This window comes from Paenibacillus liaoningensis (assembly GCF_059609455.1).
In genome coordinates this window covers 1-57,671 of the sequence record NZ_JCAALU010000021.1, presented here as the reverse complement: position 1 = coordinate 57,671, position 57,671 = coordinate 1, and the positions used below count along the sequence as shown (strand labels likewise).

The 57,671-nt window shown below is 50.2% G+C and carries 48 protein-coding genes and 1 pseudogene (1 of these 49 running past the window's edge); 42 read left to right on the top strand and 7 right to left on the bottom strand.

The genetic code is table 11. The features are described from left to right. From AC6B99_RS27990 to AC6B99_RS27980, 3 genes are all read left to right on the top strand, one after another. A protein-coding gene (locus AC6B99_RS27990; protein WP_496664766.1) for a DUF58 domain-containing protein crosses the window boundary here: on the top strand, positions 1-666 show its 3' portion. The gene continues 309 nt to the left of window position 1, outside the view; only the last 666 of its 975 coding nucleotides appear in the window; the start codon falls outside the window, past its left edge; its stop codon occupies positions 664-666. Then, the gene (locus AC6B99_RS27985) at positions 663-2,048 is read left to right on the top strand and encodes a UbiA prenyltransferase family protein (protein ID WP_496664765.1); all 1,386 of its coding nucleotides are present in this window, start codon (positions 663-665) and stop codon (positions 2,046-2,048) included. Before AC6B99_RS27990 ends, AC6B99_RS27985 begins: the two co-directional genes overlap by 4 nt. A gap of 401 nt (positions 2,049-2,449) precedes the next feature. Then, entirely contained in the window at positions 2,450-2,821 is a 372-nt protein-coding gene (locus tag AC6B99_RS27980; RefSeq protein ID WP_155973438.1) for a hypothetical protein, read from the top strand. A gap of 310 nt (positions 2,822-3,131) precedes the next feature. Here the strand turns inward: AC6B99_RS27980 and AC6B99_RS27975 are convergent, their stop codons facing one another. Then, positions 3,132-3,758, bottom strand: a complete 627-nt coding sequence (locus AC6B99_RS27975) for a hypothetical protein (RefSeq protein ID WP_494879143.1) — start codon at positions 3,756-3,758, stop codon at positions 3,132-3,134. 787 nt (positions 3,759-4,545) lie between these two features. On the opposite strand from AC6B99_RS27975, the gene AC6B99_RS27970 reads away from it, so the two are divergent. Beyond that, complete coding sequence (locus tag AC6B99_RS27970) at positions 4,546-5,460, top strand: FAD-dependent oxidoreductase (protein ID WP_494879144.1); 915 nt, start codon at positions 4,546-4,548, stop codon at positions 5,458-5,460. A gap of 110 nt (positions 5,461-5,570) precedes the next feature. Here AC6B99_RS27970 and AC6B99_RS27965 read toward each other — a convergent pair whose 3' ends face one another. Next, complete coding sequence (locus AC6B99_RS27965) at positions 5,571-6,557, bottom strand: YpdA family putative bacillithiol disulfide reductase (RefSeq protein WP_056040653.1); 987 nt, start codon at positions 6,555-6,557, stop codon at positions 5,571-5,573. Between the two features lie 142 nt (positions 6,558-6,699). Here AC6B99_RS27965 and AC6B99_RS27960 point away from each other — a divergent pair, with 142 nt between their 5' ends. Next, positions 6,700-7,233: an ADP-heptose synthase gene (locus AC6B99_RS27960; RefSeq protein WP_099520235.1), complete on the top strand. Its 534-nt coding sequence runs from the start codon at positions 6,700-6,702 to the stop codon at positions 7,231-7,233. 134 nt (positions 7,234-7,367) lie between these two features. On the opposite strand, the gene xerS is transcribed toward AC6B99_RS27960, so the two are convergent. Beyond that, positions 7,368-8,441 (bottom strand): tyrosine recombinase XerS, encoded by a 1,074-nt coding sequence (xerS, locus tag AC6B99_RS27955; protein WP_496664764.1) that lies wholly within the window; start codon positions 8,439-8,441, stop codon positions 7,368-7,370. A 250-nt stretch (positions 8,442-8,691) separates the two neighbouring features. On the opposite strand from xerS, the gene AC6B99_RS27950 reads away from it, so the two are divergent. Together AC6B99_RS27950 and AC6B99_RS27945 are read left to right on the top strand one after the other, a co-directional pair. Then, complete coding sequence (locus tag AC6B99_RS27950) at positions 8,692-9,354, top strand: cell wall hydrolase (protein WP_496664763.1); 663 nt, start codon at positions 8,692-8,694, stop codon at positions 9,352-9,354. A 131-nt stretch (positions 9,355-9,485) separates the two neighbouring features. Next, on the top strand, positions 9,486-10,229 hold the full coding sequence (locus AC6B99_RS27945; protein WP_496664762.1) for a GH25 family lysozyme: 744 nt from the start codon (positions 9,486-9,488) through the stop codon (positions 10,227-10,229). Positions 10,230-10,557: 328 nt separating this feature from the next. Here the strand turns inward: AC6B99_RS27945 and AC6B99_RS27940 are convergent, their stop codons facing one another. Next, entirely contained in the window at positions 10,558-10,986 is a 429-nt protein-coding gene (locus AC6B99_RS27940) for a DUF3995 domain-containing protein (RefSeq protein ID WP_494860143.1), read from the bottom strand. After that, positions 10,983-11,588: a TetR/AcrR family transcriptional regulator gene (locus tag AC6B99_RS27935; protein ID WP_496664761.1), complete on the bottom strand. Its 606-nt coding sequence runs from the start codon at positions 11,586-11,588 to the stop codon at positions 10,983-10,985. The genes AC6B99_RS27940 and AC6B99_RS27935 overlap by 4 nt, the downstream gene beginning before the upstream one ends. A 204-nt stretch (positions 11,589-11,792) precedes the next feature. On the opposite strand from AC6B99_RS27935, the gene AC6B99_RS27930 reads away from it, so the two are divergent. Genes AC6B99_RS27930 through AC6B99_RS27920 form a run of 3 tightly spaced genes read left to right on the top strand, consistent with a single transcriptional unit; the run spans position 11,793 to position 15,051 of the window. After that, positions 11,793-13,238 carry an ABC transporter substrate-binding protein gene (locus AC6B99_RS27930; RefSeq protein WP_056040640.1) on the top strand — a complete coding sequence of 482 codons (1,446 nt, stop codon included), beginning with the start codon at positions 11,793-11,795 and terminating at the stop codon, positions 13,236-13,238. A 29-nt stretch (positions 13,239-13,267) separates the two neighbouring features. After that, entirely contained in the window at positions 13,268-14,221 is a 954-nt protein-coding gene (locus AC6B99_RS27925) for a carbohydrate ABC transporter permease (protein WP_081419024.1), read from the top strand. Further along, complete coding sequence (locus AC6B99_RS27920) at positions 14,218-15,051, top strand: carbohydrate ABC transporter permease (protein ID WP_056040638.1); 834 nt, start codon at positions 14,218-14,220, stop codon at positions 15,049-15,051. Before AC6B99_RS27925 ends, AC6B99_RS27920 begins: the two co-directional genes overlap by 4 nt. A gap of 309 nt (positions 15,052-15,360) precedes the next feature. Here AC6B99_RS27920 and AC6B99_RS27915 read toward each other — a convergent pair whose 3' ends face one another. Next, positions 15,361-16,089 carry a FadR/GntR family transcriptional regulator gene (locus AC6B99_RS27915; RefSeq protein WP_496664760.1) on the bottom strand — a complete coding sequence of 243 codons (729 nt, stop codon included), beginning with the start codon at positions 16,087-16,089 and terminating at the stop codon, positions 15,361-15,363. A 158-nt stretch (positions 16,090-16,247) separates the two neighbouring features. On the opposite strand from AC6B99_RS27915, the gene AC6B99_RS27910 reads away from it, so the two are divergent. The 23 genes from AC6B99_RS27910 to AC6B99_RS27800 all read left to right on the top strand — a co-directional run bounded on the left by AC6B99_RS27910 (position 16,248) and on the right by AC6B99_RS27800 (position 49,410). Next, entirely contained in the window at positions 16,248-17,663 is a 1,416-nt protein-coding gene (locus AC6B99_RS27910; protein WP_056040634.1) for an FAD-linked oxidase C-terminal domain-containing protein, read from the top strand. After that, positions 17,656-19,026, top strand: coding sequence for a heterodisulfide reductase-related iron-sulfur binding cluster (locus AC6B99_RS27905; protein ID WP_494879148.1), 1,371 nt, complete (start codon positions 17,656-17,658; stop codon positions 19,024-19,026). Before AC6B99_RS27910 ends, AC6B99_RS27905 begins: the two co-directional genes overlap by 8 nt. After that, complete coding sequence (locus tag AC6B99_RS27900; protein WP_496664759.1) at positions 19,026-21,743, top strand: glycoside hydrolase family 78 protein; 2,718 nt, start codon at positions 19,026-19,028, stop codon at positions 21,741-21,743. Before AC6B99_RS27905 ends, AC6B99_RS27900 begins: the two co-directional genes overlap by 1 nt. A gap of 183 nt (positions 21,744-21,926) precedes the next feature. Next, positions 21,927-23,687 carry a sensor histidine kinase gene (locus AC6B99_RS27895; protein ID WP_496664758.1) on the top strand — a complete coding sequence of 587 codons (1,761 nt, stop codon included), beginning with the start codon at positions 21,927-21,929 and terminating at the stop codon, positions 23,685-23,687. Positions 23,688-23,793: 106 nt separating this feature from the next. Beyond that, complete coding sequence (locus tag AC6B99_RS27890; protein ID WP_056040624.1) at positions 23,794-25,149, top strand: ABC transporter substrate-binding protein; 1,356 nt, start codon at positions 23,794-23,796, stop codon at positions 25,147-25,149. A gap of 167 nt (positions 25,150-25,316) precedes the next feature. Beyond that, positions 25,317-26,186 carry a carbohydrate ABC transporter permease gene (locus tag AC6B99_RS27885; RefSeq protein ID WP_056040622.1) on the top strand — a complete coding sequence of 290 codons (870 nt, stop codon included), beginning with the start codon at positions 25,317-25,319 and terminating at the stop codon, positions 26,184-26,186. Next, positions 26,183-27,004 (top strand): carbohydrate ABC transporter permease, encoded by an 822-nt coding sequence (locus AC6B99_RS27880; protein WP_056040620.1) that lies wholly within the window; start codon positions 26,183-26,185, stop codon positions 27,002-27,004. The genes AC6B99_RS27885 and AC6B99_RS27880 overlap by 4 nt, the downstream gene beginning before the upstream one ends. 40 nt (positions 27,005-27,044) lie before the next feature. After that, complete coding sequence (locus tag AC6B99_RS27875; protein WP_496664757.1) at positions 27,045-28,745, top strand: response regulator transcription factor; 1,701 nt, start codon at positions 27,045-27,047, stop codon at positions 28,743-28,745. 21 nt (positions 28,746-28,766) lie between these two features. Continuing rightward, a complete protein-coding gene (locus AC6B99_RS27870; RefSeq protein ID WP_056040616.1) occupies positions 28,767-30,491 on the top strand; it encodes a hypothetical protein in 1,725 nt (574 codons plus the stop codon). A gap of 83 nt (positions 30,492-30,574) precedes the next feature. After that, on the top strand, positions 30,575-31,243 hold the full coding sequence (locus tag AC6B99_RS27865; RefSeq protein ID WP_494860165.1) for an aspartate/glutamate racemase family protein: 669 nt from the start codon (positions 30,575-30,577) through the stop codon (positions 31,241-31,243). 67 nt (positions 31,244-31,310) lie between these two features. Further along, positions 31,311-32,570: a ribulose-bisphosphate carboxylase large subunit family protein gene (locus AC6B99_RS27860; protein ID WP_496664756.1), complete on the top strand. Its 1,260-nt coding sequence runs from the start codon at positions 31,311-31,313 to the stop codon at positions 32,568-32,570. A gap of 6 nt (positions 32,571-32,576) precedes the next feature. Beyond that, the gene (locus AC6B99_RS27855) at positions 32,577-34,115 is read left to right on the top strand and encodes a four-carbon acid sugar kinase family protein (RefSeq protein ID WP_496664783.1); all 1,539 of its coding nucleotides are present in this window, start codon (positions 32,577-32,579) and stop codon (positions 34,113-34,115) included. Continuing rightward, a complete protein-coding gene (locus AC6B99_RS27850; protein WP_063892645.1) occupies positions 34,105-37,350 on the top strand; it encodes a glycoside hydrolase family 2 TIM barrel-domain containing protein in 3,246 nt (1,081 codons plus the stop codon). The genes AC6B99_RS27855 and AC6B99_RS27850 overlap by 11 nt, the downstream gene beginning before the upstream one ends. Positions 37,351-37,528: 178 nt before the next feature. Beyond that, positions 37,529-38,566, top strand: coding sequence for an ATP-binding cassette domain-containing protein (locus tag AC6B99_RS27845; protein ID WP_056040610.1), 1,038 nt, complete (start codon positions 37,529-37,531; stop codon positions 38,564-38,566). Beyond that, positions 38,563-39,378: an ABC transporter permease gene (locus tag AC6B99_RS27840; RefSeq protein WP_496664755.1), complete on the top strand. Its 816-nt coding sequence runs from the start codon at positions 38,563-38,565 to the stop codon at positions 39,376-39,378. The genes AC6B99_RS27845 and AC6B99_RS27840 overlap by 4 nt, the downstream gene beginning before the upstream one ends. Positions 39,379-39,446: 68 nt before the next feature. Then, positions 39,447-40,121: a response regulator gene (locus AC6B99_RS27835; RefSeq protein ID WP_494860175.1), complete on the top strand. Its 675-nt coding sequence runs from the start codon at positions 39,447-39,449 to the stop codon at positions 40,119-40,121. Continuing rightward, entirely contained in the window at positions 40,118-41,200 is a 1,083-nt protein-coding gene (locus AC6B99_RS27830; RefSeq protein WP_496664754.1) for a sensor histidine kinase, read from the top strand. Before AC6B99_RS27835 ends, AC6B99_RS27830 begins: the two co-directional genes overlap by 4 nt. A 242-nt stretch (positions 41,201-41,442) precedes the next feature. Further along, on the top strand, positions 41,443-42,807 hold the full coding sequence (locus AC6B99_RS27825) for an outer membrane protein assembly factor BamB family protein (RefSeq protein WP_496664753.1): 1,365 nt from the start codon (positions 41,443-41,445) through the stop codon (positions 42,805-42,807). 665 nt (positions 42,808-43,472) lie between these two features. Then, a complete protein-coding gene (locus AC6B99_RS27820) occupies positions 43,473-45,092 on the top strand; it encodes a response regulator (RefSeq protein ID WP_496664752.1) in 1,620 nt (539 codons plus the stop codon). Between the two features lie 35 nt (positions 45,093-45,127). Next, positions 45,128-46,972: a cache domain-containing sensor histidine kinase gene (locus tag AC6B99_RS27815; RefSeq protein WP_496664751.1), complete on the top strand. Its 1,845-nt coding sequence runs from the start codon at positions 45,128-45,130 to the stop codon at positions 46,970-46,972. A 92-nt stretch (positions 46,973-47,064) separates the two neighbouring features. Continuing rightward, positions 47,065-47,733 (top strand): VOC family protein, encoded by a 669-nt coding sequence (locus tag AC6B99_RS27810; RefSeq protein WP_496664750.1) that lies wholly within the window; start codon positions 47,065-47,067, stop codon positions 47,731-47,733. Between the two features lie 193 nt (positions 47,734-47,926). After that, a complete protein-coding gene (locus tag AC6B99_RS27805) occupies positions 47,927-48,565 on the top strand; it encodes an HAD family hydrolase (protein ID WP_496664749.1) in 639 nt (212 codons plus the stop codon). 14 nt (positions 48,566-48,579) lie between these two features. After that, on the top strand, positions 48,580-49,410 hold the full coding sequence (locus AC6B99_RS27800; protein WP_496664748.1) for a GNAT family N-acetyltransferase: 831 nt from the start codon (positions 48,580-48,582) through the stop codon (positions 49,408-49,410). A 97-nt stretch (positions 49,411-49,507) separates the two neighbouring features. Here AC6B99_RS27800 and AC6B99_RS27795 read toward each other — a convergent pair whose 3' ends face one another. Further along, complete coding sequence (locus AC6B99_RS27795; protein ID WP_056040595.1) at positions 49,508-49,687, bottom strand: hypothetical protein; 180 nt, start codon at positions 49,685-49,687, stop codon at positions 49,508-49,510. 257 nt (positions 49,688-49,944) lie between these two features. Here AC6B99_RS27795 and fabI point away from each other — a divergent pair, with 257 nt between their 5' ends. The 9 genes and pseudogenes from fabI (at position 49,945) to AC6B99_RS27750 (ending at position 57,367) form a co-directional block, all read left to right on the top strand. Further along, positions 49,945-50,721 carry an enoyl-ACP reductase FabI gene (fabI, locus tag AC6B99_RS27790; RefSeq protein WP_056040594.1) on the top strand — a complete coding sequence of 259 codons (777 nt, stop codon included), beginning with the start codon at positions 49,945-49,947 and terminating at the stop codon, positions 50,719-50,721. A gap of 35 nt (positions 50,722-50,756) precedes the next feature. Further along, positions 50,757-51,437: a ribose-5-phosphate isomerase RpiA gene (gene rpiA / locus AC6B99_RS27785; protein ID WP_496664747.1), complete on the top strand. Its 681-nt coding sequence runs from the start codon at positions 50,757-50,759 to the stop codon at positions 51,435-51,437. A gap of 122 nt (positions 51,438-51,559) precedes the next feature. Then, positions 51,560-52,150: pseudogene (locus tag AC6B99_RS27780) on the top strand (GerAB/ArcD/ProY family transporter); the annotation flags it as partial. A gap of 94 nt (positions 52,151-52,244) precedes the next feature. Then, a complete protein-coding gene (locus AC6B99_RS27775; protein WP_235533276.1) occupies positions 52,245-52,577 on the top strand; it encodes a spore germination protein in 333 nt (110 codons plus the stop codon). Position 52,578: 1 nt separating this feature from the next. Continuing rightward, positions 52,579-52,770 carry a hypothetical protein gene (locus AC6B99_RS27770; RefSeq protein ID WP_496664746.1) on the top strand — a complete coding sequence of 64 codons (192 nt, stop codon included), beginning with the start codon at positions 52,579-52,581 and terminating at the stop codon, positions 52,768-52,770. Beyond that, positions 52,767-53,726, top strand: a complete 960-nt coding sequence (locus AC6B99_RS27765) for a Ger(x)C family spore germination protein (protein ID WP_496664782.1) — start codon at positions 52,767-52,769, stop codon at positions 53,724-53,726. Before AC6B99_RS27770 ends, AC6B99_RS27765 begins: the two co-directional genes overlap by 4 nt. Before the next feature lie 117 nt (positions 53,727-53,843). Then, positions 53,844-54,062, top strand: a complete 219-nt coding sequence (locus AC6B99_RS27760) for a cold-inducible protein YdjO-related protein (RefSeq protein ID WP_056040585.1) — start codon at positions 53,844-53,846, stop codon at positions 54,060-54,062. Between the two features lie 84 nt (positions 54,063-54,146). Next, positions 54,147-56,102 carry a helicase C-terminal domain-containing protein gene (locus AC6B99_RS27755; protein WP_494879163.1) on the top strand — a complete coding sequence of 652 codons (1,956 nt, stop codon included), beginning with the start codon at positions 54,147-54,149 and terminating at the stop codon, positions 56,100-56,102. Positions 56,103-56,161: 59 nt separating this feature from the next. Then, the gene (locus AC6B99_RS27750; protein WP_056040582.1) at positions 56,162-57,367 is read left to right on the top strand and encodes a Bcr/CflA family multidrug efflux MFS transporter; all 1,206 of its coding nucleotides are present in this window, start codon (positions 56,162-56,164) and stop codon (positions 57,365-57,367) included. Positions 57,368-57,671: the final 304 nt, after the last annotated feature.

Genomic DNA, 57,671 nt, shown 5'->3' with positions numbered 1-57,671 from the left:
TATCCGCTCCCCGCACAGGTGAAGGTGGACGAGTTGCCCTCTCATAGCTGGCAGGGCGAGACGTCGGTGCGGCGCTGGATTGTGGAAGATCCTTTCGTTGTCGTAGGCGCAAGAGATTATCGTCCTAGCGATTCCTTCAAGGCGGTCAATTGGAAAGCGACTGCTCGGGCAGGCAAGCTGCAGGTTCATCAATATGATTATACAGCTGACCGGAAGCTGATGATTTATTTGAACGTTGAAGATCATGAGGGCATGTGGCGTACGATTACGGATGAAGCATTAATCGAACGGGGCATTGAATGGGCAGCAGGAGCAGCGGAGGCCGTCACGGCCAGTGGCATGGAAGTCGGCTTCGCTGCCAATATGCCGCTGCAAGGAGAGTTTGACAGTGCCATGCTGCTGCCCCGCAGCGGACATGACCAGTGGCTGGCGATACTGGAGCTGCTCGCCAAGCTGTCGCTGACCCGGACGGAGCTGTTTAGCGATTTGCTGCAAAGGGAGAGCGAGCGTGGTGTAAGCGGCTGCGATGTGCTCATTATTTCCGCCTATTGGAATGAAACGCTGGAGCTTGCCGCTCAGCAGCTGCGTTTCGGCGGCAACTCCGTCTCGATTTGGCTGTTGGAAGGGCTAGCTAGCGATCAGCAGCAGGCAGGTGGAGCATCATGAACAAATCGCCTATTGGAAAAATCGCAGGCATAGCTGTAGGGAAAGGTTTGCTGGAGCTGCTGTTTTTTCTGCCTTTCGTTTTGCCTTTCGGTGCTTATGCGCTCTCAGGCAGCCTCCTTCTATTTTGGCTGCTCAGCTTGCCATTGTGCTACGGCGCTGGTTCGCTGCTGCTGTCCATTTCAGCGAAGCTGCTTCACAGCAACCGGGCTACTCGTCTATTCCTTGCTTTGCTGATTGGTATTTTGCTCTCTGATGGATGGCTTGCTTTATGTGGCACAATTGCAATAGCATCAGGAGCAAGCTGGGAAGCTTGGTGGCCAGCGCTCGCTATTTTCGGCAGTATCGCTGCTTATCGCGGAATGAATGAACGGCTGCACAGTTGGTCCTCCATATTTACAGGAAGTACGATGATAATAGGCATTGTCGGCTATTTGGCGCTGCAATTGGCTCAATTTTGGTTCAAGCCGCTGCAGGAATATACGATTTGGATGACCGTAGGCGGGATTGCAACGCTAATTGTTTATTTTTTCATGATAAATGAGCGGCTGATGCAGCGCGAGACCGATCAGACGGGGCAGCGGCAGCCAATCTCAGCATCTGTAGAAGCCTTCAAACGTCAAAATAGATGGATGCTTGCTCTGCTGCTGCTTCCTATCATTGCAATCGGCTTCATCAGGCAGATTACGCAGGGGATTGAATGGGCTGTGCGCTCTCTCGTTCAGATGATACTGTCATTAATAACGGGCGGTGAAGCAGATACGCCTGCTCAACCGCAGCCGGAAGCATTGCCTGAGCCCGTATTGCCGCCTGTGGAGCAAAAAGATCCTGCCCCTTGGCTCGTTTGGGTAGAAAACCTATTGAAAATTGTCATAATCATCATCGTTATTGCTGCGATAGGACTGGCCCTATATTGGCTGCTGCGAGTCGTGTATCGCCTCTCGAAGAAATTTCTTGCCAAAATGGCAGAACGCTCTGCTGAAAGGCAGGGCGGCGAGCAGGGCTACACGGATGAGGTTGAAAGTTTAATGACCTTAAATAAATGGCAGGATGGCTGGCGGCTGCGCAGCAAGCGCAATAAACCCGAGCAGGCTGTTAAATGGGAGGAGCTCACGGGAACGAGGGAGAGAATCCGCTATTTATACAGCCGCTGGGTAAAGCGCAGCATAAGCAAAGGGTATGTGTATCAGCCTCATTTGACACCTAGGGAAACGGCAGAGGAGCTCGTCAAATGGCAGGTGGCTGCGAAGACTGAGGATAGCTATAGCGAAGCAGAACAAAAGCAGCTAATCAAGCTTTATGAGGAGGCGCGCTATAAGGAGGAGGAGCCGCATGAAGAAGCGGTAAACGCCTTGTATGCGCGCCAGCAGAAACGCGGTAAATAGTTCAAAACAGCCTGGTCGGAGAATGGTCCGGTCAGGCTGTTTTGAATGGGGGTTCTAGGAAAACAAACGACTTGACTGTGAATGGCATTAAACTGGTAGTTTAGTTGAAGATGCAATTGGGTGAACCGTAATACAAGTACCGGCAAGTTTTTTTTGCTAGTAACATTAGATAAGGAAGGATTTCATCCTTAGCAAAGTGCTAGATAAAAGGTAAACAGAGGTTGTATTAACTCGTATATTGCCAATCAACCTGTACATGTAATAAGATTGACTTTGCGTTTCAATTTTACTTCCGTAGGAGGCAGATATTATGATATGGCTTATTATAATAATTCTTTTATTAATCTATGTTATGTCCTGTTCTAGGCTTCTCTCTCGCCTAAGGTTTTGGTGCCTGACTCATGTCTAGTATTTCGACTCTGCTTGTTTTATGCGGTGCAGCTCTCCTTATACTATGGGCAATCAATAAGTATTTTGATAATCCTAATAATGAGGATAAATATCAAGCATGGGTTGATTCTTTATTTGCGAAACGTGATGCTAAAAGAAGACGAGAACTAGGCATTATTACAACTGAAGAGACTAATACTGTTATTCAATACTTTAATAAATACCGATCATTTAAATTCTGCCCTACATACTTGTCGCTCTCACCGCTGCAGAAGCAGACCATGCTAAAAAGTATGCATTCATATGATTGTTGGAGCGTCAGAGTAACACGCCAAGATTCAGACCCAGACTCAGATTCAGACCTTATATTTGAGCCTAGATGAAGGATAGTATCCGATAATTGACTAAATCATTATATTAACAGACACATTAATCCACTGGTATTTACATTTTCGTTCAAAGAAAGACCATCCTTAGTTGATGGTCTTTCTTCATAACTTGCCGTTACAGACGGTGATGAATAATTTGTCACAAGTAACGGCAAGCCTTTAAATGTAATTTTCTCCAAAGGTAGAAATCGGAATGCTCATACGCCGATTATTACGGGTTGAGCTCTTTTCGTTAAGCAGATAAATGATTAGGTTACTTGGATAAATAAAAAGAGCCGCGCATTATGCGGCTCTCAATCTGATTTTATCGCCCACCCGTATCCGAAGCCCAGACAGGAATCCAGCTATTAGGATAATGGCTATTGGTCATGGTTGTGTTATAGAGAACTAAATTTCCATCACTTTGCATGATCAGCGTGTCTCCAGTTGTGTTAGCTGGCAGCCCGCTTCCGTGATGGGCTGAAATCCAAGAGGCGGTATCGGCAAACCAAACGGATTGACGTTTAGAAGTATCAATCACCCAAACCGTATCAAACCCCCAACCCGTATAATACTCGAATTTACCTGTAGCATGGTTGAATCCAAAACGATTAAAGCCATATTGGTATACCTGTTGAAAACTTCCGCCATATGTGTACATTACCGGTTTCCCAATTGGTTCAAATATGAACGAAATGGCCCCACTTTTACTGGTACCACTACTCCAAATAGAAGCACCATTCTGATAGATGACAAAATTTCCGTCATTTTGCCAAATGGCTGAAAACCTACCATCTTGGGAGGTGAGATAGTCGCCCTTTGCAAAGCTGCCACCTATAGTGAGCTTATCGCCAAGATAGCCGGCGGAAGCCGTCGCTGGTAGGGCAAATACTAATAGCAAAAAGGAAGCCATAAAAATCCGAAAAAATCTGGGGAAAATTTGTTTGCTCATTTGACACACTCCTATAAGCTTTATAATGGTTAAAGCTAAATGCATAGAACAACAAACCGTTACCGTTAGTGCATGTTTCTGTGCAGCATTCAGTCAGGGGTGGTGAAGGAGAAAATAACCCTCCCCAATTGGTATGAAACTGGAATTAAGAATTAAACTTTTCTCAGGTTCACCTCCTTTGATAGACAAGGTAGCCAGTCCACATCATCAGACGATTGCACATACTTTTTTTGCCATTATATCAACTTGAAATAAAAATATCCATAATTTTCTATCTATGTTATTTAACAATGACTAGGCGTATGCCTCGCGCTCCTGGTCGAAAGGTCAAATGAAGATTCTGCGATGCCCCGAGAATGAGAAAAGATGACAAATTAATAAGCAATGGATGGATCATACTAGTGATCAGGGTAGAATGGACGAAGACACCTATTTGTATCTTCAATTTGTATCTTCAGAATAGAAAGAAGAACATGATCATAGCGGGGCTAATTTTTAGATTAGCATTTATACGAAAGAATTTATTTCCAAAATCGGGTTTTTGAAAGAACAGCTGCCGTCAAAAAATAAAGCTTGAATTACAGATTCCCTGTGTCTATAATGATATTGCAGCTCAATAGTAGATATTAAGTGTCTACAATAGATTTATTTAGAGGGCTACTCTAAACAAAACAGTGTCATATTTCTCTAAACTCTAAATAATCGTGGCGCAATAAGAACGACGAGTATTTAGAATGAATTTTTGTTGCACAATTAAAAATATTAAAACTCTCGGAAGGTGGTTAATATGAAACAACTTATGGATGTGGCGATTATTGGTGGAGGGCCAGCAGGAATGAGTGCGGCACTTGTATTAGGCAGAGCGAGGAAAAAGGTTATCGTTATTGATGAAGAGCGTCCGCGCAATCGGGTAACGAAGGAGTCGCATGGCTTTCTGACGAGAGACGGCATTAAGCCTAGCGAGCTGCGTCAAATTGCGCGCGAGCAGATCAGTGTCTACCCCACCGTTCAATTTGAAAATGACACAGCAGTAGCAGTAACGGGAAGCGATGGGGAATTTATAATTTCGACTGCCAAAGGATTAACCTTTGGGGCCAAAAAGCTGCTTTTTGCCGTAGGGATGAAAGATATTCCGCTTGCTATTGAAGGCTTAACCGACGTATATGGAAAAAGCGCTTTTGTATGCCCATATTGTGATGGCTGGGAGATGAGGGATAGAAAGCTTGTCATAATAGCCAATGGAGACAGTGCGCTGCACTTTGCCAAAACGATAGCAGGCTGGACAAGCCAATATACGATTTGCACCGATGGCCCTGACGAAATGACCAATGAGCAGCGTGAGGAGTTAAGGCGACATGATGTGCCCGTATATGCCTCGAAAATTCAGCGGATTGAAGCAGAAAATGGCAACGTTCACCAAGTCGTGCTGGAGGACGGTTCAATGATTGCTTGCGGAGGCATTTTCTTTGTGCCGAAGCTAGTGATCGGATCGGACCTGCCGCAGGCTTTGGGCTGTGAAATGACGGAAGCTGGCGCTGTTGTTGTCGATGATGTTGGCAAGACGGCTGTGCCGGGCATTTATAGTGCCGGAGATGCTGCCTCCCCAAAATATCAGGTCGTTACGGCGGCTTCTATGGGATCAATGGCGGCTATAAGCATCAATAGCGAATTATTGGGCGAATCATGGAGCGAGCGGGGATAACCACTTAATGACAGAATTTAAAAAAGAGGCTGCCCATGACCGGGTGCAAGCGCATCATATTGCGCTCTCCGGGCATGGGCAGCCTCTAAAAGTTGCCATCACAATCCGTTTTAATCTTCGGCTGTGGTGCTTTGAGCGATATGCGAAGCAATTTTTCTACCGTGGAAGCGTCCGGTTTCAATAAATATTTCATTCGCTTCATGACGTGAAGCAACAACACCAGCGAGAAACAAGTTCGGCACATTCGTCTCCATCGTAGCTTCGTCGAAAAATGGATACCCTTCCTCCGCCATCACGACGCCCGTATCCGTCAGGAAATCCCGATCCGGATGAAAGCCTGTCAGCGCAAGCACAAAATCATTCGCAATCGTATGCTTGCCCTCTGGATCTTCAAGCGTGACGCTGCGGTCATCGATGCTCGTAACGCGAGAGCAGAAGCGCATGGCAATTTGTCCCTTGGCGACTTTGCTTTCAAAGCCGGGCTTCACCCAAGGCTTAATACTTGAAGAGTAGTGCTCACCCCGATAAATGACAGTTACCTTCGCCCCGATGCGTTCGAGCTCAAGCGCTGCATCTATAGCGGAATTGCTGCCCCCAATAATTGCAACCTCCATGCCGGTATACGGATGGGCCTCGCGGAAAAAATGCGTCACCTTCTCCAGCTCTTCTCCAGGTATGCCCAAATAATTCGGATGGTCAAAATAACCTGTGGCAATAATAACATAGCGGCTGGAATAGGTCAGAGGTTCGCCAAAGCGATTCGTGCTGGAGAGCGTAAAACGGCCATTTTCACGAACGACGCGCGTTACCGTCTCATAGGGATTAATCCGCAGCTCATGGCGCAGCGCCGCTGTGCGATAATAATTCATCGCTTCAAGCCGTGAAGGCTTGTCATTCGGCGTCGTGAAAGGAATGCCGCCAATTTCAAGCAGCTCCGGCGTGCTGAAAAAATGCATATAGGTCGGATACTGCGAGATCGAATGGACCAGATGGCTTTTCTCTATAATAAGGGGGCGGATTCCGATGCGCTGCAGCTCAATTGCCGCGGCAAGTCCGCATGGACCAGCGCCAATAATGATAGCTTCTTCTCTAATCATATATGTACCTCCGATAATGATTTCCCAATCATTGTACTGCGACGCGTGGAATTAATGCAAATTTGGCGAATGGCTATCTTGTACACCAGTTGGATTATTGTATAATAATGTGGAAACGTTGTTTTATAGAAGGAGGTCAAACATGCCGCGACGGTTTGTAATAGAAGCAGTTATGGTGGCTACTTATGGTCACCTTCTCGTTCCAAGCAGCGCCATTGATTATGTTGTTCCTTATTCATCCATTTTGGAGCTATATGATATGAGAGACGGATCAGATCCCGTTATGGAGGATCCAGATGATGATGCTCATGTCAAAAATAAAATCGGCGAGCTGATTGCTTTTTTCGAAGATCCGCTCAATCGTAAAAAAATCGAACGCACGATGCAGGTGCCGTGGCGGGAAAGCTCGCCGCTGCTGCTGAACGAGCGAATACAGTTTACAATTGTACATGCTGTGGACAGCGCACAATACGGCGAAGCATTCGATCCGATCGAAACGGAGCTGCTGCTGACTGCACTGAAATTTAATTTGCCGCTGCTGTCCGACCAGTTTGAGTTTCAGGATAAGCTGATTCAAGCTGAGATCCCTGTGCAAATTTACGACATTGAGGATTTTGAGTTTGCGGTGGAAGAGGGCATTTCCGCTACAGATATGGAGTTGTCCAAAGATTTTTGAGCAAGAAATTAGAGCAACGCGAACAGCCTTCTTGCATGAGCTGAGCTTCAGCTGCAGCCAAGAAGGCTATTTGACTTTACTTGGCTTGCATTTGCTGGTTGATTTTTCTAGTTGGCTTCGCCAAAACTCCGGAATTATTCCCGATCAATCGCTTCCGCCATCGTCTTATCGGTCAAATGGGCGTAAATTTGCGTCGTCTCCGGCGATGCATGCCCAAGCTGCTCTTGCGTTTTGTACAGGTCATTGCGCAAATAATAGTCGGTTGCGAACGAATGGCGCAGCTTATGTACGGATAAGTAGGGCTTGCCGAAACGCTTCGCATATTTCATCACCATCGCCTGCACGGCCCGTTTCGTCATGCGCGAGCCTTCTTTTTTACCATTCGCAATGGCAAGGAACAGCGCTTTTTCCCGCTTTGGCGCTTTATAATGCGTGTCGCGCATTTGCAGGTATACTTGAAGGTCATCCACCGCTTCTTGGCGAAAATAGACCGGGGTTTTAAACGAATCGTCGTTTTTACCTTTGCGGTAAACATGTGCGAGCTTTTTTTTCATATCAATGTCATCGACGTTGAGATTAATGAGCTCGGATACGCGCAGGCCGGAATGCAAAATAAAGCTGATAATGCACGTATCCCGTATTTTGTTCAGCTCATAGGAATACAGCGCCTGCTTGTTGCCGGCAAGATCGCTTTCGTAGCCGCTGGCAATATAAGCAAGAAACTCCCCAATCTCCTCCTCCTGCAGCAGTTTGCCTTCGAGCTTCGCCGCCGTATCCTTAGGCTTGCTTGTACGCTTAATAGCGACCTTCGCCATGACATTACGCTTCAACAGCGGATAAAACTGCTCATCCTCAGCGATTTGGCTCAAATAATGAAATAGCGAGCGCAGGGAGGACAGCTTGCGAGTAATCGTCGTTTTACGATTATTATGGCTCGGATGGGTGGCGAGAAACATGCGGAAGCTGTCAATGCTGTCCATATGCAGCTGCTCCAGCTCGCTTAGCTGAACGTCCTTGATGACCGCCGCCTCAGAAAGCCCTTCCGTAACGAGCCAATTCAAAAAAAGCTCATAATCCCTTACATACTCAAGCAGCGACGAAGGAGAGAGGTCGGGCAGCTTATAATTAATAAATTTCTCAATATACCAAGGCATATACGGAACCCGTTTGTCCAGCTCCTGCCGATCCTTCACTTTTATAATGTTCATCCTATTTCACCTCTGCCAATCATCTGACCCTCATTATATCAGTTCCTTGGAGAAAACTCCCGTATAGCGCGCTAGCCCACAGCATATGTTTGTCTGCTTGTTCAAGCATTAGTAAATTCATGTAATTATGCATTTAAGGTTACTTTCGTTTAAATACTATGTTAAACTCATACGAGTGCTGAAAAAAATAAAAAATATTTTTGAAAAATAAGTTTTTGTACTTGTTTTACAGAGGAGGAATATTAGAATTATGAAAAATAATCGAATATTTCGCAATTGCTTAGCATATATATTTGCGATTTTTTTGGTCGTCAGCTTGCCGCTTCAAATCGTTGGAGCCGCGGCTCCAGCTACACTTAGCTATGGCAGCAAAGGGGAAGATGTTCCCGACGTTCAGTATCGATTAAAGATTTTAGGGTATTTTATGAATGCCGAGGTAACGGACTTCTACGGTAAAATGACGGAAGATGCCGTGAAACGCTTTCAAAAAGATTACGGCCTCCAAGCCGACGGCATTACGGGCAAGCAAACCTGGAAGACGCTGAAAAAAGTATCCGTCAGCGAGCATGAGCTGAATTTGCTGGCTCGCATTATATTTGCCGAATCGCGTGGCGAGCCGTTCAAGGGGCAGGTCGCTGTAGGTGCTGTCGTAATGAATCGGTTGGCTTCCTCTCAGTTCCCTGATACGATTAAAGGCGTCATCGAACAGTCAGGCGCATTTACAGCGGTTGATGATGGACAGTATAGACTTCAGCCAGATTCCACTGCATACAAGGCCGCTGTCGAGGCTATTGCCGGAAATGATCCGTCGAATGGCGCACTTTATTATTTTAATCCGAAGACTGCAACGTCATCTTGGATTTGGACGAGGGAACAGCTCTTACAGATTGGCAATCATATTTTTGCCATTTAATAGCTTCATATCCAGCACACTGCTGCAAAAACTCGCCAGCTTCCCAAACATGGGAGGCAGGGCGAGTTTTTTTGTAGGCTTCACTTTGCTGAATTGGTATAATATTCATAATGATCGAAAGGGGCATATCCATGGAACGTAATAAGAAATGGCGAAATATAGTCATTGGCGGACTAGCCTTGCTCGTGCTGCTGGGCGTTTTAGAGTATAAAGGGATCATTTGGCATAATTCCATATTTGCGAATGCCTATGAGGTGAAAGGGCTGGATGTCTCGCATTATCAAGGCGAAATAAACTGGCAGCAAATAAAAGCGGCGGGGAAATATGAATTCATGTTTGTGAAAGCGACGGAAGGCAGGGATTATACCGATGAGTGGTTCCAGGCAAATTGGCAAGGAGCGAGGGAGCAGCGCTTTCTGACGGGAGCGTATCATTTTTTCACAACGAAAAGTACGGGGGAGGAGCAGGTTGCCCATTTTATACAAACTGTTCCAAATGAGCAGGACAGCCTGCCGCCCGTCATCGATCTGGAAATCAGCCTGGACCATGACCAAGCGGGCGTACATAAGGAGCTGAAGGCGCTGGCGGACGGCATGGAGGCGCATTATGGCAAAAAGCCTATTTTGTATGTGACGTATGATACTTATCATACTTATGTAGAAGATGTAACCGCATTTGCTCCCTATGAAATATGGATTCGCGACATTGTCAAACATCCGAAGCTTGGAGAGCGAGGCTGGCAGTTCTGGCAATATCATAACCGTGGACATGTGGAAGGCATTGATATGTACGTCGATATCAATGTGTATCAAGGAAGCCGTGATGCTTTTTTGATGCAGTTTTCGGCCGCTCCTTCCATGCTTTTGGCGGACTGAGGTTTCGCTATTCTGGCTTTTGATCCGATTTCAGGCTGTACGCGGACAGGAAAGCCGTTATTGCCATGATTCTCCCGTCAAAATGGCGACGGACGGCGCAATAGCGGCTCCTGAGTCCGCTTACTAGCCATAACCCGTGATTTTGTTAAAATAGCGGCTGCTGTGTCCACCAAGTCTAGCTTTGTGCAGATAGCCAGCGCTGAAACGAAGCGCATGAAGCTGCCATTCGGTATGCAAATTTACATTCATGAGGGGTGACATTGCTGGTAGCAGAGTAAATAGGTGTAATGCTAAATTCATCTGAATTTGGTTAACTATATTAATTTTGTTAAGGTGCCAAGGTTGCAGCGGCAAAAAAGGCGGCTGACAGCAGCAGGCAAAGCGGCGTAAACAAATACAGGTCGAATTTGGCAAAGCGGGTGGTGCGGACTTTGCGGAAAAGGCCGACATAGTTGAAATCGCCAATCGTCCGCAGCATAAAGGCAGCTGCACATGCCCAGCAGCTCCACTTGATGAAGGCCGCGCCTAAGAAAACGGGGAGCAGCCTTCCTTGCATGAGCAAGAGCATCGCCGCGCAAAACAGCAGGCAGGCTACGATCATCGTACCTGCTGCTCCCGGCACAAATAGAGTTTGCTGCGATCCCGCCTTCGTAGGCAATGCAGCGCTGGCGCCCCATTTGCCGCCAAAAGCCCAATAAACATGAATACCGCCCAGCAGCAGCAAAATGAACCCGCTTAAGGAAAGCCACAGCATCATGCGAATTCACCTCTCATTTTCAAGCCTTCCCAAATCACTTCGAAACGGCGCTCAAAGCCTGTCTGCATTTGCCATGCATCCTCAACTGACGCTGCCCAGGCTAATAGGGCGTGAAAATACAAGCCTGCGAGCACGGCTGCGACGTCTGCACTAGCGAGATAGCTTGGCAATTGATTTTGCCGCTGTGCCTCATTCAGAAGGCCATTCAGCAGCTTCTCAAATTTATTAATGACATTAAATTCTTCTTGCATGAGCAGGGGAGAGCGCAGTATTTCCGTTATGGTGAGCTTCGCGAGCCCAGCGTTTACGGCATATTTTTGAAACAAGTCGCGAAATAACGTTAGCAGCTTTTCTTTAATGCCATTAATTAATGCGTATCGCTCAAGGTTTTCTTCCGTCACTTCCAACTGCATCTGGCCCAAGTCAAGGAGGATGGCTTCCTTGCGTGGAAAATAGTTATAAAACGTTCCTTTAGCAACGCCGCAGCTTTGCGTAATCTCATCAATGGTGACGTTTGCAAAGCCTTTTTCCCGAAATAACTGCACGGCATGCCTAAAAATAAGTTCTTTAAGCTCCTGTTTCCTTTGCTGTCTCAACACCATATACGAACACCACTTTCACTAGTAATGACTACAGTCAATAAATGACCACAGTCATTATTTTAATGTGAGCCCCATTATTTTGCAAGTTTTTGGCAAGCGCTATAAAAAGTCCACCATTATAAATATATTCGAATTTTAAAATGTAACCGCATTCAATATGATAGAGCTGTACAAAGAGATTGCAATAGCAAAGGGAGGCTTTATATGATCGCACGATTCAAAGGAAGATCAGCATTCACAGCATTGCTATTATCGCTAACACTCGTTGTGGCAGGATGCAGCGGAGCAGGCAACGGGGGAAACACGCCAGCAAGTGAAGGAGCCAGCAGCCAGCAGCCCGCGGAATCGCCGAAAGGCGAGGCGACAGCGACGCCAGAGGAGAAAGAGCCTGTAACGCTCAAGTTTACGTTTTGGGGAAGCCCGCAGGAGAAATCGGCGATGGAGCAGGCGACCAAAACCTTTACGGAAAAATACCCGTGGATTAAAGTCAACGCCATTCATATTCCGGAAGCTGACTATGATGCGAAAATTACGGCGATGGTTGCAGGCAACGATTCCCCGGATCTCGGTTATATGCACGGGGAGCTTGCTGACCCTTGGCAGAAGGAAGGGAAATTCGTCAATCTGTTTGAGCTGCTGGATAATGACGAGGAGCTAAAGCGCGAGGATTTCCTCGACTATATTTGGTTCAAATCTTCCGAGGATTTTGCTTACGGCATTAGCACAGCGGGCGAGACGTTCGGTTTATTTTACAACAAGGATTTGTTTGATCAGGCGAATGCCGCGTATCCGCCATCGAAGCCGGAGGAAGCTTGGACTTGGGATGAGTTTGTCGACGTTGCCAAAAAGCTGACGATTGACAAAAACGGCAAAAATGCCTCAGAAGCGGATTTTGATCCGAAAAACATCCGCCAATACGGCGTTTCCTTTGAAACCTGGCATGGCCCTGTACATGCAACGGTGATTAACAATGAAGGCGAATGGATTACAAAGGATGGCAAATTCGGCTTTAGCCAGCCGGAGGCGACGGAAGCGATTCAGCGTCTAGCGGACTTAATAAATGTGCACCATGTTGCGCCATCTCCGGTACAAATGAAGTCGATTCCTTCGCAGGCGGTAGCGCTGCAATCGAAGCTGGTTGCGATGTCGATGCATGGACAGTGGATCAATCTCGATCTCGGGGCGGCTGGAGTAAACTACGATATTGGCGTCCTGCCAAAAATGAAGCGCAGCGTGCCAATGGGCATTAGCGGGGCATCGGTCATTTACCAATCGACGAAGCATTTGGAGGAAGCATGGCTGCTGACGAAATTCCTGGAAAATCCGGAAGGCTCGATTGACCTCTACAAGGGCGGCCTTTGGATGCCAACAATGACGAAATGGTACACCGATCCAGAGCTTGTGGCGAAATGGGCAGAAAATAACCCGGCGCATCCAGCGGGCTTCAAGGATGCGATGATGAACAATCTGTTGAATAACGGCGTTCCGACCGGCTCTTATTATATTAAAAATTTCTCGAAGGTGAATGCCATTACCTTCTCCGGCATGGATGAAGTATGGCTAGGCCGCAAAACAGCGGCAGAAGCGATGAAGGAAGTCGAAGCGAAGGTGCAGCCGGAAATCCAGGGCCGCTATGATGTGAGCGAATAAACGATAATACGAGTTTGGAGAGAGCTGTTATGAAACCACTGGCAAGCGTTCATGAGCGTGAATTAAAGGCGGAGCGCGGAGCTGGGCAAAAACGGAAATTCGGAGAGCTGGGCTTCGGCCTGCTCTTCGCTTCTCCAGTGCTGCTGGGCTACGTCATTTTCGTCATTGTGCCGATTGCGGCAACCTTCTATTTGGGCTTTACTTCCTACAGCGTCGGCACTGTGCCGAAATGGATCGGCTTTGACAATTATGCCAGCTTGTTCAGCGGGGCAGATCCCTTTTTCTACCCGGCCGTGAAAGCAACGGTTTATTATGTTGGACTGAGCGTGCCGCTGGGCATTATTTTATCGTTTTTTTTAGCGATACTGCTGAATCAGCAGGTTGCGGGCAAAAGCTTTTTTCGCGGCGTCTTTTATTTGCCCGTTATTATTCCGCTTGCAGCGTCCTCGATGGTGTGGATGTGGCTGCTGCAGCCGGATTTTGGGATCGTCAATTATGCGCTGGATGCGCTGCATTTGCGGGCCTCCAGATGGCTCGGCGATACGACCTCCGTGGTGCCGACACTCATTTTGTTCAGCTTCTGGACGCTGGGCAATACGATTGTCATTTTTCTTGCAGGCTTGCAGGGCATTCCTGCCCATCTGTATGAGGCCATTGAGCTGGACGGAGGCAATCGGCTGCATAAGCTGATTTATATTACCATTCCGATGAGCTCGTCGATCATTTTTTTCAATACGGTCATTGCGTTCATTAATGGGTTTCAGACGTTTGTGCAGCCAGCCGTTATGACGCAGGGCGGGCCTAACAATGCGAGCTTGCTCTATGTGCTGTATTTGTTCAACGAAGGCTTCAAATCTTCACGTATGGGCAGCGCCAGTGCGATATCTGTCTTGCTGTTTCTCGTCATTATGCTGTTCACCGCAGCGATTTTCTACTTCTCCAAGTCTTTGGTCTACTATGAGGGCAAGGAGGAACGCAGATGAAAAAGCAATCATTGGGCAATCGAATCGTTATTTACGCGCTGCTTATTGCCGGAAGCCTGTTTTTCCTGTTTCCGATCTTTTGGATGCTGCGCACCTCGCTTATTAATATGGGCGATCTGTATCAAATGCCGCCGAAGCTGCTGCCGGACGATTTAAGCTGGGAAAATTTCGAGCAGGCGCTAGGCGCCTATCCGTTCGGACGATTTTTTCTCAATAGTACCATCATTACGGCATCGGCGATGCTGGGCGTGCTATTTTCCAGCTCGGTCTGCGCCTACAGCTTCTCGCGCATTCACTGGAAGGGCCGCGACAAAGTGTTTGGATTTATATTAACGGGGTTAATGATTCCGTTTTTCGTCGTCATGATTCCGCAATATGTGTTCTGGAATGCGCTGCATTTGACCGATACGTTCGTACCGCTCATTGCACCTGCGTGGTTTGGAGGCGGCATATTCAACATTTTTCTGCTGCGCCAGTTTTTCTTAGGTATTCCGACGGAGCTGGATGAAGCCGCTAAGGTGGACGGAGCCGGGCATTTCCGCATCTATCTGCAAATCATTTTGCCGATTGGCAAGCAGGCGATGATTGTGGTTGGCTTGCTTACATTTTTGGCTAACTGGAACGATTATTTAGGACCGCTGGCTTTCATTACCTCAGAGAGCAATTACACGCTCATGCAGGGGCTAACGCTGTTCCAAGGCTCCTATTCAGCGCAGTGGCATCTGATGATGGCGGCAACGTCCGTTATTGTTATTCCTTCGCTGATCGTCTTTCTCGTGGCGCAGCGGCATTTTATTGAAGGCATTGCCATGACGGGCATAAAGGGGTAGCAGGGGAAGAAGGGGAAGAAGGACGTAGGAAAACGAAGAGGTCCATGAAAAATAAAAAGGGAAGGCGCCTGCTTGTTCGAGCAGACGCCTTCCCTTTGCTGCATATATAAGAAAGTATAAGTTTCCCCCTTATACTCCGCTTATATTTCTCGGACTGAAACGCGCCGCACCGCCAAAGGACGGCGACAGCCGTTTCACCTTGAAATATAAGAATTTATAAGTTTTACACGTATAAATGGGCTTATATTTCTCCGACAAAGCTCTTCGGTCGTCCCAGAAGGACGACGAAGTCGTTTTTGCTCGGTGCATTTAGCTGCTGGCCAGCTTGCCGAGCAGCACGGACTCCACCTTGGAAATATGCGCTTCCATAAGCAGGGATGCGTCTGTTGGCTGCTGTGCAGCAATGGCGGCATAGATGGCCTGATGCTCGCCTTGCAAGCGCTCCGCTGTTGAGCGCTCTGCATAAAACCACAAAGCCCGCGTATCCTTCATGCTTTCGTGCAGCTTGGCGGACAAGGATTCCATCATCTCCAGCAGCACGGGGTTATGGGTCGCCTTCGCAAGCTCCTGATGGAAGCGGATATCGGCCTGTTCGCTGAAGGCTTCATCGCCAAGGCGTTCATGCATGCTCTGCAAAATGGAGGCCAGCGCTTCAAGATCGGCTTCGGTCCGATTGCGGGCAGCCAGAGCAGCACAGCCAGTTTCCAGCACCTTGCGCACCTCCAAAATATGGCGCAGCGTCTCCGCACGGTCCATCCACGCTTCGTCAAAGAGAAAGCTTGGAGCCGATAGGGAAGCTGGCTCTGGAGGAGCTGTGACAAACGTGCCGCTGCCTTGGCGAATGTTCAGCCTGCCCATGGCCCGCAGCGCGCTTAATGCCTCGCGGATTGTAGATTGCCCAACGCCATAGGAGGCGGCAAGGTCGGCAACAGAGGAGAGGCGGTCGCCAGGGGCGAGCGAGCCGTCGTCCATTTTTCGTTTAATATCGTTCATGACCCACTCATAGCTTTTGAGCGGCCGGTTTGGGCTAATGTCCATAATAACTCCCTTCAAACAACGAACTGCCGTGCTTAAAAATAGCGCTTTCGCTTTTATCTATTTTATTGTATACTTTTTTTAATTTAAAGTCATCAGATGACCTGATTAATTAATTAATTAAGGGATGGCAGCTTTATTTTAGGGAAGGGGACATCAATATGCTTCAGCAAACGATCCGACAACAACTGCTCGCTATAGTGGGAAGCGACTATTATAAAGATGATCCGCAGTCGCTAGTGACCCATTCTTATGATGGGACTCCGATGCTTCAAGCGCTGCCAGACGGCGTTATCTATCCCGGGAATACGGAGCAGGTGAGCGCAATTATGAAAGTGCTCAATACGCATCGCATTCCCGTTATCGGCCGTGGCTCGGGGACGAACTTATGCGGCGGTACGGTCCCTGTAGAGGGTGGCATCGTAATGGTCATGCACCGAATGAATCGCATTTTGGAGGTCGATCTTGAAAATTTGGTAGCCGTCGTGCAGCCGGGGATGATTACGAAAGCTTTTATCGCCCATGTGGAGTCGCTCGGTTTGTTTTATCCGCCCGATCCGAGCAGCATGGCGATTTCGACGATTGGCGGCAATATCGCCGAATGCTCCGGCGGGCTGCGCGGGCTGAAATATGGCACGACCAAAGATTACGTCCTTGGCCTTGAGGCGGTGCTGGCAAGCGGCGAAATTATTCGTACCGGCGGCAAGCTGATGAAGGACGTAGCCGGTTACGATTTGACCAAGCTGCTCGTTGGCTCGGAAGGAACGCTGGCGATTATTACCGAAGCGACGCTGAAGCTTGTGCCGCCGCCGAAGTTCAAGAAGACGATGCTGGCGATGTACAAGGATTTGTATGGCGCGGCGCGAACCGTTTCCAAAATTATTGAAAATCGCATCATTCCTTCAACGCTCGAATTTCTCGATAATGCGACGGTGCGGGTAGTCGACGACTTTGCCAAGCTCGGATTGCCGCTTGATATGGAGGCGATTCTGCTCATTGAGCAGGACGGAGAACCCGAAATGGTAGAGCGGGATATCGCACGGATTGAAGAAATTTGCCGCAGCGAGCAGGCGCATAGCGTCAGCGTCGCTGAAAGTGCGGAGGAAGCACTCAAGCTGCTGACGGCACGGCGTAGTGCTTTTACCGCATTGGCACGATTAAGGCCAACGACGATTCTTGAGGATGCGACGGTGCCGCGCTCCAAAATTGCCGAAATGGTGCTGGAAATTAATCGGATTGCCCAAAAGCATCAGGTGACCATTTGTACCTTTGGCCACGCCGGCGATGGCAATCTTCATCCTACAGCAACGACTGATGCACGGGATCAGGAAGAGATTCACCGCGTCGAGGCGGCGTTTGAGGAAATTTTCGAGGCAGCTATACGGCTCGGCGGAACGATTACGGGCGAGCACGGCGTCGGCCTTGTGAAATCCCCTTATCTCGAATGGAAGGTCGGCTCCGCAGGCATCGAAGTGATGAAAGCTGTTAAACAGGCGTTCGACCCGCATCAGCTGCTCAATCCCGGCAAAATATTTGCCAAACAGTCGCGCAAGAGGGTGGTGCTTCAGCATGGTTAAAACGGAACCAGCATGCAGTACGCCGCGCTCCCCGCAGCTTCAGCTTGCAGGAAAGCTCAAGTTGCGGCTCGATGAGGATCAATTGACGAATTGCATGCGCTGCGGCTTCTGTCTGCCTGCTTGCCCAACGTTTCGTGAAACGGGTATTGAAGCGGAATCGCCGCGCGGCCGCATCGCATTGATGAAAGCGGTTACTGATGGTTTAATGATGCCCGACCAGTCCTTTGAGGAGCAGATGAGCCATTGTCTCGGCTGCCGTGCCTGCGAGCCGGCTTGTCCGGCAGATGTGAAATATGGCCAGCTCATTGAGCAGACGAGGGAGGCGATTGAAGAGCATACGGAAAGCCACCGGTGGTGGGTGAAGCCGCTGAGGCAGGTGGTGTTCAAGCAGCTTTTCCCGCATCAGAAGCGGGTGCGTCTGCTCGGCGGTGCTATGCAGCTGTATCAGCAATCCGGGCTTCGCAAGCTGGCGCGCAGCTCTGGCGTTATGAAGCTGCTGCCAGCGCATTTGAGCGAGATGGAGGAGGTGCTGCCGGATGCCTCAAGCAAAGGCATCGTCCAGAAAATCGGCAGCCACCATCCGGCCAAAGGGATGAAAATAGCTACAGTAGGCATGTTTCGCGGCTGCCTCATGGATATGCTGTTCACGGAAACAAACATCAAGACGGTGGAGCTGCTGACGGAAGCTGGCTTTGAGGTCATCATACCGGATACACAGGCTTGCTGCGGAGCGCTTCACGCACATAGCGGGGAGACGGAGGACGCCCGGTCACTAGCGAGGAAGAACATTGCTGCTTTTCAGGATGCTGGTGTGGATTATATCGTATCCAACGCGGGCGGCTGCGGCGCTATCTTAACGGAATACGATCATTTGCTGCATGAGGATGAGCAGTGGAGGGAAGGTGCGGTGTGGCTGGCGAAGCGTGTGGTGGATATTAGCGATTTGCTTATCCGCTCCGGCAAGCTTGCTACCGCCCAAGCGAAGGAACAGCCGATTCGGATTACGTATCAGGATTCCTGCCATTTGCGCAATGTGATGCGCTCTGCCGATGCTCCGCGGAAGCTGCTGCGAGAAGTAAGCGGCGCTGAGTTTGTGGAAATGTTCGAGGCTGACCGCTGCTGCGGCTCGGCGGGCACCTACAATATTGTTCAGCCGGAAATGGCAGGCGGGCTGCTAGAACGCAAAATGGAGCACGCCAATGCGACAAAGGCCCATTATTTGCTCACAAGCAATCCTGGCTGCCTGCTCCAAATGAAGCTTGGAGTAGCCAAACATGGTGATGGTCAAATGCAGGTGCAGCATATCGTTGATTTTTTGCATGATCGTTTAGTTCATAACGAATTGCGGGAGGCTGAAATTTAATGGCATTAACCATTGAAGATTGCAAAACGGAGTATATGACGAATCCGCTCGGTATTGAAGCGGCTAAGCCGCGCTTGTTCTGGAAGCTGCGCTCGGAGGAGCGCTCCGTCCACCAAACGGCGTATCAAGTGCTGGTCGCTTCTTCCAAAGAACGGCTGGCCGCAGATGAAGGCGATCGCTGGGATAGTGGAAAAACAGAATCGAGCGAGTCGATTCAGGTGGAATATGGCGGCAGCCCGCTTGAGGCGGAAGCCGAATGCTTCTGGAAGGTGCGAGTGTGGGATAATTACGGGCGCGTATCGGCATGGAGCGAGCCAGCCTTCTGGACGACAGGCTTGCTGCACCGGGCAGCGTACCGGGGGAAATGGATTGGCCGCAAGCATGATGAGGGGGCAGCAGGCAGACAGCCTTCGCCACATTTGCGCAAGCCATTCGCCTTAGGCGGCAAGGTGCGCCGCGCAACGGCTTATGCGACAGCGCTCGGCTTGTTCGAGCTGTATGTTAACGGGCAGCGGGTGGGGGATTATTTTGCCCCCGGCTTTACCGATTACAATGTCCGCTCGCAGGTGCAGGCTTACGATATTACGCCGCTGCTGCAAGAAGGCGATAACGCCTTTGGCGTCATTATTGGAGAGGGCTGGTATGCAGGCACGGTCGGTTTTCTAGGTGAAAAGGTTTATGGGGAACGTCCGTTTTTTATGATGCAGGTTAATGTGGAGTATGAGGACGGCACGAAGCAAAGCATCGCAACCGATCATACGTGGAAGGTGAGCAAAGGTCCTATTTTATATTCCGATTTTATTATGGGCGAAGCTTATGATGCACGGCTTGAAATGGAGGGCTGGTCGGAAGCGGGCTTTGATGACAGCCTGTGGGAGGAGCCGGATGTCCGTCCTGGCTATAACGGGATGCTGGTGGCGTCTAACGAACCGCCGATTAAGGTGATGAAGACGATTAGGCCGATTCGGATGGAGCGAACAGCGAGCGGCAGCTATATTTTTGATATGGGGCAAAATATGGTCGGCTGGACGGAGCTTCGCGTTAGCGGAGAGAGCGGTACAACGGTCACGATCAGCCATGCGGAAATGCTCAGTCCTGATGGCTCGCTGTATTTGGAAAATTTGCGCGTTGCTGTTCAGCAGGAGCATTATACGCTTAAAGGCGAAGGGCTGGAAAGCTATGAGCCGCATTTTACATTCCATGGCTTTCGTTATGTGGAGCTGATTGGTTATCCCAGCGAAGCCACTCTGGATACGATTGTGGGCAAGGTCGTTTACTCCGAAACGCCAGAAACTGGACATTTGGAAACGTCGAATGCGATGGTTAATCAGCTGTTTTCCAACATTGCATGGGGGCAGCGCGGCAACTTTTTGTCGGTACCGACCGATTGTCCGCAGCGGGATGAGCGGCTTGGCTGGACGGGGGATGCGCAGATATTTGCGCGTACAGCCTCGTACAATATGGACGTGGCAAGGTTTTTCAATAAATTTATGTGGGATATGATTGATTGCCAGCAGCCATCGGGCGCTTTCACCGATGTTGCGCCGGATGCAGGCTGGATTCGCTATAAAAACTGGAGCACGCGCCTGAACTGGTATGCGCCAGATAACGCGGGCTGGGGCGATGCGGGCGTCATTATCCCCTGGACACTGTATTTAATGTATGGGGATGTGCGCATTCTGGAAACGCATTATGAGGCGATGAGCAGATGGGTCGATTACTTGCACGCAACGACCGATGAGCTTGTTAGGCCGAACTATGCCAACTATGGCGATTGGCTGTCCATTGATGCGGATACGCCAAACGAGGTGCTGGCAACCGCTTATTTTGCCTACAGCACGAAGGTGCTTGGCTTAATTGCCGGCGTACTGGGCAAGGAGGACGATGTTAGCCGGCTGGAGCAGTTGTTTCAGGGCATTGCCGCAGCATTCCGCCGTGCTTTTGTAACGGAGGAGGGCCGCATCCATGGGGAGACGCAGACGGTATATGTGCTTGCGCTGCAATTTGGCCTGCTGACAGAGGAGCTGCGGTTAAAGGCAGTAGACCATCTCACAGCGGATATTGCCAGCCGCGGCAACCGCTTGACGACGGGCTTCCTTGGCGTTGGTTATTTGCTGCCCGCGCTGTCGGATAACGGCCGTCTTGACGTAGCCTACCAACTGCTGACGCAGGAAGCTTTTCCATCGTGGATGTATTCCATCAAGCATGGAGCGACGACCATTTGGGAGCGCTGGGATGGCTGGACGGAGGAAAATGGCTTCCAGACGCCGCAGATGAATTCATTCAATCATTATTCGCTAGGCTCTGTTGGCGAGTGGATGTTCCGCTATATGGCAGGCATTGAAGCAGACAAGGGAGCACCTGCCTTTCGTCATGCAATTATCCGTCCCCAGCCGGGCGGTGGCCTTTCTTTTGTGAAATCCCATTTTGCTTCGTTATATGGAAAAATCGAAGTAGACTGGCAAATCGATAAATCCGGCGAGTTCCAACTTAACGTAATAATTCCCGCTAATACGACGGCATCGGTATACATTCCTGGGACGGTCCATACGATTGATGGAGCATCTGTTGGTACGCTTGAGGACCATTCAACGGAGCAATTCCCAACTAGTTCTTCTGGCAGCCATCATGTTAAGCTGATTGAAGCCTTTGGCAGCCAAACGGTGCTGGAAATCGGCTCTGGCTCCTACTGCTTCGTCAGTCAGGTCAAAGTCTAGCCAAGTCTGCTAATGAAAAGGAGCAAATGAATTCGCCCAAAGCCGTCTCGTATCAGAGAAGCGGCTTTGGGCTTTTTAAGCTAGACACTTTTTGGTATAGGTTCGGCTCGTCCGATTCGTTATAATAACAATAATACATGATGGGCTAGAGGGGGAATTGTTATTCGGCTGCGCAATGAGCTGTTGCTGAGCTACTTTATTATTATTTTGGTGTGTATCACGCTGGTCGGTTCGGTCTCCTTCTATATTTCCTACAAAACGATGGCAAGCCAAGCGGAGGCTGCCAGCCTGCTGCTCGTCCAGCAAATTGAAAAAAATATGGACAATGACTTTCACAGCAAGCGCAATTTGCTGCTGGCCTCCTACAATGAGCAAAGCTATATTGACGGCGTTAATCGTTACACCGAGCTTAGCGATCGCGAACGTTTCTTGTTCCGGCAAAAAATCGGCGATTTGTATTTGAAAAGCTTTAATGTAACGCCAATCCGTGATTTTTTGCGTTTTCAAATTTATTATAGCAACGGCGAGCTGCTTAGCTCCTCGGACGAAAGCGGACAGCATAACCCGGCGAAGGTGCGCGGATCGGAATGGTTCCGTCAGACGGTGGCGAAGGATGGCGAAGTATTTTACAGCGGCTTCATCCCCGCGGCAGACCGGACAGTAGATGGAGAAACGGCGTATTTTTCCTCCATTATGATTCGCGATTTTTCCAATCCCGAGCAGTTTATTTTAGTGCGCGCTGAATATCGGGCCGAGCTGTTCAACAGCATTGGCCGCAACGACGGGCTTTCGCCAAACAGCAGCATCGTTATTCTTGATGAAGGAAATCGGCTTGTTTATGCGTCGGGCGACGCGCAGCGTTATGCCGGAGGCAAGGAACTGACAAGCCGCATTAGTGGAAGCCAGGGCAAGTTTTGGCTCAGCCTGGATGGAGAAGAGCGGCTAGTGTCTTATACGAATTCCGCTTATTCAAACTGGAAGGCCGTGCTTATCGTGCCGAGGCATGATATTTTTGGCGCATTAGACATCATTAAGACGACTGTTATTGTTACCGCTTTCATTTCCTTTGCGATTACGCTGATTATTTCGATACTGTTCGGGCAGCGGATTACGAAGCCGATTCTGGACTTGTACAAGACGGTTAACCGCATTAAACGCGGCGATTTTTCGGTGCGCGTCGAGGTGCGGCGCAATGATGAAATCGGCAGAATCGGGATGAACTTTAATGCGATGCAGGATGAGCTGCAAAATTTGATTGAGACGCGGTATGTGAATCAGATTAAGCTGCAGGAGGCGCAGCTCGCCATGCTTTATTCGCAGATCAATCCGCATTTTCTGTACAATACGCTCGACAGCATCCGGGCGATGTCCGACTATTACCAAGTGCAGGAAATTAGTGAAATGGCGCAGTCGCTCGCTGATATTTTTCGCTACAATACGAAAAACAAGGATGAAATCGTCACGCTGCAGGAGGAGCTTGTCCAAATTGAAGCCTATATGAACATTCAGCGCATTCGCTTTGAAGACAAAATTTCCTTTGAACAGCAAATTGATGACGACCTATACAGCTTTCCAATGCTCAAAATGACGCTCCAGCCGCTCGTTGAAAATGCCGTATTTCACGGTATAGAGCGCAAGCGCGGCAAAGGTACAATTGCTATAATCGTCAGCAGAGAGGGCGGCAGCATTACGCTCACCGTAAAAGACGACGGCGTAGGCATATCCGACAAGCATTTGGCCGATATCAGAAGCAGCTTGAAGCCTCCGCTGCAACAAAGCGAAGGATTGTCCTCAGATACGCGCAGCGGCATCGGGGTGCAAAATGTTTATTCCCGTTATCGAATTCGTTATGGCGACCGCTTTGAATTTCATATGAACAGCCGTAAAGGTGCAGGCACGGAAATTAAGCTCCTTATTCCCGAACATGTGGAAGCGCATTCATAAAAGTCGGAATTTTCAACATTAGAAGTCAAAATCGTGTACAGAAGACAGGGAAGCGCTTTCAATATAATAAAGGTGCAGGTAATTATGAAGGAGAGGGTGTCTTATCATGAGAAAGATGAAAGCGGTTTACCTCACAATGGCGCTGATGCTGGGAGCATTTTCACTAACGGCTTGCGGCAGCAGCAACGGCAGCACGAATACCCCGGAGGGAACAGCAACAGCAGGCAGCTCAGCTGAAGCGTCCACGCAGCCGTCTGCGAAGCCCGTTACGCTGACCTTTCTGATTCCGAATACGGAGGATGTCACGCCTTACAATCTTATCTTCAAAGAGTTTGAAGCGAAGACAGGCAATAAAGTCGAGGTGCAGGCGCTGCCGGGCGGCGACTATGACAATATGCTGAAAACCCGCTTCTCGACGGGCGATTTCCCTGACGTATTCCTCATGCAGCCGGGCACGAAGCAATATGTAAAGCTCAGAGCGGATGAGACGCTGTACGAATGGTCCGGCGAGGCTGGCGTTTGGGACAATGTCATCGATACGATTGTAGACTTCCAAAAGGATACGGCTGGCAAAGCCTATGGCGTGCCATTCGGCAAAACCGGCATGATGGGCGTCTTTTACAATAAGGATGTATTTGAAAAAGCGGGCGTTGCCGCTCCAACAAATTACGCGAATTTAATTGAAATCGCTAAAAAGCTGAAGGGCGATGGCGTAACGCCGTTTTATGAAGGGGTAAAAGATGGCTGGCCGACGCAAGTGTTTTATTTGACCGGCTGGGTAAGCCAGGTAGATCAGGAAATTGGCGACGAAGGCGTGCAGAAGCTGAACGTCAATCAGCTGAAGCTGTCGGACATCGCGGCGCTGAAGGACCTTTTTGTAAAATCGAAGGAAATTAAGGATCTCGGCTTGTTCCAAAAAAATACGCTTTCCGGCACATTCGATGAGCTGCAAAACGAGCTGGGCGAAGGCAAGGTAGCGATGGCCTTTATGCTGGACGGCATTTTGCCGCAGCTGGAGAAGAAGTTTGGCAAAGATTTTGTAACGAATAAAATCGGCTTCTTCCCATTCCCGACTGCAACAGATACGGGTACAGCTATGATTACGCCTCCGAACCAGCTGATGGTGCCGTCGAAAGCGAAAAATCTGGAGGCAGCCAAAGAATTGGTTAAATTTATGATTTCGAAAGAAAGCGTCAATATTTTCTACCAAAGCCAGCCGGGCATTCCGGTGTTCAAGGATGCAACGAGCGAGCTGTATCCGATGCAGCAGACGGTTAAAGACTATATTGATCAAGGCAAATCGAAGGTCAATGTTCAGAACCGCCTGACGGCATCGTTTCTGGACTTGGGCAAAATTCTGCAAAACTTCCACATCACAGGCGACGTGGACACCGCGATTAAAGAGATGGATGCGAACTATGTGAAGGACGGCAACTCGAAGCGTCTTGAAGGCTTTGAATAAATGAGCTGAGCAAAAAATAAAGGACAGAGACGGCAGCAGGGCAAGCCGAAGCTGTTAATTACCGGACGGGACAGGTGCTGCGGGCGAGGCCATCAAGACGATCAAGGCGATCGAGGCTTCGCCCCGCCATCCCGGCCAAACAGGACAGGAGCAGGAGGGCAGGCCCTATGGAGAGAAGCAAATATCCGTTATATTTTTCATTTCCGGCAGTCATCGTATTTTTACTGTTTTTCATTACGCCAACCATTATCGGTATCTATTACAGCTTTACCGACTGGAATATTAACGCCGATGCGATTAAGTTTATTGGACTTGAAAATTACAAGGAGCTGTTTAACGAGCCGCGCCTGAAGCAGGCTTTTATAAACACCCTTATTTTCGCCGCCGCCGTTACGCTGCTGCAAAATGCAGTTGGCCTCGCCTTGGCGCTATTGTTGAATGAAAAGCTGAAGCTGCGCAATCTGCTTCGGATGATCTTTTTTATGCCGTATGTTATTGCTCCGCTCGTCATCGGTTACATCTTCCGGGCGATTTATCATCCCGAGCATGGCATCGTCAACCAGTTTTTTGGGCTGCTGGGCATGGATTTTATGGTCCAGGATTGGCTGAATGATCCGCGCTTCGCGCTGTTCACCGTCATTATGACCGATATTTGGCGGGTAGCTGGCTTTTCGATGGTCGTGTATTTAGCGGGCTTGCAGTTCATTCCGAAGGATTTGACGGAGAGCGCATCCATTGATGGGGCGAACTATTGGACGCGGTTCAAGCATGTTGTTTTTCCGCTGCTCGCTCCGGCGTTCACGGTTAACGTGCTGCTGGCGATGATTGGCTCGATGAAGGTGTTCGAAATCGTAATGGTGCTGACCGAAGGCGGTCCGGGCTATACGACAGAAGTATTTTACACATACATCCGCAATACGTTCAGCTCAGGTGAAATGGGCTATGCGACGGCGATCAACATGCTGTTGTTCGTATTGGTGACGCTTGTCGGCATTCCGGTATTGCTGGCGATGAAGAAGAGGGAGGTGGAGATGTGAGAAGCCGAAAATATTCGCCTTTGCTGCTAGAGCTGCTTGCGATCTGCCTCGCTATGCTCATTCTCATTCCATTTTTTATGATATTCATTAACTCGTTTAAGGATATTCGGGAGTCGGCGCTGTTCGGGCTGTCGCTGCCAAGCAACTGGGTGTTCAGCAATTATAAAGAGGTATTTAATCAGGATAATCTACTGCGTGGTTTCAAAAATAGCTTCCTGCTGTCGGCGCTCGTCGTCGTCAGTGTCAATTTTTTCGCTTCGATGGCTGCATTCGTCATCCAGCGGCGCGGTGGGAAGTTTTTGCAAGGCGTCTATCTTGCCTTCATTATGGGACTGATTGTCCCGGTATCTATCATCCCGACGATTCGGCTAATGGATATACTGCACATCAAAGGAAGCTACTTAAGCATCATTATGTACTATACAGCGGTGCTGCTGCCGTTTGCTGTCTTTCTGCTCGTTGGGTTTATTAAATCGGTGCCGCGCGAGCTGGATGAGGCGGCGATTTTGGAAGGCTGCGGTTACTTCCGGCTATACTTCAAAATCATTTTACCCCTCATCAGCACAGTGCTCGTTACCGTCTCGATCGTCGTCATCGTGTCGGTATGGAATGATTTTTTCGGCCCGTTTTATTTGGTCACGGACAGCACGAAATGGACGATTGTGCTGCAAGTATTTAACTTTGTTACGCTGTACAGCACGAACTGGGGTGTCGTATTTGCCTTTATGATCGTTGTCATTACACCAGTGCTAATCATTTATTTGTTCCTGCAGCGCTACATTATTGACGGTCTGACGGCAGGCTCTGTGAAAGGCTAAGCGAATAAAAGAGGGCGACAGCAAAAGGGGGGCGAGGGTTATGCGCAAGGTCATGGTTGTGGACGATGAACGCTGGATACGGCGGGGACTTATTCAAATGATTCCATGGGAGGAGCTGGGGCTTGAGCTTGCCTGTGAAGCGGTTGACGGCGAAGAGGGCTACGAGCTGGCGCTGCTGCATAAGCCTGACCTGCTGTTTCTCGATATGCGCATGCCCGGCTTCGACGGCAAGGAGCTTCTTGGCCTGCTGGCCGAATCACTGCCGGACGTTGTGACGATCGTCGTCAGTGGCTATTCGGATTTCGAATATACGAAGGAGGCCATCCGCCATAAGGCGTTTGATTATTTGCTCAAACCGCTTAAGCGGGAGGAGCTGATTACGGTGCTCGGCAAGGCGCTGACGGTGCTGGATGAACGAGATAGGCGGCAAGAGCAGCAGCACCGGGACAGCCGGAGAAACTGGCTGCTGGACGTTTTGCTGCGCAGCGAACAGGCTGCACAGAGTCAGAACCAAGCGCATGCTCAGTCCCAGGCGGCAGGGATTGCACAGACAAGTACAGCTGTAAGGGCGGAGTGTTTGCCTGAGCTTCCAGGAGAGGGCTCAGGCAATAAAGTGCTGCTGCTGCTCGCTCAGCCGGACTATTATACAGAGCAGGCCGGCATTCAAGAGGCAGCTGGGAAAATAGAACGGTCGCTGCAGCAAAGCCAGCCCTTTTATTTTGAAGGAGGCTGGTCGTTTGTTGCAGCCGCCTCCCCTGTCAACCTCGGCGAAATAGCCATTTGCTTGTTCGGCAGCCGCTTCGAGCCTGTGGAGATACAGCGGCTTGCGATTTTGCTTCAAAGCATGCTGCATGAGGAGACGGGCACAAGCTACAGCATGATCGCCGGGAGCAAGCCTTGTCTTGCGAGTCAGCTTCCAGCTGTCTACAGCAAGCTCCAGCAGCGTCTGGATGGGAGGCAGCTGGGAGAAATAGCGATCATGGGATTCGTGGAGTGTGCATTTGAGCTGGAGGAGAAGCCGAGTAAGCAACAGCAACAGCAGCATTTGCCTATTGGTGCTGCAAATGCCGATTTTTATCCGGCGGAGCTGGAGCAAGCGTTTCTCGTGCAGCTGCAGCTTGGCAATGTGGAGCAGATGAAGGCGGAATTCAACCGTTTTTTCACAGCGCTTGCAGCCCCGTCGCGGACGGTGGATGGGCTGCGGCGCAGCGCCTCCATGCTGGTGCATGCACTGGAGCGGCAGCTTCAAGCGGCCGACACAAGCCTGGAGCAGCTGAGCGGGAAAAGCGCGCTCGCCTACATGGAGCTGATCCGGCTGCGCAAAGACCATGTATCGGTTAAGCGGCTGTTCGAGGAGCAAATATTGCCCGCTGTTGCTGCCCGGCGCGGCAGCAGCCAAGGGCGGCATGGCGAGCAGCTGGTCCGTGAAATCCAAAAGCTGATTGAGCTGCATTATGACCAGCCGCTTAGCCTGCCGCAAATCGCGGAAAGCCGCTTTTTGAATGCCGATTATGTAGCCCGTTTGTTTAAAAAAACGACGGGCAGCAATTTTATCGATTATTTAACTGAATACCGGATTGCGAAGGCGACCGAGCTGATGCGTTATCCGCAATATAAAAACTATGAAATAGCGGAGCTTGTCGGTTATGACGACTACCGTTATTTCAGTCAAATTTTCAAAAAGAAAACCGGGCAAACGATTGGCGAATACCGCGGCGCAGTTGGAAAAACGCCGCAATAAACGATAGGGGAGAGACTTGCGATGCAAACGAGACAAATACCAGATACGCTGACCCTTGCGGACAGAGCCGGACATGCGATGAATGCGATAGTTGGAATGGCAGACCGCGACTACAACGATATCCCTTTTTTTGCTGCAAACCTGATGAAGGAGCCAGCTAATCTGACACATGGGGACTGGGACTATGGCTCATCTCATGGTCGAATGGTGGACGGGATGATTTTGGCCCGCCATATGTCGGGGGAAACGTTTGGCAAGGAGACGGAGGAGAAATATCGTGCGAATCTGCTCTCTTTTTTCAAGGAAGATGGTCTTAGCTATCGCCAGACGAACCCGAATTTCAACTGGGAGCCGAATGCGAATCTGATCGACCAGCGCGCGGTCATTTTATCGCTAACTAGCTGGTTTATGGAGACGGGTGATCCGTTGGTGAAGGAGGCGGCAGATAACCATGTTGCGGCGCTTAAACGGATTGCGATTAAGGAGCGCGATGTGTGGTTTTATCCGGCGTCGGAGTATAAGGAAGGCGGCTGGCCTTCGTCCAATGGTATCATGCTTCGTCTTGCGCCAGATCCGGCTGCCTTCTGCGGACGGCTCGTTATGCCGCTGCTGAAATACCATGAGCTCACAGGCAATGCGGATGCGTTTGAGCTATGCCAGTTTTTCACCGCGCTCATCGTGCAGCGCAGCGGCGTGTTTAACGCCGACGGCAGCTTTAACGATGCGCTCGCTTACCGCAGCGGACATTTTCATACGAGGCTCGGCACGCTTGATGCGTTGGCGCGGTTTGGCGTATTCACAGGGGATGCGGCGCTGCTCAGCTTTGTGGAAAAAAGCTACGCTTGGGCGGTTACACAGTGTACCGCTTTCGGCTGGACGCCGGGCGACATGAAGGAGCAGGCCTACGAGCATGAAACATGCTCGCTGGTCGATCTAATCGCCACGGGCATTACGCTCGCGCAAAGCGGCTATACCCGCTACTGGGGAGTGACCGAGCGTTATATTCGCAATCACCTTACCGAATCGCAGCTGCTCGATATGGACTGGGTGAAGGAAACGGAAGACCGATCCGGCAACATTCCTGGACTTATTACGCATGAAAATATTGCAAAGCGGACACGGGGCGCTTTTGCCGGGTACTCGGCGCCGAATGATTTTTGCTGCAACGTCAACCATGGGCGGGGACATACGAATGATTTGCAAATTTGCTGCCTCGGCTCGGGCACGCGCGGGCTGTTCATGGGCTGGAGCAACACCGTTACTGAGAAAAAAGGTACCGTCAGCGTAAACTTCCTGCTTAACCGCAGCTCGGCGTGGCTCGATGTCGACAGCTATTTGCCGCATGAAGGCAAGCTGGTGCTGCATATCCACCGCGACATTCCGCGCCTGCAGGTGCGCATTCCCGAGTGGGCAGGCTTCGCGAAGGTAGCCTTTACCCGCGAGCTGGGCGGCAGCACGGAGCAGGGCAAAGGCAGTGAGCCGAGCCGCTGGGTGAATGAATGCTTCTTGCTGCTTGGCGCAGCATCCGCTGGAGAAATGATTACGATTACGTTCCCGCTTTCGCGCCGCCAGACGGTTGAAACTGCAATCGGACAAACGTTCATAACCCAGTGGCAGGGCGATGATGTCATTGGCATTTCGCCGGAAGGGGAGCATCATCCATTCTACAGCGGCAGAGAGGTATATGATAAAGCACCGATGCGCGAAGCCAGCATACGGCGAGTGGAGAACGAATTGGTCTGGTAGCTCAGCCAGTTTGCTAGTCTGTCAATTCTATAGAGCAGGTTAAAGTACAGGTTCAATAATTGTTCGAATGGGAGGCTGGGAGTATGACAACGGTAGTTGCGGTTTACACCGGACAAGGGCTTGCTGATCCGCTGAAGGCTGTGTTTCAGGAGGTGCTGCCGGGCGTGCGGCTGGTCAACATTATTGATGACAGCCTGATCGGCGATGTCGTCAAGGCGGGACATATTCCGGCGGGAGTGAGTAAGCGGCTGACGCAATATTTTCAGCATGGGGAGGAGCTGGGGGCGGATATTATTTTGAATACCTGCTCCTCAGTTGGCGAAGTGGCTGATGCTGCGCGGGGACAGCTTGGCATTCCGCTCGTTAAAATTGATGAGGCGATGACCGCCAAGGCGGCGGCCGAATACGACGCGATTGCGGTGCTGGCCACGCTGCCTTCAACTCTGGAACCGACGATGCGCTTTTTGGCGAAGCAGGCGGAAGCCATTGGCAAAGAGGTCACCATCTTGAATGGGCTCGCAGTCGGAGCCTTCGATGCGCTGGTAGGAGGAAACCCGGCGGAGCATGACCGCATTTTGCTGGAGACAGCGCTTGCGGTCAGCGATCAAGCGGATGTCATCGTACTTGCCCAAGGATCAATGGCTCGGATGGAGGGAGCCATACGGGAGGCGACAGGCAAGCCGGTGCTATCCAGCCCGCGGCTTGCTGCCGAGCAAATTAAGGAGATGCTGGCAGAGCGAGGGCTGCTTTAGCCGCAATGATTTTAGCATGAACAGCTACAGCAAGGGACAAAGGCAAATTTAGCGGGAGGGAAATAGCGTGGAAAAAGAGAGAGTAACGGCCGTCTATTTAATAGAGACACCCTATTCGCTGGAGCGTGCTGCCGAGGTGATTGCCGGCGAGCAATCGACGGGCACTTTTACAGCGGTGCCAGGCGAGACGGATCAGCTGAAAGAGCGGCATGGGGCGCGGATTGAACAAATTGTCGAGCTTCAGCCTGTATCCTCACAGGCGCTGCCGGGCTCCAAAACGCCGCTGGGTCATGACGGTCTTTATCGGCGCGGAGAGGTAACGGTTTCCTTTCCGCTGCACAATTTTGGGCCGTCCATTCCGAATTTAATGTCTGCAATTGCCGGCAATTTGTTCGAGCTTCAGGAATTGTCCGGACTGAGGCTGGTCGATTTGGAGCTGCCGGAAGCGTTCGCAGCAAGGTACCCCGGCCCGAAATTTGGCATCACGGGTACTCGGGAGCTAACCGGCGTGTATGACCGTCCGATTATAGGGACGATTGTCAAGCCGAGCATCGGGCTTCCTATGGCTGACCTCCAGCAGATGATTATGGACGTTTCGGCTGCTGGGCTTGATTTTATAAAGGATGATGAGCTGAATGCTAATGGAACTTATGCGCCTCTTGCACAGCGGGTCAGTGCGGTCATGGATGCCGTCAACCGGGCGGCTGACGCAACGGGCAAAAAAATCATGTACGCCTTCAACATTACCGGTGATATCGATGAAATGGAGCGTGGGCATGAGCTGGTCGTCAAGGCAGGCGGCAACTGTGTCATGGTCAGCATAATGAGCGTCGGATTGGCGGGGCTTGCCCACTTGAGCAAATACAGCGAGGTGCCGATTCACGGCCACCGCAATCAGTGGGGCATGATGACACGCTGTCCGATGCTGGGCTTCGCTTTTCCAGCTTATCAGAAGCTGTGCCGTCTGGCAGGAGCCGACCATCTGCATGTGAACGGTTTAGACAGCAAATTTTATGAAAGCAACAGCTCGGTTGTCAGCTCCATCCGCGCTTGTTTGAAGCCTATGTATGGCGGTTATGGGACGATGCCAGTCGTTTCCTCGGCACAATGGGCAGGGACTGCTCCGGCTACTTATGAAGCAACAGGGACGGTAGATGTGATGCATTTGGCCGGAGGCGGCATTTTGGCCCATCCGGGCGGGGCGGCGGCTGGCTTTGCAAGCATGAAGCAGGGCTGGGAAGCTGCCGTTCAAGGCATTCCGCTCGCTGAGTATGCAAGTCGGCATCCGGAGCTGCAGCAGGCTATAGCAAAATACGGAAAGGGCTGAGCGGTGATGGACAGAGCGGGATTAACGCATAAGCCAAACGATTGTGACACTAGCGGCAGCGACAGCGGCGGAAAGATGCCACTCAGCATAGGCACTAAGGGGGACACTGGGCAACGCCAGAAGGAGGCAAGCTCGGGTAGCTCCGGTGATCGGCTCCCGGCATCGCAGCGCCTGCTCAGCTACTATGGCGACGATTTCACCGGTTCTACCGATGTGCTGGAAGCACTGTTCCGAGCAGGTCTGCGGGCAGCGTTATTTCTGGAGCCGCCAAGCGAGCAGCTGCTTGCTAGCAAATTTGCAGATTTAGAAGCCATTGGAGTAGCGGGCATTGGACGCTCGCTGACGCCAGATGAGGCGGAGCGTGAGCTGCGTCCGGTACTAGAGCAGCTGCGAAAAATAGGGGCTGCCATTACGCATTACAAAATATGCTCGACATTCGATTCCTCCGCTGAAGTTGGCAGCATCGGCAAAGCAGCGGAAATTGGCCGCTCCGTGTTCGGTTCTGGCTATATTCCGATACTGGCGGGGGTTCCTTATTTAGGCCGCTATACGTTGTTCGGCAACCATTTTGCAGCGGCAGGCGGCGAGACGTATCGGCTTGACCGCCATCCGACGATGTCACGCCATCCGATTACGCCGATGGCGGAAGCGGATTTGCGCCAGCATTTGGCGCAGCAGACGGAGTTAAAGACGGCGCTGATGGATATTTTGGCGCTGGAGGGAGACATGTTCGAAGTGGGCGAACGGCTCGCTAAACTAGTAGAGCGCGAGCAGCCTGATCTCGTGCTGTTTGATGTGCTCGACGAAGCTAGGCTGGCAGCGGCTGGACAGCTGATTTGGGCGGAAGCCCAGCAGCGTGACGGCTTGTTTGCCATTGGCTCTTCTGGTGTGGAGTATGCGCTTGGGGCCTGCTGGCGCAAGCTTGGTCTGCTGCAGGAGCAGCCAGAAATTAGCGCTGCTTCTGCAGCAGAAGTTGAGCGTCTGCTCGTAGTATCGGGAAGCTGCTCGCCAGTTACGGAGCAGCAAATCAAGGCAGCGCTGGCAGCAGGCTTTGCAGGCATTCGCGTTCCGGCAGAGGAGCTGCTGGACGGGAAGAAAGGCGCGGCTGCGAGGCAGCGGCTGCTGAAAGAAGCTCGGGAAAAGCTGGCAGATGGGCGCAGTCTGCTGCTATATTCAGCAGAAGGTGTGGACGATCCAGGCATTCCGCGTTTCCGGGAAACGCTTGCCGCGCAGGGCTATGGGCCTGAGCAAAGCAGCCGCCTATTAGGCGCTTTGCTTGGAGCGCTGGCACGTGAGCTGATCATCGACGAGCAGCTTACACGCATCGTCATCGCTGGCGGGGATACGTCTGGTTATGTAACGCGCGGCTTGGGCATTTATGCACTGAAATGCGTGGCTGCACTAACGCCGGGAGCGCCACTATGCCGCGCTTTCTCGGAGGAGTCTGCGCTGGATGGGCTGGAGCTGGTGCTGAAGGGTGGACAAATCGGCGAACGGGATTTTTTCACCCGGATGAAGCAAGGGAGGACAGCATATGACGAATGAAAACGAGCAACTGCCAGATTATTGCAACTTAAACGTGCTGGAGCGCGGTTCATTGCCTCCACGCAGCGAGCTGATTCCATTTGACAATCCGGCAGCGGCGCTGCGTGGCGACCGAGAAGAATCGCCCTATTACAAGCTGCTTAGCGGGAATTGGCGTTTCCGCTACTTCGAATCGCCGCTGCATGGTCCAGAGGGCAGCCATTTGGATGCATGCGATGATACGGGTTGGGATAAAATTCCCGTTCCCTCCAATTGGCAAATGCACGGGTACGGACAGCCCCATTACAGCAGCTGTCCTTATCCTTTTCCGCTTGACCCTCCACATATTCCACTGCTCAATGCTACTGGCTGCTATCGTACCAGCTTTACAGTTCCAGAGCATTGGGAAAAGCGCCAAATTCGCCTCGTATTTGGCGGAGTTGATTCCGCCTTCCATGTATGGCTGAATGGCGAGCTGGTCGGATACAGTCAGGGAAGCCACCATATGTCAGAGTTTGATATTTCCTGCCTCATCCGTCCCGGTTGTAATTTGCTTGCGGTTCGCGTCTACCAATGGTGCGAGGGAAGCTATTTGGAGTCGCAGGACAAGTGGCGGCTAAGCGGCATATTTCGCGATGTTTATTTAACGGCACAGGCCGCTGTCACGATTGAAGATGTTCTGGTGCGAACTGTTTTTGTCCCCGATACTGCCTATCGGGAGGCGAGCTTGAGCTTGCAAATGACGCTCGCTCAAAGCAGTCTCTTGAGAAGTGCGGCGGAATCCGCCAACTTGACCGATTATACAGATGGAGAAGGCTTCCGTTTAAGCGTCGCCTTATTAGATGCGGACGGAGAAACCGTTGCAGAGCAATCGTTTAATGCGAGCAATCCAGACCCTTCTTGCCATTCTGATGCACGGGGTACAGGCAGCTATCCAACGTCCGATTCGCTTAAAGAGCTCAGAACGATTTCCGCCGAGATTCCTATTTCGGGGCCCCAGCTATGGACAGCAGAAACGCCTTATTTGTATGCGCTGTTATTGACGATATATGGGGCGGATGGAGAGGTAGCGGAGGTAAAGCGGCTTTCGGTTGGCTTTAGGGATATTCGAATTGAAAAAGGCAAGCTGCTCATAAATGGACAATCTATCGTTATCCAAGGCGTCAACCGCAACGAATTCCACCCGCAATTAGGGTATGTAACGACGCCTGAAGCGATGCTGCAGGATATAACGCTGATGAAGCAGCATAACATTAACACGGTCCGGCTGTCCCATTATCCGAACGATTCGCGCTGGCTCGATTTATGCGACCAATTCGGCTTGTACGTTATAAACGAAGCGGATTTGGAGACGCATGGGTTTCATTTTATGGACAATGAATCTTATTTAAGCAAACATCCCGACTGGCGGGAGGCGTATTTACATCGTGCGCAGAAAATGGTTGGACGCGATAAAAATCATCCTTCTATCATCGTATGGTCGCTTGGCAATGAGTCAGGCTACGGTGAAAATCATGATGCAATGGCGGAGTGGATACGCAGCGTCGATCCGACAAGGCCGATTCACTACGAGCGGGCTTATGAAGCCGCAGTCGTTGACATCGTCAGCTCCATGTACCCTTCGGTCGACATGCTCATAGAAGAAGGCAGGAAGCCGGATGAACGCCCTTATCTCATGGTCGAGTTCGGTCATGCCATGGGCAATTCCACGGGCAATTTGCAGGAATATTGGGATGCGGTGTACGAATATCCACGACTGCTGGGCGGCCTTATTTGGGAATGGTCAGATATGGGCATTTTACAGCAAAACGACGGCGAACCAGCGTTTTACGCCTATGGCGGCGACTTTGGCGATGCCCCGCACAGCGGACCATTTTGCATGGATGGGCTGCTGTTTCCAGACAGAAGCGTTAAAGCGTCCCTGCTGGAATACAAGAAGATCATTCAGCCGGTGAAAATAAAGCCGGATCCCGTCCAGCTTGGCCGGGTTCACCTTAGTAATCGCTACAGTTTTTTGTCGCTGGAGCATTTGAAAGGGCATTGGCAGCTGCTGCGCAGCGGTACGGCGATTGCGCAAGGCGAGCTTGCACGCTTGCATACGCTGCCGGGCGGAGAAGAGACGCTAATCATTCCTCTGCCTTCGGAGCAATTGAAGGAAAAGGGCGAATATGCGCTGCATATCTGCTTTACAGAGCGTAATAGCAGCTTGTGGTGTGACGCTGGCCATGAGACAGCTTGGGCCGATTTGCTGTTTGAGGAGGCGGGTTGGTCCCCGCAGGAAAAGGCTACAGCGTATAACGCTAATGCTGAGTTTTCTAGTACGGTCCGTCTAGTGGCAGCCGATGCTTCCGAAGGGATTCCCATGCACATGCATCCTCAGTATCAAAATTTGCAGCGGGAAGACGGCAAGCTTGTATACCGCATAAGCGGGAACGGGTTGCAAGTAGACATCGATCAAATGACAGGCACAATTAGCAATTGGCTTTATCATGGCGATGAGCTGCTGCTTGCAGGCCCACAGCTGCAGCTATGGCGCGCCCCGCTTGACAACGATGTCCATTTGGCGAAAGAATGGGTGAAAGCTGGTTATGACCGGCTCCAGTGGCAACTGCGCCGATTTTCAATAACTGCTGGCAACAATGGCAGCGTTATAGCAACAGCTGACGCAATTATTGGGGCAAAAGGCGAGCCAGCAGCTTTCCGCAGCAGGATGGTCCACCAAATGAATGCTGACGGCTCCATAGGCGTGGAGACCACGCTTGAACCGCTTGGAAGCGAGCTGCCGCCGCTGCCGCGTTTTGGCCTTGAGCTGCGCCTCCGTGACGGCTATGACCAGTTTAGCTGGTATGGCAGAGGCCCTCATGAATGTTACGCTGACCGCAAAGAAAGCGGCAAGCTTGGAATTTACAGCGGTACGGTAGCGGAGCAATTTGTCCCCTATGTGAAGCCCCAGGAAAACGGCAATAAGTGCGATGTGCGCTGGGCGAAGCTTAGGGATGGGCAAGGTGCTGGAATCGGTATTACGGGCAGCGAGCTGTTTAACATTAGCGTCCACCATTATTCCACAGAGGATATGTCGCGCACCAGCCACGTGCATAAGCTAACCAGGCTGCCAGAAACAATCGTCAAAATCGACGCCAAGCAAAGCGGCCTCGGCAATCATAGCTGCGGCTACGCGCCGACGCTCGATGCTTATTTAATAAAGCCGCAGCCGATGAAGCTATCCATTATGCTTTTTCCGTTAACGAATGCTTAGGACGAAGGATGAACTCCAATAAACGAACACTGCACTAAAAAAATAACAGGGAAAGGCCGATCCGGTTGCCGGGTCGGCTTTTTTTGCCATTCCGTGCCCTTCATGTTATTTGGTTCACATTCAGTTCATAAACGAGGATTAACATCCATCTATAAACCGTTACAGGGAGGCACTACTAATGACAGTAAATGATCGATACAAAGAAGAGCTATGGAAAAATAGCGGGGAGTGGGCGGTTGAAGCACGTGGGCTTGTGAAGACATTCGGCAATAACCGCGCAGTGGATAGCGTAGATTTGAACGTGCGGGCCGGAACCATTTATGGTGTGCTTGGCCCTAATGGAGCAGGCAAAACAACGACCATCAGAATGCTGGCTACACTATTGCGCCCCGATGCTGGCTCGGCACGCATTTTCGGGTACGATGCAGCGAAGGACCCGCAAATCGTGCGGCAATTGATCGGGGTGACAGGTCAATACGCATCCGTCGACGAAGCGCTCAGCGCTACGGAAAATTTGGTCATCTTTTCCCGGCTGCTAGGGCTTGGGCGGGCAGAGGCGCGCCATAGGACGGAGGAGCTGTTGGAGGAATTCGGGCTGACGGAAGCAGCAAAACGTCCATTGAAGCATTTTTCCGGGGGCATGCGGCGTCGGCTGGATTTGGCAGCCAGTCTCATTGCACAGCCGCCGCTTATTTTTCTCGATGAACCGACGACAGGACTTGATCCGCGTACACGTACGCAAATGTGGGATACGATCCGCCGGCTGGTGAAAACCGGTTCGACAGTGCTGTTAACAACGCAATACCTGGATGAGGCTGACCAGTTGGCTGACCGAATTGCGGTCATTGATCGCGGCCAGGTCGTAGCAGAAGGGACGGTCGATGAGCTGAAAACATCAGTCGGCACCTCCTCGCTGCAGCTAAAAATCCAAAATCCGCAGGACATCGCGGCCACTCGCCAAATTGTGGAACAAGTGTTTAGGGTCGAGTCTGTTGTATCAGCGGAAAATGCAAAAATTACGGCACCGCTGGCGGATGTCGACAAAGTTACCGACCTGCTTGTAGCTCTTCGGGAGGCGGGCATTTATTTGGCGGAGATGAGCGTACAGAAGCCTACACTTGACGAGGTATTTTTAACCATTACAGGCCATGGCGTGAAAGATAGCCTTTCATCGCTATCCGATCAATCAAATAAAAAAGAGGGGACAGCCGTATGAAAAGCGCGTCGATCCAAACACGTCATACTCGCCAGTTGAAGAAACATACAAGCTTGGGACAGTCGATTCGAAATTCGCTCACGATGGCCTACAGGGGATTATTAAAAATTCGGCGCACACCGGAGCAATTATTTGACGTGACGCTTCAGCCCATTATTTTCACATTGATGTTTGCTTATATTTTTGGCGGTGCCATCTCAGGAAATGTCGTTGATTATTTGCCGGTTATCATTCCTGGTATTTTGGTGCAAACCGTAATTACGACGTCGATTGTCACGGGTGTTCAGCTGCGGGAGGATATGGATAAAGGCGTATTTGACCGCTTCAAGTCCCTTCCGATTGCCCGAATTGCTCCACTTGCGGGAGCTCTGCTGGCGGATACGGTTCGCTATACGATTGCGACTGCATTAACCTTTTCCATGGGCTATATTTTGGGGTATCAACCTGAAGGCGGCTTAGGCTACGTCGTTATTGCGGCCCTTCTTGTCATCGTATGTGCTTGGGCGATTAGCTGGATTTTTGCTTTTTTTGGCGTCATTTCCCGTACAGCATCCAGCGTTCAGGGGATCTCGATGATCGTGTTGTTTCCGCTCACCTTTGTGTCCAACGCCTTTGTGCCGGTTGACACCATGCCAGGCTGGCTCCAGTGGTTTTCAAGCATCAATCCGGTTTCCCATTTGGTTAGTGCCGTACGGGAGCTTGCCAACAACGGTGCAATTGGCGCAGATTTTGTATTTTCGCTAGTCGGCGCAGCCGTCATTGTCGCGATCTTTGCTCCGCTAACGGTAAGTGCCTATATGCGCCGGACATAGAGGTTAAGGCGTTCAGGTTTACGGAAATCGTGAAAGGTTGATAAAATAGGATAAAGGCGGTGAACGGGATGACCCGAATATTAGTCGTTGATGATGATCCGCATATCCGAGAATTAATTGGTCATTTTTTGCGGCAGGAAGGCTTTGAGGTCGCTCATGCCGTTGATGGCCTGGATGCGCTGCGGATGCTTGCCGAGGTAAAGGCGGATATGGTGATCCTTGATATTATGATGCCAGGCATGGACGGATGGGAGCTGTGCCGCAAGCTGCGGGAGCAGACGGACCTGCCGCTGCTGATGCTGACGGCCAAAGGCGAAGCGTCTCAGATCGTAAAGGGCTTTACGCTAGGAACAGATGACTATTTGGTGAAGCCATTTGATCCATCCGTGCTTGTCGCCCGTGTGAAATCTTTATTCAGGCGATACCGGATTCAATCCTCACAAGCGGTCATAATAGGCAATGTGACGCTGCGCCGCGATACGTTCGAGTGCCGCGTAGGGGAACAAGATTTGACCTTGCCGCTTAAAGAGTTCGAGCTGCTGTTTAAGCTCGCCAGCTATCCCCGCAAGACGTTCACGCGCGATCAGCTGATTGAGCAGATTTGGGGCTTCGATTATGAGGGCGATGAAAGAACCGTCGATGTGCATATAAAGCGGCTGAGGGAGCGTTTTCCTGAGGAGCAGCATGGCTTTCGCATCAGCACGATCCGGGGACTAGGCTACCGGCTGGAGGTGCAGTCGTGAACCAGAAGCCAAGCCTCCTCCATCTGGCGATGAATTTTACGATTGCCTTGTCGGCATTGCTCGCCTGCTGGATCATTTCTTTTTATATAACAAAGTCCGTTTTTTCGGCAGTGGCATGGGCCCCGCATGACTTGCTAAGTTTTCTCATAAATGCGGTGCTCGGTTTTTGTATCTTTGGGGTGGGCATCGCCATTGTAGGCAAGTTTTTTCGGCGGAGGGAGCATTACTTTCTGGACGACATGCTTGAAGCATTAAAACGTATTTCACAGGGCGACTTTCGCGTCAATCTGGAGTGGGAGTTCGGCAGAAACAATGAACAGCAGCGGCATCCCTATGTGCAGCTTGTTGACAGCATCAATAGCATGGCAGCCAATTTGAAGGAGATGGAGGAGCTTCGGCAGGAGTTCATCTCGAACGTATCGCATGAAATCGGCTCGCCGCTTACATCGATCAGCGGTTTTGCCAAGGCGCTGAAGAATGACAAGCTGGATGTAGAGCAGCGGCAGCGGTATTTGACCATTATTGAAACGGAGTGCTTCCGTTTATCGAAGCTTAGCGATAATCTGCTGAAGCTGGCCGTTCTGGATTCGGAGAGACAACCGTTCCATCCGACCACTTATCGGCTGGATAAGCAGCTTGTATCGCTTATTCTCGCTTGTGAGCCGCAGTGGGAGGAGAAGAAGATCGAGATGAGCGTGGAAGCAGACGAGCTGGAGATCAGCGCGGACAAGGACCTGATGAGCCAAGTTTGGCTGAACCTTATTCATAATGGCATCAAGTTTACGCCTGAAAGCGGGAAAATAACGATTTCCCTCTCGCGTACCGAGGAGCATGCGGTCGTCTGCATCGCAGATACGGGGCCGGGAATTGACGAGCAGGATTACACGCGTATTTTCGAGCGTTTTTATAAAGCGGATAAATCACGTGTCCGTGCCGTAGGAGGCAGCGGCCTCGGGTTGTCTATTGCCCATAAAATTATGGAGCTCCATCGCGGCTCAATAGCCGTGCAGAGCAAGCTGGGAGAAGGGACTGAATTTACCGTTTCTTTGCCACTGCCATTTGATCGTGCTGAAGCTTAGATTAATATGGTAAAAAGAAGCGACTTTCATAAAAATAAGTAGAATCGTCACCCTGATTGGCCTATAATATGGATATGATGCCATTTTGCTAAGGATAACGAATTGGCAGAGAGTGTTGAATAGCTGGTGATGGCGTTTAAACAATAGCCGGATTGCCCTTGCATGTTTATGGGGTAATCCGGTCATTTATGTTGAAAAAGTATTTATCCTATTTAAAAATGGAAAGAATGGGACGGTGCTAGATGCTTATCAATCTTTCACAACAAATGAAAAGGATCGTCGCTGTTAGTGTCACTTCCTCCATTCTCGCCTGCGGCTTGCAGGGAGGAACGGTTGTTTTTGCTGAGAAGCCTGTCATTAGCAGTACCACCCCTATGTATGGAGTAGCCTCTGCTCCAGCTGTCAAACCATTATGGAGCTTGCCGCTTGCGAAATTTGATCAGGATGGCAGAGCTATAACGGCGGCATTTGCAGAGGAGGGACGACTGTTCGCCCTTGTGGATGGGGGGCAGCTTGCTGCTTATGACGGCAAAAGTGGGCGAAAGCTGTGGAAATATGGTTCTGGATTGAGGCCTGTGCTCGCCTATAATCAAGGCAGCTTGTATGGTCTTACAACAGATGGCGCAGTCATTGCTGTTACCAAAAATGGCAGCAAGCAGTGGACGACAGCAATTCGTGCCGATAAAGCGGATCAGATCATTCCGGTCGGAGATACGATTTATGTGACGCAAAATTTAACTCTTTTTGCATTAGAACGGGCAACGGGCAAGCTTCGCTGGAAATTAACGGAGAAGGAGAACCAATACTCCTCAGGATCAAATAATATTATCGTAAGCAAAGGTGTTGTGCTTCGCAGTTATTTGGTTCAAGGCGCTCTTACTTCTAATCAGATTAATGCCTACGATCAGGCAACAGGCAAAAAGCTTTGGACGTCATTTGCCCAATTTTCCCCGCTCTTGGTCAAGGACGGGCTGGTTTATTCGGTCATGGACACGTTCATGAGGGGAGATGACGATTCCATCAATAGAAGCTTGCATATCGCAGTTCTGGACTTGTTGACTGGGAAGAAGAAAGGCGAGCGAGTTTACAACTGGATGGTAGAGCCTGAAGTGCCTGGACAAATTGAATTCGGCGGTGCTAATGGCTCTGCATTTCTGAATGGCAATGACCTTTATATTTATCAGGGAAAAGCGGTTGCCAAATATAATTTCGCCTCCTATACCCCTAACGGTAAAGCCGTTCAGAAGTGGAATGCGCCTAATCCGAAAGAATATCAACCGCTCTATAGCATTTATGGCGGCAAACTGCTCTATCAGAGCTTCCGCGATAATTCCATTCTCGCTCTAAAGACGACGAGCGGACAAGAAATCCATTTCCCGAGCGGTATTAGTCCCGTGCAGACGGACTTATTTGCCAACGGCCTGTTTGTCGCTCGCGCAGACGGAACGCTGGATGCGTATAATTTCGCAACTACAAAGCCCGTTTTCAGCGTGAAGACCGGCTCGGGCGAATTTGATCCGACGCTGAAGTCAGGCGATATGATCTATGTACGCTCTGGCGGGACGCTGCATGCCGTAAAGCTGCCTGCAACTCTAACAAAGAGCTAGATAGATGAGATGGGCAAATAGACGCCTCGTTGAGAGTGCGTCTATTTAGGGTGTGTATGCAAACAAGAGTCGGCCTGCTGCGCTTTGCTTAGCGCTTATTCGAGGCCAATCTCATCTGACGATTCAAGAATTAAGGAACCGCAGCACGCGATTACGGCTAAGAGCAATGTTGCAAAGACTACTGTGGATGAGGCCATACGGCGTGGATGCTCGCTACTTTTTTTGCAGGACTGAGGTTCCGCTATTCTGGATTTTTATCCTATTTTAGGCTGCATGCGGACAGGAGATCCGCTATTGCCCTCATTTTCCCGTCAAAATGGCGATTGACAGCCCATTAGCGGCTCCTGAGTCCGCAGCCTGCTCCATTCCCTTGATTTTGTTGAAATAGCGGCTGCTGTGTCCGCCAAGTTTATTTTCGTGTTTTGTGCAGGGAGTAAATCGGGGTCATTTCCGAAACTGCGGCGGAAAGTGTTCCGGTGTCCACCAAGTCTAGTTAAGTGTAGGTTAGGATAGGGTGTGACCTTCTGCAATGAAGGGCATGGAGCTGCTTTTCCTCCGCAAAAACAGACATTTTTCTACAAAATCTCCGCTTGCAATCGGAAATCAGACAGAAGTACGATAAAGGTATTCTTGTGCCCAAAATGAAACGAACAGGAGCGCTGTCCATGTACAACATTTTGCTTGTGGATGATGAACCGGGCCATTTGGCGGGGCTATCCAAAATGCTGCAAAAGCTCCGCCCTCAATATGCGATTTCTATAGCGCGCAATGGAAAGGAAGCGCTATCAAAATGCCAAGAGCAGCCATTTCAGCTGATCATTTCCGATATCCAAATGCCTCTGATGAACGGTCTCGAATTTCTGGAGCAGCTTCCCCCGGCGAATCAGCCGCAGAAATTTATTTATTTGAGCGGCTATGACTATTTCGACTATGCCCAAAAAGCGATAGGGCTCGGCACCTTTGATTATTTATTAAAGCCTGTCGATCAGGAAAAATTCGCGCTTGTGCTGGAGAAGGCCGAGCGAAGCCTTCGAACCGAGCAGGAGGCACAGCTGGCGAATAGCCGGCTTGAGGTTAAGCTGAACACAATTGCGCCATTGTATCGCAGCCGTGTAATGAAGGAATGGCTGCATAATCAAGCGTTATCCAAAGCAGAGAGCAAAGAGCTGGAAGAATGGCTTGGCTTCGGCGGCCCCGGCATTTTGCTGTTAACCGAAATTCGGCTGCGCAGCAAGGCAGCGTGGGAGCCGGAGGATATGCTTCTTCCCCGAGTCCAGCAGCAATTGGAAGCTTGCCTGCAAGCATCGGGTAGCTCAACCAGCAGCATTCCGCTGTATGAAGGGGAGGGGGGCAGTCATGGCAGGCTGATTACAGTAACGAATGCTTCAATCAGCGCGGAGCAGCTGCAGGCGCTGCAGCAGAAAATGCAGCAGGCGGTTCCCAGCTCCTATCAAATTACGCTTGGCGTGAGCAGTCACGCGGAGGATATGCTAGTTTCCGCTTCGCAGATGTATGCAGAAGCAGGGTTAGCTTTATCGGAAAGCTTCTATGTGGAGCAGCAGACCGTATTCCATGCCCGGCAGACGAACGTGAGTGCTGAGCTTGCGCTTAAACTGGATGCCCGGCACGAGGCCTTGCTGCATGAGGCCGTTGTTCATGAACAGGAGCAAGGGCAGTTTAGGCTTATCGCAGGCGAGCTGCTGCACAAGCTCCTTGGGGAAGCAGGCAGCGGGCTTCCGCAGCCAGAGCGGCTGACGCTTTGCGTCCAGAAGCTGCTTGTACGGTTGTCCGAAAACTTAACGATGCCAAAGCATCAGACGCTGGAGGAGTGGAGGGGACGTATGGAACAGGCATTAGGCGAAGCTGCCAGCCTGAGCGCTCTCCAAACCGTCATTTCAGAACAGCTTGGCTTGCTGGCAACTGCTCATGCCGAAGCCAAGCGGGATCATAAGGAGCAGTTGATTTACAAGTGTATCGCATATATTGACGAGCATTACATGGAAGATTTGTCACTGGAGTCGGTTGCGGCCGTTTTTCATTTTAATGCCAGCTATTTCTCCCAATACTTCAAAAGCAAGCTAAACATCAATTTCAGCCAATATGTTACGCAGGTTCGGCTCACGAAAGCGAGACAGCTGCTAGAGGAAAGCAACGATAAAATTTATCAGGTAGCTGGAAGCCTTGGCTATCATGATGTGAAATATTTTAATCGCGTATTCAAAAAGGAATTTGGACTGACGCCAGAGGAATATCGGTCGATAGCCCGTCATATGAAGCGCTCCTGACCCGAGGTCAGAAGCCGGAGGAAGCAGGGAGCATTTTGCGGAAAATTCGCGAGCGTGTACGGGATATGAAGTTCAGAACGAGGCTCATTTTGTTTTTTGTGCTGTTGATTACGCTTCCATCTGTGCTAAACGGCATCCTGCATTACAGTGCAAGCTCTGACATTATTGTCACGAATGCGCGCGACAGCATGCTGGAAATTGTGAAAAAAAACAATGAAATCGGCGATATTGTGTTCAGCAACATTGAAGAGCGCACCGTTTCACTCATCTCTGACCCGGACTTATACCGGCTGTTCAACCGCCCTAAGCCGCAAAATGATTACGAGTTGGTCCAGATGGACCGGCAGGCAACGGTTATTTTGAATAAATATTTTGGACATGATCAGGATTTGTATACCGCTCAGCTTGTGACGAGCTATTTCAGCTTTGGATCAGGCAGCGGCATGTATACGTCCTCCTCCCCGTTCGTCTCGGCGGATCCGCAGGGCTTCCGCAAGTCGGCCATTTATAAGGAAGTGCTGGCCAGCAGAGGCAGCCTAATTTGGGTACCCACCTATGATTTAACCCGCGCTTTCCAACAGGAGGCGCTATATGACATGGATGCCAAGTTCCGGATGGTGTTTTCCTGCGCCCGCCTGCTCAACAGCTCCCCGATTATTGACGGTGCCATTTACAATTGGCCAGAGCATGTCGAGCGACCGGTGCTGCTGCTTAATTTCAATGAATCCTTTTATCAGCGCAGTGTGCAGCAGAGCTTGTCCGCGGTTCAAGGCTCCTATTTTTATATCGTCTCCAAGGATGGAAAGATCGTAACGCATCCCGAGCTAAGCAAGCTCGGTACAGCTGACCACAATCAATGGTACAAGACAGAGTTTCGGCAGCCATTCGGCACTTCGCTCGTTAAGGAAAACGGGGAGGATGTACTGATCAGCTACGATACTTCTCAGGTTACAGGCTGGGTGACGGTTAATGTGACGCCGTACAAGCAGCTGCTTGGCAATTTGCCAGCCATTCGCTATATGGATATATTATCAGGCGTGGCACTGCTCATTATTTCAATCGTTATTGCCTCCTTTATCGCAGGGCGCCTGACCCAGCCGATCAAAAAAATGCTGGTTGCCATTCAAATGACCGGAGCAGGCGATTTCACAGCGAAAATTCCTGACCAGCCGCAGCTGGAATTCCGCATTTTAACGAAGAAATTTAATGTGATGAATGATAAAATACGCGAGCTGATTCAAGAAAACTACGAAAGCCGGCTGCGGGAGAAGGAAACGGAAATTATGGCGCTTAATCTCCAGCTGAACCCGCATTTTTTGTACAATACGCTTAATATTATTAACTGGATGGCGATTGATCGGGATGAGCCCGCCATTAGCCGAATGATCGTCAGCTTGTCGTCCATGCTGCAATACACGGTGAAAAACAAGCAGGAAATGGTACGGCTGCGCGACGATTTAAATTGGCTGCAAAGCTACACGCATATTATGGAAAATCGCTTTGATGGCATTTTTAAAGTGGCCTATGATTTAGAGGGCGTGCCAGAGGATAGCCTCGTTCCGAAGCTTTTTCTCCAGCCGCTCGTGGAAAATGCGATGATTCATGGCTTTGAATCCGGTGAACCGGGCGAGCAGGGCGGTCTTGTGAACATTAGCGGCCGGATGGTGGAGGACCGATTGTTGTTCGAGGTCAGCGACAATGGCAAAGGCATGAGCCCGCAGCAGGCGGCGGACGCACGGAGCAAGGAAGGTGCAGGAATCGGAATGAGCAACGTCATTTCGCGTCTGGCGTTGCTGTATGGCGAGCAGGCTGAGCTCCGTGTGCGCTCTAAACCCGGCGAAGGCACGACGATTACCGTCGTCATTCCCTTGCAGCGCTGAAGCTAAAGGCTAGTCAGTATGGTAAAATAGACTTTCAAAATATTTGCGAGGGTGCAGGCAGTATTGCCTTGCTGTGGGGAGGAACAGGCACGATGAAATTTGAACAAATCACTTTATGGACAAGCAGGCTGGAGGCCCTGTATTCCTTTTATAAGGAGCAGCTTGGTTTCCCGGTGCTGGACCGAAACGAGCAGTCCTTCACGGCAGCAATTGGCAGCACACAGCTCACTTTCCGGGGGACAACGGACCATACCGACCCCTTCTATCATTTTGCAATCAATATACCGGAAAACAAGCTTGCGGAGGCAAAAAGCTGGCTAAAGGGAAAAGTGGCGCTCATTGAGGAGCAGGGCAGAGACGAAGTGTTTTTCACATCATGGGATGCAGGGGCCGTTTATTTCGCCGATCCCGCTGGAAATATTATCGAATTTATTGCCAGGCATCAATTGAAAAATAGTACCGAGCATCCGTTTGCCCTCTCGGATTGCATTGAAATTAGTGAGCTCGGCATTGTTACCGCTGAGGTCATCCCTGCCGTTCGGGAGCTGAACGCTTTAGGCATACCCAATTGGCGTGAGGATAGCGAGGGACTAACTCCTGTCGGCGATGAGCATGGGCTGTTTATTGTGGTGAAGCAAGCCCGGGAATGGTATTTCTCAGGCGGCAGGCAGGCGCAGTTTTATCCGGCAGAAGTGGTAGTCGCTTCAATAGGACGAATAGAATTTCCGGACATTTCGCAAATTCACTTGCTTCATACTTAAACGATTGTTTATAAACGGATATCGATCTGAAATTTCCATCAGATACATATTCGGATAATTATTCAATTTATTTGATTTTATGTATCATGAATAGGGTGTTATAGGTATATTTTCTGAATAGTCTGAATTCAATAGGTTAGTTACATAAATATAATTATGTAAACAAAAAAGAAGGCGGAATGGTGAGCGCGCGATGAAAGCATTTATTTTTGACATGGATGGCGTCATTATTGATAGTGAACCGCTGCATTTTGAGGTGGATTTGGAGACGATGGAGCATCTGGGCTTCAAGGTCACGCAGGACGACCTGGAAAAATACGTGGGCATGACAAATCCGGCCATGTGGCGTCTTATTCGCGTGGAATATGGCATGGAGCAGACGGTGGAGGAGATCATTTCTTACCAGCTGCGGCGAAAAATAGAGGAGCTTCGCGCTCGTGATTTTGCGCCAATTGCGGGTATTTTGTCCCTTCTTGCCGAGCTCAAGCAACGGAACCTGCCAATCGCTTTAGCGTCTTCCTCCCCGCGGATTTTTATTGAAGAAGTGCTGCGCAAGTTCGATATTACCGATTATTTTGCAAGTATCGTTAGCGGAGAAGAGGTGCCGAGCGGCAAGCCAGCTCCCGATGTATATTTGGAGGCAGCTCGTCAGCTTGGCGTATTGCCAGCGGATTGCGTCGTTTTGGAGGATTCCCGCAACGGGGTCATCGCAGCGAAAGAGGCGGGCATGCGCTGCATCGGCTATATTAATATTCATTCAGGCGATCAGGATCTTTCCCGTGCCGATTGGATCGTTAAAGCCATTAAGGATATTCCATTGTCCCAATTATAAGGAGGCTTCACTTGTTGAATATATGGATGACTACCCCCGAGCTTGTGGAGCACGTTGAGAACTCCGAGCTTGTCTATATGCTGGATCGAATGAAGGCCATTCAGGAACGGGAGCATAACCCGATGGGAATAGCGCTGCAACGCTTCGGCCCAGCAGTGGCTATTGCCAGCCGAGCAATGCCATGGCCGCAATTTAATACGGTTAAAGGCTTTGGCCGTGCAGGTGCAGCGCAGCTGGATGAAGTGCTAAAGTGGTATAAAGAGCAGGGCGGGAGCCCACAATTTGAAATTGTGCCTTCGCGTACAGATGGGGAGACGCTGCTGGCGCTGGCCAAGCAAGGGTTTTATCAGACGGGCTTTCATGCGAGTATGGCAGGAAGCATTGCTGAAAAAACCGACGGGAAGTTGGAGCAGCATCTGACGGGTATTGACGTACGCAGGCTGAGTGAGCATGAGGTTGAGCTTTACGCAGAGCTGCATGCGCTGGGCAGCGGGCTGCCGATATCAGGAAAAAATCACATTGCCGACAATAATCGCATGCTGTTCAGCCGGGAAGGCTGGCAGTTTTATGCTGCTGAGATCGATCATATCGCTGTTGGGGTCGGCGTCATGCATATCCATGAACATATCGCATCCCTTACATTTGCCGCTACAATGCCGGAATATCGCATGCGAGGTGTTCAAGCGGCTTTAATTGCAGCGCGCTTGCGTGCTGCTGTCCAAGCGGGCTGCAGCCTCATAGTAGGACAAGCCGCCTATTGCTCTAGCAGCCAGCGGAATATGGAGCGCGCTGGCATGCGCCTTTGCTATACGCGCAGCACATGGAGCAGGCTGCCCTCTATGTAAATCTGTCTCTTGTCTAGCTAAAGAAGAGAAGGCAGGAAGCCAAATTCTAAATTCTAAAAAAATAAGGCAGCAAACCGTTCTTTGACGGTCTGCTGCCTTATCCTTTGCCCTTCGCTTCAAAGTTCAGGCAAGGCTTCCCGGAGGAAGCTAGCACAACTTGGCTTGGCATCGCCTGCGATTTAAAGCCGAACGCCCTGCAGCCTCTTGGCGCGCCGGGGTCCCAAGTTACATAATAATGGCGGCATTTCATGCAATTCATGCGCTCCTGCTCTGTCATTACAATAAATCATCCTTCTATGAATAAGATGCTAACGTTTATTATAGCATTTCTCAGAATGAAACGCGCCGCGCCGCCAGAGGGATGCGACAGCCGTTTCACCTTGAAATATAGGAAAGGATATCCTAACGTTATCCTTTCTCTATATTTCTCGGACTGAAACGTGCCACGCCGCCTATGGACGGCGACAGCCGTTTCACCTTGTTTTGTGCTATAATGGCAAAAGGTTTATGGATTTAGTTAATGGAGGGATTATTTTGTCTGGAATGATGAACAACAAAAAAATCGTAGTCATGGGCGTCGCGAATGAGCGCAGCATTGCTTGGGGAATTGCCAAGTCGCTGCATCGGGAAGGGGCTCAGCTTATTTTTACATACAGAAAGGAACGCTCTTTCGAGAAGCTGAAGGGCTTGCTGGAGCAGACAGGCATTACGCCACTGCTGACGGTACCTTGCGACGTATTGGATGATGAAAGCATAAGCGCAGCTTTTGCCCATATTAAAGAGCAGGCGGGAAGCATTGATGGAATCGTGCATTCCCTTGCTTTTTCGGATAAAGACGAGCTTAAGGGCGAGTACCTGGAAACGTCGCGTGAAGGCTATCTGCTCGCGCAAAATTCCAGCGCTTTTTCCCTTGTGGCGATTGCCAAACAGGCGAAGGGTGTCATGTCCGAGGGCGGCAGCATCGTTACCCAATCCTATATTGGCGCAGAGCGCGTCGTGAAAAATTATAATGTTATGGGCGTTGCCAAGGCAGCGCTTGAAGCAAGCGTACGATATTTGGCGGAGGATCTTGGCAAATATAATATTCGTGTTAATGCGGTTTCTGCTGGCCCGATTAAAACCCTATCGGCAAAAGGCGTTTCCGGCTTCAATGACATTATGCAGACGATCGAAGAACGTGCGCCGCTGCGGCGCAATATTGATCAGGAAGAAGTCGGCGATGCGACGCTATTCCTTCTTAGCCATCTGTCACGCGGAATAACTGGCGAAGTGCTGCATGTCGATGCAGGCTATCACATATTAGGCTTGTAACTTTAAAACGGTACGCAGAGAGCGGAGGGAAACGTTTGAACGTCAAGCAATTGGCAGCAGAGAAAGCCGTCCAGCTTGTGCAAGATGGCATGCTTGTTGGGCTTGGAACAGGAACGACAGCGTATTGGGCGATTTTGAAGCTGGCACAAAGAATGAAGCTCGAAGGACTGGACATTAAAGCCGTTGCCAGCTCCAAGCAGTCGGAGGATTTAGCGGCTGAATACGGCATTCCGTTAGTTCCACTCGCTGAAATTACGGCGATTGATTTAACGATTGACGGTGCGGATGAAGTAGACGGCGAGCTTCATTTGATTAAAGGCGGCGGCGGTGCGCTATTGCGGGAAAAAATTCTTGCTGCTCACAGCAAAACCTTTGTCGTAATCGTGGATGAGTCCAAAAAAGTAAGCCAGCTTGGACATTTTCCGCTTCCGGTGGAAGTTGTGCCCTTCGCCTCTAATTTGACGCTGCAAAAGCTGAGAGAGCTTGGCTGCACCGCCGAGCTGCGGGTATCGGCAGACGGAACCTTTGTAACGGATAACGGCAACTATATTGCTGACTGCCGTTTCGGAACGATTGCCTCGCCTTCGGAGCTGCATGAACAGCTGAATGCAATTCCTGGCGTAGTGGAAAATGGCTTGTTTATTTCGATGGCAGCCCAAGTGATTGTTGGCTTCGATACGGGGGAGACCGAGATTTTGGTTCCGGTTAAACGTTAATAAATTTATATGGGAATACCGCCTTGAAGGCGGTGTTCCTTTTTTTCTGTATAAAATTGGATCAATAAGGAAACCTATAAGCGCTATTATCGTTTAAATTAACGCTTTGGGTGGGATTTGAAATGGTTAAGGTACTTCATAAAGTAAGCTTCCTGCAAATATGCATGATTCTCATGATGACCGTTGGCTTAACGAATCATGTCGTTATGAATCCTTTAATTTTGGATGCTTCCGGCAGGGATGCATGGATTTCCGTCTTATTAACAGGCGTATTGTTTCTTCCATGGTGCATATTGCTGGTGCTATTTATGAAGAGATCGGGTCAACAGAAGCTGCACCCTTGGCTGGCATCCAAAACGAATCCGGTCATCGCTTGGCTGATGATCATTCCGCTCGGTCTGCAATTGCTTTTCATCGGGGGATTTACCTTAATTGATACGGTCCGATGGGCGACCACCAATTATATGCCCAGCACGCCAAGATCGGCTTTAATTATCACCCTCTGTCTAGTATGCTGCTATTTTGCAATATCCGGCATTCGCATGATAGCGATTGCTGCAGGGATTATGCTTCCCGTAGTCATTTTGCTGGGTTACTTTGTAGCCATAGCTAATACGCCGGAGAAAGATTATCGTCTTTTGCAGCCTGTCCTAGAAAATGGCTGGCAGCCCGCGATTCAAGGCATGATCTATGTCGGTGGCGGATTTGTAGAAATGATTATGCTTTTAGCTGTCCAGCACCGGATCAAGTCCCGCGTAAAGGCTTGGCGGATTAATTATTGGCGATTCTGCTATTCGGGCCGGCTTTGTGTCACCAAGCGTCGTCGTTGTGGGGGCGATTACGGCAGTTGCTGGAGCGACACTTGTCAATCAATCGTTAAGTACGACGGTAAGCGTCATCCGTTTTCTGTTGTTTGTAGCTGCTTCCCTATTGGGAATGTACGGATTCATATTAGGGATTGTCGTGCTTATCGGATATATGGGACGGCTCAGCTCTTTCGGGGTCCCGTACCTGTCGCCGTTTTCTCCTCCTATAATGAGGGAGCTTCTTACGGCTGCGCTTCGGCTGCCCTGGGTAAAGCAGAAACAAAGGCCGGAAACATTGCATACGGTTGATTCGGACAAGCAAGGGGAAGATTAGCATGAAAGTATGGATAAAATGGAGCCTGATCGCTAGTTTGCTGCTGCTGAGTCCAGGCTGCTTTGATTCAAAGCCGATTCAAAACATGGCTTATGTCACAGCTATCGGCCTGGATTATAAGGATGGGTTTTTTATATCTTACGCGCAGGTGCTTAACTTCTTAAATGTAGCCAAATCCGATAAAATGAAATAGGGAAAAACATACCGGTATGGATCGGCCGCGGCACAGGAAAGACGGTGACGGAATCGTTGTCCTCGCTGTCCGAAACTTCGCAGATTAGATTGTTTTGGGGACATGTCAAAGCGGTTGTGGTAGATGAGGAGCTTCTAAAATCACAAGCGATTGTTCGGCAAAGCTACGAAGCAATCAATCGTTACCGCGAAGTTCGTTACAATATATTGCTCTATTCAACAAAGACGCCGATCGTAGATATTTTTAAGCAAAAATCGATTTTGAATTTGCCTGTCTTGGATACCATTCTGGATATACCCGAGGATACCCATGCCCAGCGCTCCAACATTGATCCCCAATATGGCTTCAAATTTATTGCCGAATTTAATGAGCCGGGCAATACCGCCATCATTCCTACGATTGGCATAACGAAGGAGGTATGGAGGGAGGATGCCCGGAAAATGCCGATGTTTAAAATTACGGGCGCCTTTTTCATTCGGCAAAACGAGAATTTAAGCTGGTTTTCTGAAACAGAATTGCTCGGAAGAAGATGGGTGCAAAAAGGAAATAAGCGCTCCGTTCTGCTAATTGGCAATCGAGAAGCTCCGACCGCTACACTCGTCATTATTAAACCGAATTACCGGATACGGTATGTTAAGAACAGCAAGCCATTGCAGTTCAAGATTGAAATTAAGGCGAGAGCCTATGTGGAGGAAATGATTAAAGATGTTTCGGTGAAAGAGATGGAGGTTCTTGCAGCGAAGGCGATTCGCGATGAAATGATGGCTACCTATGAGAAAGGCCTTGTCACTCAAACCGATCTATTAAATTTATTTGCCGAGCTTTATCGCAGTGAACCCAAGCTGTGGCATCAGCTGCGTAATAGCAAACAGCTTCTACTAAACCAAAAAACATTGGGACAAATCGATGTGAAAGTAACGATTACCAATACTGGAAAATACAAAGGGAAGCTGTAACGTTTCCTAGCCAGCTAGAGGGGGCTGGCGGGTTTGGGAGCCTTGACGTATGCGGCCAAGAAGTGATATATTATGTCAGATTGCCTGAACGTGTAAATGAAAGGGATGTAAAATATATTGGCTACGAGCGAAGACATTACGAAACCGAAATTATTACCTACCAAAATTTTGAAATGTAAAAACCCCGAATGCAAAGCGTGGGTAAGAGATGAATTCGCCTCGGCAGAGCAAACCTGCCCGATATGCAAAGGACCGATGCTACGAAGCATGAAGCATTTGCCAGCCGTGCAGAACAAGCCAAAGCCGCAGCCTAGAAAACCGAAATCTGACTTTTAATTTCAATTTGAAAAAAAAACCGCCCGAACGGCTGCGTGATTTTAGCGCAGCCGTTCGGGCGTCTATTTGGAGGCGCTGCTAAGCATGACACAACACCATTATCCGTTTGATTTTGACCCGTCGCAGCCTTATATGCAGCAGGCAAGCGACTGGATCGCGGATGTTTTTTACGAGAAGCTTCCCGAAGCCGGGCTTGAGCTGCGAGATGAGCAAATTTATATGGCGTTTCAGCTGGAACGAGCTTATGCGGACAAGCAGACGATTTTCGCTGAGGCAGGCGTCGGCACAGGCAAAACTTTCGTTTATTTGCTTTATGCCATTAGCTACGCGCGTTATACTCGCAAGCCGGCTATTATTGCCTGCGCTGATGAATCGCTCATCGAGCAGTTGGTAAAGCCGGAAGGCGATATTGCCAAGCTGTCCCGCCATTTAGGACTGACCATCGACAGCAGATTGGGAAGATCGCCTGATCAGTATGTCTGCTTGAACAAGCTGGATGATGCAAGGGGCGACGCTCAATTAGAGGGCGCAGAGCATTTTGACGACATTTATCGCAGCTTGCCGGATTTTGTTCATAAGCCAGAAACGATGCAAAGCTTTTATCCTTATGGCAACCGCCGGGATTATCCGGAGCTCAGCGATGAAGTTTGGGACCATGTCGGTTGGGACGTCTTTCAGGACTGCATGGTATGCAGCCGCAGACATCGCTGCGGACAAACGCTGTCACGCGATCATTACCGCAAATCAACGGATTTAATTATTTGCTCGCATGACTTTTATATGGAGCATGTATGGACCTATGAAGCACGCAAACGCGAGGGACAACTTCCCTTGCTGCCGGAGCATAGCTCAGTTGTATTCGACGAAGGGCATTTGCTCGAAACGGCGGCGCAGCAGGCGCTAACGTATAAGCTCAACCATGCGGTATTTGAGAGCATTATTACGCGATTGCTGGAAGGGGAAATCCGCGAATCGCTGGCGCTGGCCATTGAGGATGCAATTGTGCAAAGCGAGCAGCTTTTTGAGCGTATCCAGCAAAGCAGCCGTGCTGTCGCAGCATCAGATCGCCGCGAGCTGCTGTGGGACAACACGCTTATACAGGAAGTAAACCGGCTGCATCAGCTGCTTGATCTCATCGAGGAGGAGCTTGTGTTCGAAAGCGGCTTGTTCACGCTTGATGAATATCAGCTCAAAATCGTCGAGGAGCATTTGGAGATGATTCAATATGCCCTTTCGCTGTTCCGCAAACCCGAAAAGCCGATTAGCTGGGTGATGGAGGACAAGTCGGGCATTTCTCTTGTCATTATGCCTAAGATGGTGAAGGAAGTGCTGGAGGAGCATGTGTTCTCTCGCAAAATGCCAATCGTCTTCTCATCGGCTACGCTGTCGGTAGACGGCTCCTTCGAATATACGATGGACAGCCTGGGCATTAAGCAGGCTGAGTCGTTCTCCGTTGCTTCGCCTTATGATTATGAGCATAAAATGCGGGTGCTTGCATCCGAGTCGGAAGCTTTGGATGAATTCGCGAACCAAATGCAGGCAACGGTAAAGCTGCTTGGGGAAGCGAAGGGCGGCACGCTCATTTTGTTCCCTTCTCGTGAGGAGCTTGCGCGCTTCAAGCAGGCGATGAATGATGAGCCGCTTGCACAGCAAAGACGTTTCCTTTATGAAGGAACGTCGGAGATTAGCCATTTGATTGGGGCATTCCAAGCCGATGAGACCAGCGTGCTGTGCGCGGTGACGCTGTGGGAGGGACTGGACATACCGGGGCCTTCTTTATCGCAGGTCATTGTATGGTCGCTGCCATTCCCGCCGAATGATCCGGTGTTTGCTGCAAGACGCGCCGATGCCCAGCTGCCTTTCGAGGAAGTGGATATGCCTTATATGCTGCTGAGGTTAAGACAAGGCATGGGACGTTTGATTCGCACGAGCAGCGATGAAGGAACGGTAGTCATTTTTGGCGAGGAAATGCGCCAGCCTGCTGTTAAAGAGCGTATTAGCGCCATAATGCCCAAAGGGGTTAAGCTGCTGGCTCTATAATGGTATAAAATTATAACAAGTTTATTTTCATACGACACCAGAGAGGAATTAAGCTTCAAATGAAAATGAATCAGAATCGTAACCGGCTCAGGCTGGCCTTGCTGCTCGGTTCTTTCTCGGCTCTGGGCCCGCTGACGATTGATATGTATTTGCCTTCGTTTCCACAAATAGCTGAGGATTTTGGTACGAAGGCTTCACTTGTGCAATTGAGCTTAACCGCCTGTTTAATCGGCCTTGGCCTCGGGCAGCTCGTCATGGGACCGATGAGTGACGTTCATGGCCGGCGCAAGCCGCTGCTGCTGTCCTTGGTCGTTTATTTAATTGCTTCGCTGGCCTGTGCGCTGGCACCGAATATTACTTTGTTTATCGTTGCCCGTTTTATACAAGGCTTTGCGGCCTCAGCAGGCATCGTTATTTCAAGGGCTATTGTCCGTGATCTATATAGCGGACATGAGCTGACCAAATATTTTGCACTTATTATGCTGGTTAACAATGTTATGCCTTTACTGGCACCTGTTGCGGGAAGCGGAATTATATCCTTCACCACTTGGATCGGCGTGTTTATCGTACTCGGGGCGATAGGCCTTGCTCTGGCGCTTATTGCAACGTGGCAGCTGGAGGAAACACTGCCACGCGAAAAGCGAATTTCGAGCAATTTCGGCGAGCTGCTGCGTAATTTCGGGCAGTTGCTTAAAGATCGCGAGTTCACCGGTTATGCGTTGACGCAAGGTCTGATGATCGGCGGTATTTTCGCTTATGTCTCAGGCACACCGTTTATTTATCAGCATATTTACGGCACCTCGCCGCAAGTATTTGCCTTTTTGTTCGGCACCAACGGTCTCAGCCTTATTTTGGGCTCGCAGATCGTCGGGCGCCTCAGCCATAAATGGACGGAGCAGCAATTTTTGCTACTCGGGCTGCTGCTCTCCGCGGCATCCAGCGTTTCATTGCTGATTGCGGTGCTTGTGGAGGGGCCGCTGTGGTCGCTAGTCGTTCCTTTATTTTTCTTTGTATGCTCAATCGGTATTACCGCTACCGCTTCGTTTTCGCTGGCTATGGAAAACCAAGCCCATATTGCCGGCAGTGCCTCGGCTTTGCTTGGCTTGCTGCCTTTTGTGCTTGGTGCTGTAGCGGCTCCGCTCGTTGGCATTGCCGGAGAGGAAACAGCTGTCCCGATGGGCGTCATTATTTTTACCGCCAGCATGCTCGGGATGGTTGCTTATTTCGGCCTCGTCCGCTCTAAGCAGCGTGCTTCTGGAAAATAAGCTAGAGTTGCAAACGTACGAGTGAAGCTAGATTAGCAAGCAACAATGAAATAAAGCAAGCCTTAATCATTAGGTACCTATAGTCAGACACTTTGAAAAAAAGTGGTCGGACTGTGGGTACTTTTTTTTTGAAATATAAGAAAGCATATGCTTACTTATATTTCTCGGACTGAAACGCGCTGCGCCGCCAGAAGACGGCGCCAGCCGTTTCACCTTGAAATATAGGAAAGGCTATTCTAACGCTATCCTTTCTCTATATTTCTCGGACTGAAACGCGCTGCGCCGCCAGAGGACGGCGCCAGCC

Excerpts from the sequence above, each read along its gene's own strand:
- AC6B99_RS27985 (WP_496664765.1), top strand. The coding sequence starts at position 663 with ATGAACAAATCGCCTATTGGAAAAATCGCAGGCATAGCTGTAGGGAAA.
- AC6B99_RS27980 (WP_155973438.1), top strand. The coding sequence starts at position 2,450 with ATGTCTAGTATTTCGACTCTGCTTGTTTTATGCGGTGCAGCTCTCCTT.
- AC6B99_RS27975 (WP_494879143.1), bottom strand. The coding sequence starts at position 3,758 with ATGAGCAAACAAATTTTCCCCAGATTTTTTCGGATTTTTATGGCTTCC.
- AC6B99_RS27970 (WP_494879144.1), top strand. The coding sequence starts at position 4,546 with ATGAAACAACTTATGGATGTGGCGATTATTGGTGGAGGGCCAGCAGGA.
- AC6B99_RS27965 (WP_056040653.1), bottom strand. The coding sequence starts at position 6,557 with ATGATTAGAGAAGAAGCTATCATTATTGGCGCTGGTCCATGCGGACTT.
- AC6B99_RS27960 (WP_099520235.1), top strand. The coding sequence starts at position 6,700 with ATGCCGCGACGGTTTGTAATAGAAGCAGTTATGGTGGCTACTTATGGT.
- xerS (WP_496664764.1), bottom strand. The coding sequence starts at position 8,441 with ATGAACATTATAAAAGTGAAGGATCGGCAGGAGCTGGACAAACGGGTT.
- AC6B99_RS27950 (WP_496664763.1), top strand. The coding sequence starts at position 8,692 with ATGAAAAATAATCGAATATTTCGCAATTGCTTAGCATATATATTTGCG.
- AC6B99_RS27945 (WP_496664762.1), top strand. The coding sequence starts at position 9,486 with ATGGAACGTAATAAGAAATGGCGAAATATAGTCATTGGCGGACTAGCC.
- AC6B99_RS27940 (WP_494860143.1), bottom strand. The coding sequence starts at position 10,986 with ATGATGCTGTGGCTTTCCTTAAGCGGGTTCATTTTGCTGCTGCTGGGC.
- AC6B99_RS27935 (WP_496664761.1), bottom strand. The coding sequence starts at position 11,588 with ATGGTGTTGAGACAGCAAAGGAAACAGGAGCTTAAAGAACTTATTTTT.
- AC6B99_RS27930 (WP_056040640.1), top strand. The coding sequence starts at position 11,793 with ATGATCGCACGATTCAAAGGAAGATCAGCATTCACAGCATTGCTATTA.
- AC6B99_RS27925 (WP_081419024.1), top strand. The coding sequence starts at position 13,268 with ATGAAACCACTGGCAAGCGTTCATGAGCGTGAATTAAAGGCGGAGCGC.
- AC6B99_RS27920 (WP_056040638.1), top strand. The coding sequence starts at position 14,218 with ATGAAAAAGCAATCATTGGGCAATCGAATCGTTATTTACGCGCTGCTT.
- AC6B99_RS27915 (WP_496664760.1), bottom strand. The coding sequence starts at position 16,089 with ATGGACATTAGCCCAAACCGGCCGCTCAAAAGCTATGAGTGGGTCATG.
- AC6B99_RS27910 (WP_056040634.1), top strand. The coding sequence starts at position 16,248 with ATGCTTCAGCAAACGATCCGACAACAACTGCTCGCTATAGTGGGAAGC.
- AC6B99_RS27905 (WP_494879148.1), top strand. The coding sequence starts at position 17,656 with ATGGTTAAAACGGAACCAGCATGCAGTACGCCGCGCTCCCCGCAGCTT.
- AC6B99_RS27900 (WP_496664759.1), top strand. The coding sequence starts at position 19,026 with ATGGCATTAACCATTGAAGATTGCAAAACGGAGTATATGACGAATCCG.
- AC6B99_RS27890 (WP_056040624.1), top strand. The coding sequence starts at position 23,794 with ATGAGAAAGATGAAAGCGGTTTACCTCACAATGGCGCTGATGCTGGGA.
- AC6B99_RS27885 (WP_056040622.1), top strand. The coding sequence starts at position 25,317 with ATGGAGAGAAGCAAATATCCGTTATATTTTTCATTTCCGGCAGTCATC.
- AC6B99_RS27875 (WP_496664757.1), top strand. The coding sequence starts at position 27,045 with ATGCGCAAGGTCATGGTTGTGGACGATGAACGCTGGATACGGCGGGGA.
- AC6B99_RS27870 (WP_056040616.1), top strand. The coding sequence starts at position 28,767 with ATGCAAACGAGACAAATACCAGATACGCTGACCCTTGCGGACAGAGCC.
- AC6B99_RS27865 (WP_494860165.1), top strand. The coding sequence starts at position 30,575 with ATGACAACGGTAGTTGCGGTTTACACCGGACAAGGGCTTGCTGATCCG.
- AC6B99_RS27855 (WP_496664783.1), top strand. The coding sequence starts at position 32,577 with ATGGACAGAGCGGGATTAACGCATAAGCCAAACGATTGTGACACTAGC.
- AC6B99_RS27850 (WP_063892645.1), top strand. The coding sequence starts at position 34,105 with ATGACGAATGAAAACGAGCAACTGCCAGATTATTGCAACTTAAACGTG.
- AC6B99_RS27845 (WP_056040610.1), top strand. The coding sequence starts at position 37,529 with ATGACAGTAAATGATCGATACAAAGAAGAGCTATGGAAAAATAGCGGG.
- AC6B99_RS27840 (WP_496664755.1), top strand. The coding sequence starts at position 38,563 with ATGAAAAGCGCGTCGATCCAAACACGTCATACTCGCCAGTTGAAGAAA.
- AC6B99_RS27835 (WP_494860175.1), top strand. The coding sequence starts at position 39,447 with ATGACCCGAATATTAGTCGTTGATGATGATCCGCATATCCGAGAATTA.
- AC6B99_RS27825 (WP_496664753.1), top strand. The coding sequence starts at position 41,443 with ATGCTTATCAATCTTTCACAACAAATGAAAAGGATCGTCGCTGTTAGT.
- AC6B99_RS27820 (WP_496664752.1), top strand. The coding sequence starts at position 43,473 with ATGTACAACATTTTGCTTGTGGATGATGAACCGGGCCATTTGGCGGGG.
- AC6B99_RS27810 (WP_496664750.1), top strand. The coding sequence starts at position 47,065 with ATGAAATTTGAACAAATCACTTTATGGACAAGCAGGCTGGAGGCCCTG.
- AC6B99_RS27805 (WP_496664749.1), top strand. The coding sequence starts at position 47,927 with ATGAAAGCATTTATTTTTGACATGGATGGCGTCATTATTGATAGTGAA.
- AC6B99_RS27795 (WP_056040595.1), bottom strand. The coding sequence starts at position 49,687 with ATGACAGAGCAGGAGCGCATGAATTGCATGAAATGCCGCCATTATTAT.
- AC6B99_RS27770 (WP_496664746.1), top strand. The coding sequence starts at position 52,579 with ATGAAAGTATGGATAAAATGGAGCCTGATCGCTAGTTTGCTGCTGCTG.
- AC6B99_RS27755 (WP_494879163.1), top strand. The coding sequence starts at position 54,147 with ATGACACAACACCATTATCCGTTTGATTTTGACCCGTCGCAGCCTTAT.
- AC6B99_RS27750 (WP_056040582.1), top strand. The coding sequence starts at position 56,162 with ATGAAAATGAATCAGAATCGTAACCGGCTCAGGCTGGCCTTGCTGCTC.